Annotated in this window: 40 protein-coding genes and 1 CRISPR repeat array (1 of these 41 running past the window's edge); of the genes, 27 read left to right on the top strand and 13 right to left on the bottom strand. The window is 34.4% G+C overall.

Going from position 1 to position 57,671, the window contains the following annotated elements; translation table 11 throughout:
- Nucleotides 1-480 precede the first annotated feature (480 nt).
- Entirely contained in the window at nt 481-2,853 is a 2,373-nt protein-coding gene (locus ABID42_RS22805) for a TonB-dependent siderophore receptor (RefSeq protein WP_367285626.1), read from the bottom strand.
- A 391-nt stretch (nt 2,854-3,244) separates the two neighbouring features.
- Here ABID42_RS22805 and ABID42_RS22810 point away from each other — a divergent pair, with 391 nt between their 5' ends.
- From ABID42_RS22810 to ABID42_RS22825, 4 genes are all read left to right on the top strand, one after another.
- The gene (locus tag ABID42_RS22810) at nt 3,245-4,750 is read left to right on the top strand and encodes a choice-of-anchor I family protein (protein WP_367285627.1); all 1,506 of its coding nucleotides are present in this window, start codon (nt 3,245-3,247) and stop codon (nt 4,748-4,750) included.
- A 186-nt stretch (nt 4,751-4,936) separates the two neighbouring features.
- On the top strand, nt 4,937-6,055 hold the full coding sequence (locus ABID42_RS22815; RefSeq protein WP_323689061.1) for a vWA domain-containing protein: 1,119 nt from the start codon (nt 4,937-4,939) through the stop codon (nt 6,053-6,055).
- A gap of 133 nt (nt 6,056-6,188) precedes the next feature.
- Entirely contained in the window at nt 6,189-6,485 is a 297-nt protein-coding gene (locus ABID42_RS22820; protein ID WP_367285628.1) for a hypothetical protein, read from the top strand.
- A gap of 30 nt (nt 6,486-6,515) precedes the next feature.
- Nucleotides 6,516-8,051 carry a P-loop NTPase family protein gene (locus ABID42_RS22825; protein WP_367285629.1) on the top strand — a complete coding sequence of 512 codons (1,536 nt, stop codon included), beginning with the start codon at nt 6,516-6,518 and terminating at the stop codon, nt 8,049-8,051.
- A gap of 48 nt (nt 8,052-8,099) precedes the next feature.
- On the opposite strand, the gene ABID42_RS22830 is transcribed toward ABID42_RS22825, so the two are convergent.
- Together ABID42_RS22830 and rpsU are read right to left on the bottom strand one after the other, a co-directional pair.
- Nucleotides 8,100-8,984: a phage lytic cycle repressor MrpR family protein gene (locus ABID42_RS22830; protein ID WP_367285630.1), complete on the bottom strand. Its 885-nt coding sequence runs from the start codon at nt 8,982-8,984 to the stop codon at nt 8,100-8,102.
- Nucleotides 8,985-9,175: 191 nt separating this feature from the next.
- Entirely contained in the window at nt 9,176-9,370 is a 195-nt protein-coding gene (gene rpsU / locus ABID42_RS22835) for a 30S ribosomal protein S21 (protein WP_184131554.1), read from the bottom strand.
- 438 nt (nt 9,371-9,808) lie between these two features.
- Here rpsU and ABID42_RS22840 point away from each other — a divergent pair, with 438 nt between their 5' ends.
- Complete coding sequence (locus ABID42_RS22840) at nt 9,809-11,122, top strand: gluconate:H+ symporter (protein ID WP_323689057.1); 1,314 nt, start codon at nt 9,809-9,811, stop codon at nt 11,120-11,122.
- 79 nt (nt 11,123-11,201) lie between these two features.
- Here the strand turns inward: ABID42_RS22840 and ABID42_RS22845 are convergent, their stop codons facing one another.
- The 5 genes from ABID42_RS22845 to ABID42_RS22865 form a co-directional block, all read right to left on the bottom strand.
- The gene (locus ABID42_RS22845; protein ID WP_323689056.1) at nt 11,202-11,864 is read right to left on the bottom strand and encodes an MgtC/SapB family protein; all 663 of its coding nucleotides are present in this window, start codon (nt 11,862-11,864) and stop codon (nt 11,202-11,204) included.
- Entirely contained in the window at nt 11,861-12,364 is a 504-nt protein-coding gene (locus ABID42_RS22850; RefSeq protein ID WP_323689055.1) for a DUF421 domain-containing protein, read from the bottom strand. Before ABID42_RS22850 ends, ABID42_RS22845 begins: the two co-directional genes overlap by 4 nt.
- Nucleotides 12,365-12,409: 45 nt before the next feature.
- Complete coding sequence (locus tag ABID42_RS22855; RefSeq protein WP_184131188.1) at nt 12,410-12,808, bottom strand: ExbD/TolR family protein; 399 nt, start codon at nt 12,806-12,808, stop codon at nt 12,410-12,412.
- A gap of 54 nt (nt 12,809-12,862) precedes the next feature.
- Nucleotides 12,863-13,582 carry a MotA/TolQ/ExbB proton channel family protein gene (locus ABID42_RS22860; RefSeq protein WP_323689054.1) on the bottom strand — a complete coding sequence of 240 codons (720 nt, stop codon included), beginning with the start codon at nt 13,580-13,582 and terminating at the stop codon, nt 12,863-12,865.
- Between the two features lie 237 nt (nt 13,583-13,819).
- A complete protein-coding gene (locus ABID42_RS22865) occupies nt 13,820-14,755 on the bottom strand; it encodes a Ppx/GppA phosphatase family protein (protein WP_367285631.1) in 936 nt (311 codons plus the stop codon).
- A gap of 77 nt (nt 14,756-14,832) precedes the next feature.
- Between ABID42_RS22865 and ABID42_RS22870 the strand changes: the two genes are divergently transcribed.
- On the top strand, nt 14,833-15,858 hold the full coding sequence (locus ABID42_RS22870; protein ID WP_367285632.1) for an SDR family NAD(P)-dependent oxidoreductase: 1,026 nt from the start codon (nt 14,833-14,835) through the stop codon (nt 15,856-15,858).
- Between the two features lie 178 nt (nt 15,859-16,036).
- Entirely contained in the window at nt 16,037-17,440 is a 1,404-nt protein-coding gene (locus tag ABID42_RS22875) for a tetratricopeptide repeat protein (protein WP_323689051.1), read from the top strand.
- 85 nt (nt 17,441-17,525) lie between these two features.
- On the opposite strand, the gene ABID42_RS22880 is transcribed toward ABID42_RS22875, so the two are convergent.
- Together ABID42_RS22880 and ABID42_RS22885 are read right to left on the bottom strand one after the other, a co-directional pair.
- Nucleotides 17,526-17,957 (bottom strand): VOC family protein, encoded by a 432-nt coding sequence (locus tag ABID42_RS22880; RefSeq protein ID WP_367285633.1) that lies wholly within the window; start codon nt 17,955-17,957, stop codon nt 17,526-17,528.
- A gap of 19 nt (nt 17,958-17,976) precedes the next feature.
- Nucleotides 17,977-18,516: an SRPBCC family protein gene (locus tag ABID42_RS22885; RefSeq protein WP_367285634.1), complete on the bottom strand. Its 540-nt coding sequence runs from the start codon at nt 18,514-18,516 to the stop codon at nt 17,977-17,979.
- A gap of 230 nt (nt 18,517-18,746) precedes the next feature.
- On the opposite strand from ABID42_RS22885, the gene ABID42_RS22890 reads away from it, so the two are divergent.
- Nucleotides 18,747-20,000, top strand: coding sequence for an MFS transporter (locus ABID42_RS22890; protein WP_367285635.1), 1,254 nt, complete (start codon nt 18,747-18,749; stop codon nt 19,998-20,000).
- A 53-nt stretch (nt 20,001-20,053) separates the two neighbouring features.
- On the opposite strand, the gene ABID42_RS22895 is transcribed toward ABID42_RS22890, so the two are convergent.
- A complete protein-coding gene (locus ABID42_RS22895; protein ID WP_323689047.1) occupies nt 20,054-20,827 on the bottom strand; it encodes an AMP nucleosidase in 774 nt (257 codons plus the stop codon).
- A gap of 101 nt (nt 20,828-20,928) precedes the next feature.
- On the opposite strand from ABID42_RS22895, the gene ABID42_RS22900 reads away from it, so the two are divergent.
- The 4 genes from ABID42_RS22900 (at nt 20,929) to ABID42_RS22915 (ending at nt 25,589) form a co-directional block, all read left to right on the top strand.
- Nucleotides 20,929-21,372 carry a type I restriction enzyme HsdR N-terminal domain-containing protein gene (locus ABID42_RS22900; protein ID WP_367285636.1) on the top strand — a complete coding sequence of 148 codons (444 nt, stop codon included), beginning with the start codon at nt 20,929-20,931 and terminating at the stop codon, nt 21,370-21,372.
- A gap of 65 nt (nt 21,373-21,437) precedes the next feature.
- Nucleotides 21,438-23,090, top strand: coding sequence for an alkaline phosphatase PafA (pafA, locus tag ABID42_RS22905; protein WP_367285637.1), 1,653 nt, complete (start codon nt 21,438-21,440; stop codon nt 23,088-23,090).
- A 115-nt stretch (nt 23,091-23,205) separates the two neighbouring features.
- Nucleotides 23,206-24,519 carry a UDP-glucose dehydrogenase family protein gene (locus tag ABID42_RS22910; RefSeq protein ID WP_367285638.1) on the top strand — a complete coding sequence of 438 codons (1,314 nt, stop codon included), beginning with the start codon at nt 23,206-23,208 and terminating at the stop codon, nt 24,517-24,519.
- Nucleotides 24,520-24,608: 89 nt separating this feature from the next.
- Nucleotides 24,609-25,589: a UDP-glucuronic acid decarboxylase family protein gene (locus ABID42_RS22915; protein WP_323689043.1), complete on the top strand. Its 981-nt coding sequence runs from the start codon at nt 24,609-24,611 to the stop codon at nt 25,587-25,589.
- A gap of 120 nt (nt 25,590-25,709) precedes the next feature.
- Here the strand turns inward: ABID42_RS22915 and ABID42_RS22920 are convergent, their stop codons facing one another.
- Nucleotides 25,710-27,038 carry a rhamnogalacturonidase gene (locus tag ABID42_RS22920; RefSeq protein WP_367285639.1) on the bottom strand — a complete coding sequence of 443 codons (1,329 nt, stop codon included), beginning with the start codon at nt 27,036-27,038 and terminating at the stop codon, nt 25,710-25,712.
- Between the two features lie 655 nt (nt 27,039-27,693).
- Between ABID42_RS22920 and ABID42_RS22925 the strand changes: the two genes are divergently transcribed.
- The 8 genes from ABID42_RS22925 to cas4 all read left to right on the top strand — a co-directional run bounded on the left by ABID42_RS22925 (nt 27,694) and on the right by cas4 (nt 36,588).
- Nucleotides 27,694-29,550, top strand: coding sequence for a TIGR02556 family CRISPR-associated protein (locus ABID42_RS22925; RefSeq protein WP_367285640.1), 1,857 nt, complete (start codon nt 27,694-27,696; stop codon nt 29,548-29,550).
- A gap of 14 nt (nt 29,551-29,564) precedes the next feature.
- The gene (gene cas7b / locus ABID42_RS22930; protein ID WP_367285641.1) at nt 29,565-30,482 is read left to right on the top strand and encodes a type I-B CRISPR-associated protein Cas7/Csh2; all 918 of its coding nucleotides are present in this window, start codon (nt 29,565-29,567) and stop codon (nt 30,480-30,482) included.
- Nucleotides 30,454-31,239, top strand: coding sequence for a type I-B CRISPR-associated protein Cas5b (gene cas5b / locus ABID42_RS22935; protein ID WP_367285642.1), 786 nt, complete (start codon nt 30,454-30,456; stop codon nt 31,237-31,239). The genes cas7b and cas5b overlap by 29 nt, the downstream gene beginning before the upstream one ends.
- 50 nt (nt 31,240-31,289) lie before the next feature.
- The gene (gene cas3, locus ABID42_RS22940; protein WP_367285643.1) at nt 31,290-33,686 is read left to right on the top strand and encodes a CRISPR-associated helicase Cas3'; all 2,397 of its coding nucleotides are present in this window, start codon (nt 31,290-31,292) and stop codon (nt 33,684-33,686) included.
- A 3-nt stretch (nt 33,687-33,689) separates the two neighbouring features.
- Nucleotides 33,690-34,352, top strand: coding sequence for a CRISPR-associated endonuclease Cas6 (locus tag ABID42_RS22945; protein WP_367285644.1), 663 nt, complete (start codon nt 33,690-33,692; stop codon nt 34,350-34,352).
- Nucleotides 34,353-34,551: 199 nt separating this feature from the next.
- The gene (gene cas1 / locus ABID42_RS22950) at nt 34,552-35,574 is read left to right on the top strand and encodes a CRISPR-associated endonuclease Cas1 (protein ID WP_367285645.1); all 1,023 of its coding nucleotides are present in this window, start codon (nt 34,552-34,554) and stop codon (nt 35,572-35,574) included.
- 44 nt (nt 35,575-35,618) lie between these two features.
- Nucleotides 35,619-35,909: a CRISPR-associated endonuclease Cas2 gene (gene cas2, locus ABID42_RS22955; protein WP_367285646.1), complete on the top strand. Its 291-nt coding sequence runs from the start codon at nt 35,619-35,621 to the stop codon at nt 35,907-35,909.
- 106 nt (nt 35,910-36,015) lie between these two features.
- Nucleotides 36,016-36,588 carry a CRISPR-associated protein Cas4 gene (cas4, locus tag ABID42_RS22960; protein WP_367285647.1) on the top strand — a complete coding sequence of 191 codons (573 nt, stop codon included), beginning with the start codon at nt 36,016-36,018 and terminating at the stop codon, nt 36,586-36,588.
- Between the two features lie 196 nt (nt 36,589-36,784).
- Nucleotides 36,785-47,795: a CRISPR direct-repeat array (repeat unit 37 nt; unit sequence CTTCCAGAGTAACTTCCAATAGAATAAGGATTGAAAC).
- A gap of 842 nt (nt 47,796-48,637) precedes the next feature.
- Here cas4 and ABID42_RS22965 read toward each other — a convergent pair.
- Nucleotides 48,638-50,068: a circularly permuted type 2 ATP-grasp protein gene (locus ABID42_RS22965; RefSeq protein WP_323689032.1), complete on the bottom strand. Its 1,431-nt coding sequence runs from the start codon at nt 50,066-50,068 to the stop codon at nt 48,638-48,640.
- A 257-nt stretch (nt 50,069-50,325) separates the two neighbouring features.
- Between ABID42_RS22965 and ygiD the strand changes: the two genes are divergently transcribed.
- The 7 genes from ygiD to ABID42_RS23000 all read left to right on the top strand — a co-directional run.
- Nucleotides 50,326-51,156 carry a 4,5-DOPA-extradiol-dioxygenase gene (gene ygiD / locus ABID42_RS22970; RefSeq protein WP_494337607.1) on the top strand — a complete coding sequence of 277 codons (831 nt, stop codon included), beginning with the start codon at nt 50,326-50,328 and terminating at the stop codon, nt 51,154-51,156.
- 103 nt (nt 51,157-51,259) lie between these two features.
- Complete coding sequence (gene queG, locus ABID42_RS22975; protein ID WP_323689030.1) at nt 51,260-52,186, top strand: tRNA epoxyqueuosine(34) reductase QueG; 927 nt, start codon at nt 51,260-51,262, stop codon at nt 52,184-52,186.
- 166 nt (nt 52,187-52,352) lie between these two features.
- Complete coding sequence (locus tag ABID42_RS22980; RefSeq protein ID WP_367285649.1) at nt 52,353-53,213, top strand: dienelactone hydrolase family protein; 861 nt, start codon at nt 52,353-52,355, stop codon at nt 53,211-53,213.
- Between the two features lie 278 nt (nt 53,214-53,491).
- Entirely contained in the window at nt 53,492-53,776 is a 285-nt protein-coding gene (locus ABID42_RS22985; RefSeq protein ID WP_323689028.1) for an SCP2 sterol-binding domain-containing protein, read from the top strand.
- A 104-nt stretch (nt 53,777-53,880) separates the two neighbouring features.
- Nucleotides 53,881-55,239 (top strand): tRNA uridine-5-carboxymethylaminomethyl(34) synthesis GTPase MnmE, encoded by a 1,359-nt coding sequence (mnmE, locus tag ABID42_RS22990; RefSeq protein ID WP_367285650.1) that lies wholly within the window; start codon nt 53,881-53,883, stop codon nt 55,237-55,239.
- 862 nt (nt 55,240-56,101) lie between these two features.
- The gene (locus ABID42_RS22995; RefSeq protein ID WP_367285651.1) at nt 56,102-56,935 is read left to right on the top strand and encodes an endonuclease domain-containing protein; all 834 of its coding nucleotides are present in this window, start codon (nt 56,102-56,104) and stop codon (nt 56,933-56,935) included.
- Nucleotides 56,936-57,148: 213 nt separating this feature from the next.
- Nucleotides 57,149-57,671, top strand: partial view of a hypothetical protein gene (locus ABID42_RS23000; protein ID WP_367285652.1) — the 5' portion only. It continues 497 nt past the right edge of the window; only the first 523 of its 1,020 coding nucleotides appear in the window; its start codon is at nt 57,149-57,151; its stop codon lies off the right edge, out of view.

The following is a 57,671-nucleotide window of genomic DNA, read 5'->3' on the forward strand; positions in this document are numbered from 1 at the left end:
CAAAATTGTCAGGAGTCTCCATAATAAAGTGTGTCTGAGTAAAAGTAAAAAAATAAACTTAAATTTAAACTGACACAGTTCGGTGAACAGACTCGTCGTAATCTTGGTAATACAATAAAAAAAACTTGACAATTAATTCAGTTTTAACCCAAAATACTGTCAAGCTTTTTTAGGGTGAGACAATCACATCGCTCGTTTCCTTAAACACATCGCTCGTTTCCTTAATCACATCACTCGTTTTCTTAATCACATCACTCGTTTTCTTAATCACATCACTCGTTTTCTTAATCACATCGCTCGTTTCCTAAATCACACCGCTCGTTTCCTAAATTACATTGCTCGTTTCCTAAATCGCATCGCTCGTTTTATAAATTACATTACTCGTTTTATATATCACATCGCTCGTTTTATAATCTACATAAAAGAAAAAGCTTCGCATTGAATGCGAAGCTTTTCTAATAAACCTTTACTTTTTACGTATTACCATTTATACGCAACAGTAAGAGAAACCATTCTTGGTGCGATAGGATTTACTGAGTTATCGTCATGAACATTGTAGCTCATTTCGTTTAAAATGTTTGATACTTTTCCTCTCAATGAATACTTTCTGAAGTTGTATCCGATACTTGCATCAATTTGTGTGTAAGCATTTACAGGGATCAATTTGAAAGCATCGTTGGCAACTGTTAATCTTGTTGAGCGACCAGCAACTCTTTCGCCAAAATACATTGCAGTTAAACCAAGATTCAAGCCTTTTAATTTTGTGTCAGAGAAAGTATAATAGATACTTGCATTCGCTGTGTGATTTGGATTATATCTCAACAAACTTCCAACAATATAAATGTTACTAGCAGTATATTTTGTTTCGTTGTAGCTATAACCAGCCATTACTGAGAAACCTAAGAAAGGTTTACTTTTTAAGTCAACTTCAACACCTTGACTTGTTACTTCGCCTGCTAATTCTTTGATGTTTGTGTTACTGTTTGCTTTACCATCTTTATCAACCAAAGCCGTTTGTGCTAAATTACTGTTCTTAATTTGGTAAACTGTTACGTTTGCCGAAACTAAACCATTGAATAATTCATTTTTCATCCCCAATTCTACTTGGTCAATCAATGATGGTTTCAAAGCTGTTCCGTAAATATCAACACCCGTATTCAAAGTAAAAGAGTTTGAGTAACTACTGAAGAAAGCCATACGCTTGTTCGGTTGATACACCAAACCTAAACGTGGAGAAAGCGCATCATCATAAGCTGACGATTCTACAGTAGCATTTGTTTTTACTGTTAATACCGAGCTTTTTGTTTCTTGATAACTATAACGTAAACCAGCTAAGAATTTGAATTTATCTGAAATACCTACTAAATCTTGTGCATAAACACCTACACGATTTACTGGTGCAGTAGTGATTGTATTCACTGCTAAGTTTGGTCTATCGCTACGTTTGTCGATAATTTCTGAGTTGAAAACATTGATTGTATCATAAACAGCCGCAGTAAATGAGGTAGTTTTAGTATCGTAGCTATCAACATCAGTACCAATCAACACATTATGTCCAATTTTTCCAGTTTTGAATTGACCCGTCAAATCAATTTGCCCCATCAAATATTTCTCATCTACTTCCGAACGTTGGATACTTCTCACTAATCTACCATCAGCAGCAATCGTTGTTGGACGAGTAGTTGCAAACAATTCACTTTGGTAAGCTCTGTAAGCAGCCGTTCCAGAAATTTTCCAGTTATTACTAATTTGGTGATTAATCGTTACATTGGCAGTTTGTTGTTTGATGTCGAAATATGACCATTTTACGCCAAGGAATTTTTCACGAGGTAAGTTTGTAATTACATAATTGATAGCACCAACTCCGAAATCAGCCGTTCTGCGGTCTTTCATATAATCACCTTCTAAAATGATTTCCGTTTTATCACTCAATTTGAATAATAAAGAAGGGTTTACATAAACTCTTTCAGAATTCACATCATCACGGAAACTATTTCCTTTTTCATAAGTACCATTGATACGATACGCTACTTTTTTACTTCCAAGTACTGCACCGTACAAGTCAACTGTAGGCTTATAAAAGTTATATGAACCTAAACGCATCGAAACAGAACCACCTGATTCAAATTTTGGCTTTTTTGTTACCAAATTCAAAATACCGCCTGCGGCTACGTTACCGAATAAGATTGCAGTACTTCCTTTCATGATTTCTACTTTTTCGATAGAAGACATTTCAGGTAAAGTACCGTTAAAATATCTAGCGCCATTTTTAAAAGTATTTGAACTACCAAAAGCAAAACCACGACCCGCAATTTCTTCTTGATAACCACCCGTGCTACCCATGATATACACACCGTTTGCATTCATTAAAGCATCGCTCAAACGTAATACTTGTTGGCGTTCTAACACTGTTCTATCAATTGTGGCAACCGCTTGCGGTAAATCCATAGGTTTAATAGCGATTTTACCAATAGTTACTGTTTTTTCATTAGCAGACTGTACACCCATTACGGTTACTTCTGATAATTCGTTTGAACCTTCTTCCAAAGAAAAATTAACTTCACTTACAGCACCAGCTTTCACATTTACTTTACTTTCTAAGGTTTTCAAACCTACAAATTGCATAATAAGTGTTGCTTCGCCTGTTTTAATATTTTTAAGCAAAAACTCTCCGTCTTCGTTTGAAATTGTTCCTTGCTTTGAATTCTTGATACTAATATTTACAAATTGAATAGCATCACCACTTTTATCAGTTACTTTACCTTTAATACTTCCAGTCTGAGCAAAAGCAACGATACTCCCACTAATCATTAAAATAATTATTAAGCAGAAATTTTGAATAGATTTTTTCATTTTATTGTTTTATTTGGACTAATTCTAAGCACTTAATCAAAAAAATATATTTATAAATGGATTATTCGTGAAAAATAGTTTAGAGGTATTAAGAAAAGACATTGTCTCGTTAAATCTTCAATACTTGGTCATTGATTTATTAATGGCACAAAATTATCGCCTATTTAGACTAATTACAAACAAATACGTAATTTTATTTAGACTGGATTTAAACAACAATCAATAAACATCTAATAATCAAAAGATTACTTCATTTATTTTTTCAATTTCAGTACTTTAAAGAAAGTATTTCCTATCGCTATTTTGATTTTAGCGAGATAAATTAACCCAGAATTAACCCTCTGTTAACAAGCTTCTTTTATCTCGAACATAGTTTTGCAGAAAAAAAGAAATGAAAAAAACATTACTCTCCCTTTCCCTCTTACTAACATCCCTATTGTTGAGTTGCGATAAAAACGAAGAAGAATTTTTCGTGAATGAAGATGCTGCAACATTTGTAGAAATCGGAAGTATCGATATTGGTGATGTTGGTGCAGCCGAAATTTCGGCTTATGACCCACAAACAAAACGTTTATTTGTAGTAAATAATGGAACGGTCAACAAAATTGATGTCATTGATTTTGCAGACCCAACCAATATGAAGGTAATCGGCTCAATTAGCATGACGCCTTATGGTGGAGCTGTGAATAGCGTTGCCGTTTCAAACGGTAAAGTAGCAGCGGCTATTGAAGCATCAGATAAACAAGCAAATGGTAAAGTTGCGGTTTTCAATACTTCAGATTACAAAGAAGTAAAAGTAGTTACTGTTGGAGCTTTACCAGACATGATTACTTATTCTCCAGATGGCAATTTAATTCTTACAGCTAATGAAGGAGAACCCAATGCTACTTACACAAATGACCCTGTAGGTTCAATTTCTATTATTGCTGTCAATAATAATTATGCTGTAACAACAATTGATTTCGCTGGTTTTGCTAGCCAACAAACAGCTTTAATGGCAAAAGGATTAAGAATTTTTGGATTAAACGCCACTTTTGCCAAAGATATTGAACCAGAATACATTGCGGTTTCAGATGATTCAAAAACTGCTTGGGTTACTCTACAAGAAAATAATGCCATTGCAAAATTGAATCTTGAAACAAAAACGATTACTTCTATCCTACCACTTGGTTTCAAAGATTATGATGTTGATGGAAACACTGTTGATATTAGTGACAGAGATAACGCCGTTGCATTAAGCAAATGGAAAGTAAAAGGAATGTATCAACCTGATGCCATTGCTTTTATACAACATGCTGGAATTCCTTACTTATTTACTGCTAACGAAGGTGATGCCAGAGAGTATGATGCTTTTGCAGAAATTAAAAGAGTAAGTGCGTTGAAATTGGATGCAACAGCTTTCCCAAATGCTACAGACCTTATTAAAGCTGAAAAAGCAGGTAGATTAAATGTAACAACCACTTTAGGTGATACTGACGGTGATGGAGATTATGATTTTCTTTATTCATTAGGTGCACGTTCTTTCAGTGTTTGGAATGGAAACGACGGCGCTTTAGTGTTTGACAGCAAAAATGAATTGGATACTAAAGTGATTGCAGCAAGTCTGTATGATGATACAAGAAGTGACGATAAATCTATCGAACCAGAAGGCATCACAATTGGTACAGTAGGCAATAAAAAAGTAGCCTTTGTTGGAATGGAAAGAGTAGATGCTGTAGCTGTTTATGATGTAACAATCCCAACAAATCCTGTTTTCTTACAAATTTTAAAATGTGGTGATGCCCCAGAAGGCGTTTTATTTATCCCTGCGAAAAATAGTCCAACACAAAAAAGTTTGTTGGTTGTAAGTAGCGAAAACGATGGCGTAATCAAGGTTTACAAGCCAAATACCCTATAATTTTACTGAGTCTCTAAATATTTTTCTTGAAATCCATACTTTTAGTGAAAGCTAATTGTATGGATTTTTTGCTTTGTTTTGATTAATTATCGTTCAGATTTAAACCCATTCAACAAACTTTTTGTTTTATATTTATACTATGCGAAAAAAAATCGTAAAATAATACTCATCAATCCAAAACCAAATATGCTTGGCTATCGTTTTTCAGAATATATTCCACAGGAAACCGAAGACGGCAAAAAGGCCAAATTCGACCAGCTTTTAGATATTTTTAATCAATTAGTAACCATGACAGCGGGTAATGTTTCCGAAGCATTAACATGGTTAACATCTTTAGACAAACAATATAATCTTACAGACGAATCTTACGGAATTGCTGACTTCATCGAAGACTTAAAAGCCAAAGGCTATATTAAAGAAGAAAAAAACGAAGAAGGCGAAGAAGAACAAATACTTACTTCTAAAGGCGAGCAAAGTATTAGGAAACAATCTTTAGATGAGATTTTCGGTAAATTAAAGAAAACAGGTTCAAACGGAAATCATAGAACGCCTTACCAAGGAACAGGCGATGAAAACAATACAGATAGAAGAGAGTTTCAATTTGGTGATGCAATGGACCAAATTGCGATGACAGAATCTATCAGAAATGCACAAATCAATAATGGTGTTGAAAATTTTATGCTGACAGAAAACGATTTAGAAATCGTTGACAAAGAATATAAAGCACAAACTTCAACCGTTTTGATGATTGATATTTCACATTCTATGATTTTGTATGGTGAAGATAGAATTACGCCAGCTAAAAAAGTTGCGATGGCAATGGCTGAATTAATCATGACGAAGTACCCGAAAGATACTTTAGATGTGATTGTTTTTGGAAACGATGCTTGGCAAATACAAGTAAGAGATTTACCATATTTAGAAGTTGGACCATATCATACCAACACTGTTGCTGGTTTAGAATTGGCAATGGATTTATTAAGAAGAAGAAAAAATAAAAACAAACAGATTTTTATGATAACCGACGGCAAGCCTACTTGTTTGAAAGAAGGTATTCGTTATTATAAAAACTCGTTTGGATTAGATAAAAAAATATTAAACAAAACGTTAACCTTGGCGGCACAATGTCGTCGTTTAAAAATCCCAGTAACAACTTTTATGATTGCTCGTGACCAATATCTAAAAGAATTTGTTCAAGAATTCACCAAGATAAATAACGGACGAGCATATTATTCTTCATTAAAAGGACTAGGCGAGTTCATTTTTGAAGATTATGAAAAAAATAGAAAGAAAGGTGTGAGGTAATTTAGCTAACAGCTATGAGCAGTGAGCAGTGAGGTAAAAAGAAAATTAGATAATTGTACCCATAGGAGCATTTTCAAATCTTCAAATTTTCAAACTACCAAAGCATCTTTAAACCCCAAAAATTTCAGAAATCATGAATTTAAAACCCATTTATATAGCCGCTGAAAAGCACGAAGCCTACTTACAGTGTATTGACCACGAAGCAATGGCAAAAATTTCACCATACAGAGCCCAAGGTGAACCATTTTCAAGAGATTTGTTTGTAGCAAAATCTTATGATGACGAAAATTATGCAGAAGCATATTCAGAAGTACTCAGATTAAAAATGAAAGGGCAAAATATACAAAATAGAGATGTTCTTGGTTTTATTGCTAACCGAAGTTACGGTTCAGCAAGCTTGAACAAAAAGAATCTTTCACACTTAAAATAAATCTCATTTTTCATAAGAAAAAATAGCATAATGTCATACAAAACTATCGATTCAAAAGCTCTTTTAAACATTCATACGCTTGGTCAATTAAAAGCATCAGGTTATCAACCAAAATCAATTAAAGATGAGTTAAGAGATAATTTAATTGTAAAAATCAAAAATAAAGAGAACGTTTTTGAAGGAATTTGGGGCTATGAAGACACCGTAATTCCTGATATTGAAAGAGCGATACTTTCTCAACATCATATCAATTTATTGGGTTTACGTGGACAAGCCAAAACTCGTATTGCCCGTTTGATGGTGAATTTATTAGATGAATATATTCCAGTGGTAAAAGGCTCTGAATTGAATGATGACCCGATGCAACCACTTTCTCGTTTTGCAAAAGATTTAATCGAAGAACATGGCGATTTAACGCCCGTTACTTGGATGCACCGAAACGACCGTTATACCGAAAAATTAGCAACGCCAGACGTTTCTGTAGCCGATTTGATTGGAGATGCCGATCCAATTAAAGCTGCGACTTTACGTTTGCCTTATTCTGATGAAAGAGTAGTGCATTTTGGATTGATTCCACGTTCGCATCGCTGTATTTTTGTGATAAATGAATTACCGGATTTACAAGCTCGCATTCAAGTATCATTATTCAATATTTTGCAAGAAGGTGATATTCAAATTCGTGGTTTCAAGATTCGTTTACCATTAGATTTGCAATTTGTTTTTACTGCCAATCCAGAAGATTATACCAATCGTGGTTCAATCGTAACGCCTTTGAAAGACCGAATCGACTCACAAATTGTTACGCATTATCCGAAAACTTTGGAAATCGGGAAAAAGATTACTTTACAAGAAGCAAAACTAAAAGGCGAACAAGAAGAATTAGTAACAACCAATCATATCATGGATGATTTGATTGAGCAAATTGCCATTGAAGCTCGTTCTTCCGAATTTGTTGATGCAAAATCAGGCGTTTCAGCCCGTATGACGATTTCAGCGTATGAAAATCTAATTTCTTCGGCTGAAAGAAGAGCATTAATCAACGGTGAAGACAAAACTTATGTGCGTGTTGCCGATTTAATTGGTGTTATTCCTGCGGTTTGTGGCAAAGTAGAATTGGTTTACGAAGGCGAAGTAGAAGGACCAGTAATTGTTGCTCAGAATTTGGTTGGAAAAGCTATCAGAGCACAATTCTTGAATTTCTTCCCAGACCCAGAAAAAATCAAGAAAGCTGCTAAAGATAAAGCTGGAAAAAATCCATACAAACCAATTATTGACTGGTTTATGGATGGCAATGTGATGGACATTTTAAATGATTGTTCAGACAGCGAGTACTCTGCTCGTTTAAGAACCATTGAAGGTTTGGATGATTTAATTGAAAAAGTTTATCCAGCCATTCAAGGAAGAGAGAAATTATTTATGATGGAATTTGTCTTGCACGGTTTATCAGAATTCTCAATCATTTCTAAAAAGAACCTTGAAAAAGGACTTCAATTCAAAGATTTAACAGATTCTCTTTTCGATTTGGATAAGTTCAAATTCGACGATGACGAAGAAGATTATAAGTAAGTAATAAAAAAGCGCTTGACAAATTAAAATTGTCAAGCGCTTTTTTATTTATGCCTTTGGATGTGCCTGTTCGTAAATTTTCTTAATCTTTTCCATTGAATTATGGGTATAAACTTGTGTTGCTGAAAGCGAAGCATGACCAAGTAAATCCTTAATGGCATTCAAATCTGCTCCATTATTTAACAAATGTGTAGCATAAGAATGTCGCAAAATATGAGGTGATTTTTTTGACAATGTGGTTACTAAAGACAAGTATTTTTTGGTAATTCTTTGAATCAAAACTGGATAACTTTTCTCTCCTTTATCAGTAATAATCAAATATTCATTTCCTAAATTTTCAGCATTTTTATAAGATTGATATGCTTGAATTAAATTGACCAATTGCTGGTTGATTGGAATAATTCTTTGCTTATTGCGCTTTCCTAAAACAGTAAGCGTTCTGCTGTAAAAATCAATATCACTTTCTTTCAATTCAATCATTTCAGAAAGACGCATTCCTGTACCATACAGTAATTCTAACACCAATTTATCACGTACTCCCATAAAATCTTGTGTAAATTCTACATCATCCAGCAAAGTATCTAATTCAGTTTCACGCACAAAAGAAGGAATGGTTTTCTGGGTTTTCATGGCAGAAACCTTAAACATTGGGTCTTTTTCAATGATTTTTTTCCTGAGTAAAAACTTATAGAAAGTTCTCAATGTAGCAATTTTACGATTGATAGAGCGGTTCTCTACTTTCGCTTCAGCCAAAGAAACAATCCATGAACGAATCATCTGAAAATCTGCTAATTGTGGATGTTCAAATTCGTAAGATTTCACCAAATACTCCGTAAACTGCTTCATATCAGAACGATAAGCCGTAATAGTATGTTCGCTACTGCGCTTTTCAAATTGAATGTATTTGATAAAAAAATCAATAATTTCTGGCATTGAGTTCCTTGGATTTTACAAAATTGAGATGCTTAACACTCATAATTTACAACAAAGCTGCTAAAAACAAAAACGTCTGAACAAACTATGTTTATTCAGACGTTTCTTATGATGCTGACGGTTATCGGCTTAATTCACGATTAAATTGATAACAAAATACTTCTGTTATTTAAAAAAAATCAATCTATGAACTATGCTTCTTCGTTACCGTACATTCTTTGTTTGTATGACGCACGAATGATTTCAGTACGACGGCCAATTGATGGTTTCTCAAATGCCGCACGTTTACGAAGTTGCTTTACAACGCCAGTTTTTTCAAATTTTTTCTTGAATCTTTTTAACGCTTTGTCGATTGACTCGTTTTCTTTAATATTGATAATCAGCATATTATTTTGTTTGTTTAAAATCTTTTTTTGTAATAGAGGTGCAAAGATAAAACTTACTTCTTTAAATGTCAAGTAAATTAAGCAATAATTGCCTGATTGATGAGAGGTTGTAGCTACATTTAGCTCTTTTTTGGTCTCATAATTATATTTATATTAGCAACATCTTACTTTATTCTTATTTTTTAACCAATAAGTATCAATTGAAGGCAAGTAAAGATTTCACTAAATCTTCTTATGGCTTTGAATTAGATTTTATTGAGTAAACATAGGGCATTTCCTATAAAATCAGTCTTATGTTTATACCTTGTTCTCTTGTAAAAATAATTGACGAAAATGTCTAAGACTGATTTTATTAAAATTATTTCAAAAAAGGATAAATCATACAGTCCAAATGTTTAGGTTTATCATATTATTTATCTTATCCAATTAATACAAACTATGACGTTATTTATTATTTTATTGTGTATTGGACTTTTAGTCCTGCTTATTACTTGGGGAAAACTTAATCCCTTTATAGCTTTCCTTATCGTTTCTATCGTTGCTGGTATCACTACAGGTATTCCTTTAAGCAGTATTGGAAAATCTCTACAAAAAGGCGTTGGTGATATGTTGGGTTCTTTAGTAATTGTTATTGCCTTAGGTGCTATGCTTGGTAAAATCGTTGCTGAAAGCGGTGCTGCTCAGAAAATCGCTTCAGTAATGATGAAGATTTTCGGCGAAAAATACATCCAATGGGGTTTAGTTTGCACGGGGTTTATCATTGGTATTCCACTTTTTTATAATGTGGGTTTTGTTTTAATGATTCCGCTGATATTTTCTGTAGTTAATCAATATAAATTGCCTGCTGTTTTCATCGGACTACCGATGTTGGCATCATTATCAGTTGCTCACGGATTTTTACCTCCTCACCCCTCTCCTGCGGCTTTGGTTGCTCAGTTTAACGCTGATATGGGACTTACTTTGGTTTATGGTATTATTATCGCCATTCCAACAATCGTTATCGCTGGACCAATTTTTTCTTTGACACTCAAAAATATTCCTTCAAAACCATTAGAAACTTTTCAAAGTAAAACACTTCCTGAAGAGCAATTACCAAGTACTTTAAATAGCTTTTTGACTTCGCTTTTACCCGTTATTTTATTGGCATCCACTACACTTTTAGCAACATTTTGGAAAGAAAATGAATCGCTAAAATCATTTGGTGTATTTGTGGCTGACCCTTCGATTGTAATGTTGATTTCTGTGCTTGTAGCAACATTTACTTTAGGTAGAAACATGGGGACTTCTATGAAAACCATCATGTCGATTTATACAGAAGCCGTAAAAGATGTATCAATGATTATCTTAATCATTGGTGGTGCTGGTGCTTTAAAACAAATTCTGATGGATGGTGGCGTAAGCAATGAAATTGCAGTTATCCTAAAAACGTTACCATTAGACCCTTTGATTTTAGGTTGGTTAGTAGCGGCTATTATTCGAGTTTGTTTAGGGTCTGCAACTGTAGCTGGACTAACGACTGCGGGAATCATGGCACCATTAGTGGCTCAATCTGGAGTGAATCCAAACTTAATGGTTTTATCAATTGGTGTAGGAAGCTTGATGTTCTCGCACGTAAATGACCCTGGTTTTTGGTTATTTAAAGAGTATTTCAACCTCAGTATCAAGAATACCATTAAGTCTTGGTCAATGATGGAAAGTATTGTAGCAGTGGTAGGATTAATTGGTGTTCTGATTCTGGATGCAGTGATTTAATTATATTGATACTGGTGTTGGTGATTGCCTTCATCAACACCAGTAATTTTATTTCGGAAGAAAAATATCGTCATTATTACTAAAACTCTAATTCTTTAATCGAATTATCAGCCATTAATTTTTTCACTAATTTATCGTGCTTAGAAGAACGCCCACGAATAGACCAGCTACTCACTAACAAATTATTTTTAATTATCTGTTTTTCTCTTTTAGCTACTAAATTACATTGCTCAAAAATTGTTTCTAATTTCTTAAAACAATCAGGACTGTACTCGCAAACAATTCGATAATTATGAGTACGACCATACCTTTCCATGATTACTTCAAGTTTCACAAAAAGCCCTAAAACAATATAAACAACGCTAGTTCCAAGGAAAGAAAGTAAAATATGTCCATCGCCAATTGCCATTCCTAAAGAAGCAGTAACCCAAATAATTGTAGCAGTGGTAAGTCCTTTTATTTTATCATCCGTTCTAAAAATTACTCCAGCACCCAAAAAACCAATTCCAGTAACCACATTGGCAGCAATACGATCAGGCGAAAGAGCAATACCCATTTTTTCCGATAAAATCGTAAAAATTGTACAGCCCACTGAAATCAACGTAAAAGTTCGCAAACCAGCAGATTTACTTCGATATTCACGTTCTAAACCAATCAAAGCACCCACAACTGTAGATGCTAAGATTTTCAAGAAATCATCATTATAAAAAATGTGATTAAATAGTATTTCTAAATCACTCATTTTTTGGTTAGTGCTTTATGAATTTTTCTTTTTTGAGATGTTTTATGTACATAATTATTGGACAAAACACTAATATTTCCGTCCACTTCCAATACTGCTAAATCAACTTTTTCGATACTTTCTACTCCATGTTCACGAATAGCAGCATTCAATTCTTCTAATGAAAGCCCTGATTTTTGTAAAGCTTGCTCTTTAATTTTTCCTTGATACACCAACATCAAAGGCTCACCTTGGATAATTTTACTGATGGCTTGATTGCTAAACATTACTTTTTTCAAGATAAAGTTCATGACAAACAAACTGCCCGCAGCGGCAAAACCACCGAAAAGAGAAGTATTATCGCCCACCATTGCGTTCTGCACAGCATTTGAAATCAAGAGAATAAAAACTAAATCAATCACAGATAATTGAGATAATTCCTTTTTGCCAAACAAACGAATAGCCGCTACGATGAACACGTAAACGGCTATTGATTTAAAAGATATAATGAGGTAATCCATTGCTTAGTTGGTCATAGCGACGAGCTTTCAATTTATTCTCTACAACTACAATTTATCGGTTGCCATAACCATTCCTAAATTCAATCGAGCAACAATGTCATGGATTTTAGTCAAATCTTGTACAGTTCTATCTTTCGCAATTCTTAGAATGACAGTTTCCGAACCTTTCTTTTTAGCTTCTTCACCAAGATATACTTCTAGTTCTTCGAAAGGAACAGGGTTATCATCAACGAAGTAATTATTGTTTTCATCAACGGTTAATCTAATATTCTCTTTAGTTGCCGTTTGTTGGGCAGTTGATGATTCTGGCAATAACAACTTTATAGCATCTGGACTAGCCAAGGTTGAAATCATCAAGAAGAACATCATCAAGAAAAAGAGTATATCCGCTAATGCACCAGTCTCAACTTCCGATTGTTCACGAGTACGTTTTCTTATATTCATATTTTTTCAACAATGAAGAATGAATGCTTTATTTCAGCAATCAGCCATTAAAAATTATTTAGTTGATGCTGGTTTATGCAAAATATCTAAGAAGTCGATGGCAGTAATTTCCATTTTGTTTACGGCACGGTCAATCATCGTAGTTAAAATGGTATAGAAAAAGTAAGCAATAATACCCACCATCAAACCTGTAGCCGAAGTAACCATTTTCTCATAAATACCACTTGCAATCGTACTAATATCAATTTTATTCGCCACCGAAATATTATGAAAAGTACGAATCATCCCCGAAACAGTACCTAAGAAACCAAACATCGGAGCAATTTTTGCAATGGCAGAAAGAAAACCAAGGTTTTTTTCCATGTTATAAATCTCTACTCTTGCAGTATTTTCAATCGCTGTTTCAATATCACGAATCGGCGAACCCAAACGGTTCAATCCTTTTTCTAATAATCTAGCAATCGGGAATTGTGCGTTCTTGCAATATGCCACTGCACCTTGGACATTTCCTGCATAAAGCATTTCACGGATAGAAAACAGGAAATTATTATCAAGTTTAGCTGTTTTACGGATATAAAAATATCTTTCTAAAAATAAAAACAAGGCAATAAAAAACAATACAAAAATTGGAATCATTACCCAACCTCCTTTTTCTAAGAGGTTCAAAATATTCATTTCTTGATCAGCTTTAGTTACTCCATTAGCTACAGAAGTAGCCACAGAATCAGGAGAAATAACGTTAGTTTGCAATAGGATACTTTGAAAAATCTGCATAGCTTTTTACGGATTACGAAGAGTCAAGTTTAAAATTTGGGCTTGAATCGTTTAAAAAAAATGTTGAAGATTGATTAATTTTTAACAAGTTTAACGAAAAAAAATGACTTATGTGATATGCCTTATCTGAAAATTCTTGGTAATGCAATTGCTTACAAAAACTTAAAAATCTCAGTATTAAAACATTATGTGAATGTATTTTGGGCTAAATCTTAACAAGAAAATTTACCTTTAAAATCAATTCAACGAGAGTTGCTTACTCAGAACACCCTCCTTTAACGCAAAGTTTGATACTTTTATTTGACGAATGTCGTATCGCTTCAAAACAAAATCAATCAAACAAACACCGACTACAATCATATCAACACGAAGTTCAATCATTCCAGCTAAAGCCATTCGTTGTTCACGATTGCTAGAAACAATCTTCAAGAAAGAATCATAAAATTCGGCAATGGGTAATTCAAAAGAAACCTGTTCTATGGGTGGTAATTGACCAAAAGTTTTCATAAAGTAAAGGTCAATCAAGGTTTCAAAAGAACCAGCCGAACCAATGACACAAATTGGTGCATATTGATGCACAGCGTTGGTCAAAGGCAATAATTGTTCTTCTAAATAATCTTTTAATGATTGAACAGAGCGAGGAGAAATAGGGTCTGAATTCATGAATTTATCCATCAAACGTTGTCCGCCTATTTCAAAACTCTGTTTCCAAAAAATTCTATCCTGATTACAAATAATAAATTCAACAGAACCTCCACCAATATCAATGATTAAAGAAGTATCATTTCCAATAGGTGTGCCTAATTTTACTCCTTCATAAATCAATCCAGCTTCTTCTTCTCCAGAAATTACTTTAATTAAAATGCCTGTTCGTTTAAAAATTTCCTCACAGAAAGCTTCGCCATTGCTAGCATTTCTAACAGCACTTGTTGCTGTGGCAAAAATATTTTCAGGAATTACGCCTTCTTCATTTAACTTTTCTTGAAAGTATTTTAAAGCAAATACGGCTCTTTCCACTCCTTCCTGAGTAATAATTCCCGAAGAAATACCTCCTAAACCAATTTTAGCTGCATAACTATCTTCATGTATTTTTTGGTAATTATTACCTTCTTGTGCTACAATAAGTAGCTGAAAAGTATTTGTACCTAAATCTATAAACGCTTTCTTTATCACTTTATAATTGATTCTGATGATTTGGATTTACCTTTGTCAATGCAAATGTACGTGAATGTTTCTATGTTAAAATTATTGTGATTCAAGAACCTAAAAATATCCTAATCACTGGCATTACTGGCTTGGTGGGTAGTTTTGTAGCTAAGCGTTTCTTAGAAGCTGGCTATCAAGTAATTGGCTTAAAAAGAAATACAAGCGACTTGTCGTTGGTCAAAGACATTACCAATAAAATCACTTGGAAAGAAGGTGATATTTTAGATGTAATGTTCTTGGATGAATTGATGAAAGATATTGATTTGGTCGTTCATGCGGCCGCCATAGTCTCTTTTGCGCCAAAAGACCGTGACAGCATGTTTAAAACCAACATTGAAGGCACAGCTAATATTGTGAATAGTTGCTTGACAAATGGAGTAAAGAAAATTTGCTTTGTAAGTTCTGTTGCAGCTTTAGGGCGCAAAATTCCTGTAGATTCAAAAGCTGAATCCATTATATCAATTAATGAAAAATCAACTTGGGAAGAAAGTCCGCTCAATTCAAATTATGCTAAATCGAAATACTTAGCTGAAATGGAAATTTGGAGAGGTTTTTCTGAAGGATTAGCCTCAGTCATCGTCAATCCTTCATTAATATTAGGGGAAGCCGATTGGACGAAAAGCAGTACGCAATTATTCAAATATGCCAATGAAGAACATCTTTTCTATCCGCAAGGCACATTAAATTACGTAGATGTTCAGGATGTAGCTGAGAGTATTTTTCAATTGACGACCTCCGATATTTCTGGCGAAAGGTTCATTGTAAACAGTGGGCATATTACTTTCAAAGATTTTTTCGAGAAAGTAGCACAATTACTCAATAAAAAGCCACCAAGAAAGTTAATAAGTAAATTTTTAACAGCCATTATTTGGCGTGTAGAGGCACTTAAAAGTTACTTAACTGGTAATGCCCCTTTAATTACAAAAGAAACTGTGTTATCATCGAGTCATCATTTCTATTATCCAAACGAAAAAATAAAAAAAACTTTGGCACTGAAATTCAAGGACTTGGATGAAACATTAAATCGAATTTGTAATAATTTAGCTATAAAGTACACAAATAAGCAGTAATCCTCTTAGAAAAATGCAAAAAAGCATCTAATCTTACTTGCTGATTTTGGTAAATTAAAAGTTTTTTTATTATCTTAGCAATAAGAGAATTTGGCAAAGTATAAAATGTTACATCATTATCTAATGATAAATATTTTTCCAGCCACTGATAAACATCACCTCACCCCCTGCAATCAAAATGATGGAACAAGATTTTGAAGACCGCCAAGAAGAAACACTGCATTCAGTGAGGCGTTTTGAGTCTATGCTCAAACGTAGGGAGAATTCTTTCTTCGACCTAGATACCTACGAACAAATCGTAGAACATTATATGGAAGAAGGCAAGATAGAAGATGCCATGCAAGCCTGTGACATTGCCCTTGAACAATACCCGTATTCATTAGAGTTAATGCTCTGTAAAGCAGAGTTACTAGCTAATCAAGGCAAACATGATGAAGCCTTAGAAATAGTAACACAAGCAGAGATTTTTAACCCTTCTGATAGCGATACCATTTACCTTAAAAGCACCATTCATAATCTGAAAGGTGATTATCAAACTGCGATTGAACTCTTAACTGAGATTTTGGACATTGCCGAAGAACGTGATGAAGTTTATTTTCATATCGGTTTGGCATATCAAAGTTGGGGTAAACATCACAATGCAGTTGCCGCTTTTAAACAAGCGATTGAAGCTAATATAAAAAATGAAAATGCTCTTTATGAATTAGCCAACAGTTTAGATGAAATTGGTAAATTAGAGGAATCTCTTCCTTATTACCAACAATTTATTGATACTGACCCTTTTTCAGAAAATGCTTGGTATAATATCGGAATTGCGTATTCAAAACTAGCCAAGTTTGAAGAAGCCGCTGATGCCTATGAATATGCAATTGCGATTAATGATAAATTCTCGTCAGCTTATTTCAATTTAGGGAATTCATACATGAATTTGAGTAATTGGGCTAAAGCAGAAGAAAACTATCGTTATTGCCTTGAACACGAAGATATAAGTCCAGAGGTATATTGTTGTTTAGGTGCAAGTATTGAACGCCAAGAACGCTTTTCAGAAGCAATTCATTACTATAAATATGCCATTCAACTCGACCCTGAATGGGATGATGGTTATTTTGGTGTAGGCATTTGCCTTTGCGAAATGAAAAGATGGATGGAAGCAATCCATTTTATCAAAAAAGCCCTGAGTATTGATGATAAAAATGCTTACTATTGGTTAGCAATGGCTGATGCCGAGACAAACTTAGGAAATATTGCTACTGGTATTGAGGCTTATCAAAAATCGGCTGAATTAGAACCTATCAATCCAGAGGCGTGGATTAAATGGTCTGCCATTATTCACGAACAAGGTGATTTTAATCTAGCTTCAGAACTAATGGTTTCAGCGATTGACATCATGCCAGAAGAAGCTGAATTGTATTATCGTGCTTCAATCTATTTAATTAAAGCTGGTAAATTTCAAGAAGCATTTACGTATTTAGAAACAGCATTGGTATTAAGTTATGAAGGACACGAATTAATGTTTGAGTACTTTAAAAGCTTGGAAACCCAAAAAACTATCTTTAGAATTATTGAGCAATACAAAAAATAAAGATTCTTTAACCCATAAAAAAGCGACTTCCTAAATCGAAAGTCGCTTTTTTTATTTTATCATTTTTAACAGAAAAATATCAAAATTATACAGCTTGTTCAGCAGTATCGTGATTTACCATCCATTGAATACCGAATTTATCAATAAACATTCCGAAGTAAGCACCCCAAAAAGTATCTTGTAATGGCATCGTTACTTGTCCGCCAGCCGAAAGTCCGTCAAATAAAGTCGTAGCTTCTTCTTTAGATTCAGCATTGATTGAAATTGAAAAATTACTACCAAAAGTTACTAAGCCATGTGCTTCAGAAGTATCGCTTCCCATTAAAACATAACCATTGCCGATAGGTAAAGTAACGTGCATGATTTTTTCACCATCACTTTCCGACAAAGGTTCTTGTGAAGGAGCATCTTTCATGCGTCCAATGTATGGAAACTCTCCTCCAAATACAGATTTGTAAAAATTAAAAGCTTCTTCGCAGTTGCCATTGAAGACTAAATAAGGGTTAATTGCTGCCATGATTATTTGTTATTAAAGGTTATTTTTCAAGAATTACTTTTAGGTTTGCTAAGCCTTTTTCTAAATCGCCACCAATCATCGTTTCCATGTCGAAAAACAATAACATCAAATTCATTGGATAGGGAGTATGTCCTTCAAAAGCCCATTTTACTTTAGTTTGTCCAACACCAATAGAATCTGTCGTCATGTAAGAAGGTGCTATTGATTCAAATGGTTTAATAAATCTGATTTCTGTTTCAATTCTTTCGCCATCTATAATTTTTTTGATTTCTTGTTCACCTTGTCCTACGTCTGCACTGTCACTTTCCCAAGCCGAGACAAAACCTACGGTGGCATCAGTACCTTTAAATTCTTTTTTCATGGCTGGGTCCATTTTTGCCCAAACGCTGTATTCATTTTGATTTTTCAAATACTTAACGTAGTCAAATACTTCTTTTTTAGGTTTATTGATTGAGATTTCTCTTTCTACAACATAATCTTTTTGAGTGAATAATGCTACAAGTAAGAGTACAGCAATGAGGATTGCTAAAGAGAGCAGGATTTTCTTTGCTATTTTCATTTTAGTTAAATTTTGAAGTTTATTATTAAGACAAATGTAAGATAATGCTTTGATTTATAATGGAAATATTACGGCAATTTCAGGGTAAATTCCGTCAAAATAACATTCTAATAATATTAATAAGGCATTGAAATGGGTAGAATTAGGAGATTAATAAATAGACTTGCTATTTAGCCTTAACATTGATACATTTTTGTAAATTTGTCGATAAATTTTCAAGAAAATACAAGATGACACAACAAACAGAAAAAGTTTTTTCACCTTATCAGGTTTTTATGATTGCCATTTTGGCATTTATTCAGTTTACGGTGATTCTAGACTTTATGGTATTGTCGCCACTAGGAGCCATTTTAATGCCGACCTTAAAAATAACTACCTCACAATTTGGTTTTGTAGTTTCTGCTTATGCTTTTAGCGCTGGTGCTTCAGGGCTGTTGGCAGCAGGTTTTGCCGATAAATTTGATAGAAAAAAATTCTTATTGTTTTTTTATGTTGGTTTTATCATAGGAACAGCACTTTGTGCGATGGCGTCGAATTACCACTTTTTATTATTTGCGAGAATCTTTACAGGGATTTTCGGTGGAGTAATTGGTTCTGTAGGTTTTGCCATTATTTCCGATATTTTCAAATTAGAAGTACGTGGAAGAGTAATGGGTTTTGTACAAATGGCTTTTGCAGCGAGTCAAGTATTGGGTTTGCCGATTGGGCTTTTATTAGCCAATAGCTTTGATTGGCATGCACCATTTTGGATGATTGTTGGCGTGAGTATTATCGTTGGCGTTGTAATTTTTCTTAAAATGAAACCTGTAACAGAGCATTTGAAAATACAAAGTGATTCTAATGCTTTTCAACATCTTGCTAAAACGATTTCAGAACCACATTATCTAAGAGCTTTTATTGGAACGATTTTACTTTCAACAGGTGGATTTATGCTAATGCCTTTTGGAAGTGCTTATGGAACAAATAACCTTGGTTTGAAATTGGAGGAACTCCCAATTATGTATGGCGTAACGGGTATATTTTCAATTATTTTTGGACCAATGATTGGTAAATTGAGTGATAGACTAGGGAAATTCAATACCTTTTTTATTGGTTCAGTTATCAGTATGATTTTAGTGGGAATTTACACACAATTAGGCATTACGCCACTTTGGGTAATTATTATTCTGAATGTGATACTTTTTACGGGTATTTCTGCTCGTATGATTTCATCTTCAGCTTTGATGACAGCCATTCCTTCAATGAAAGATAGAGGTGCTTTTATGAGTATCAACTCTTCAATCCAACAGATTTCTGGTGGAGTAGCTTCTTTTGTAGCGGGATTGATTGTGGTGCAAAGACCGGATGGTATTTTAGACCATTACGATATGTTGGGATATACCGTAATAGGTTCGATGTTAGTAGCCATTGGTTTAATTTATTGGGTAGATTTATATATCAAAAAACGTGAAGCTAGTAAAAGTTTGGAAGAGTTGAAAGTATAAATTCTCTTTAAAAAGGCAATAAAAAGGATTCACTGTTGGGTGAATCCTTTTTATTATTCAAATCTTAAGTGTTTTACTGATTCGCCGGAGTTGGCAAGTTCTACCAATGAATCTATTCCAATTTGCAAATGCTTTTCTACAAAATTGGTGGTTACTTTTTTGTCACTTTCTTCCGTTTTTACACCTTCTGGAGTCATTGGATTATCCGAAACCAATAGTAAAGCTCCATGAGGAATTTTATTAGCAAAACCAGCCGTAAAAATCGTAGCAGTTTCCATATCAATCGCCATCGCCCTAATATCAGTTAAATATTGTTTGAAAGCTTCATCGTGTTCCCAAACTCTTCTATTAGTTGTATAAACCAAGCCAGTCCAATAATCTAATTCATGTTTTTTAATCATGGATGAAACCGAACGTTGCAAACGGAAAGACGGCAAAGCTGGTACTTCTTTTGGCATATATTCGTCAGAAGTTCCTTCGCCACGTACAGCGGCAATCGGCAAAATCAAATCGCCTAAGCCAAGGTTTTTTTTCAAGCCACCACATTTACCTAAGAACAAAACGGCTTTAGGTTCAATTGCCGAAAGTAAATCCATGACAGTAGCTGCCATTGGCGAACCCATTCCGAAATTGATGATTGAAATATTATTAGCAGTAGCACTTTGCATTGGGCGATCTTTCCCTTTAATTTCTACTTCAAATTGTTGGGCAAACATCACGACGTAATTGCTAAAATTTGTCAATAGAATGTATTGTCCGAATTCATTCAGTTGCATTCCCGTGTATCTTGGAAGCCAGTTCTCTACAATGTCTTGTTTTGTTTTCATAATTTTGATTTTAATTTGTGATTGGAAAATGGGCGATTTATATTTTATTTGTAGCTTGATTCTTATCCGAAATTCATCAAATCAAAACTTAATCAAGAGCCTTGGAAAATCTAAATCTCCCATCTTATGACTACAAATTAAGGAAAGTTGATGAAAAAATCTATATTTATGACATCCTTAGACGTAAATATATTGTACTTACTCCCGAAGAATGGGTCAGGCAACATTTTGTACATTTCTTGATAAACCAACATCAATATCCCAAAAGTTTAATAAAATTAGAAAGTTCATTAAAGTATAATACGCTGTTAAAACGAACTGATATTCAAGTTTATGGAAGAGATGGAAAGTTGATGATGATTGTGGAATGTAAAGCGCCTTACATCAAACTTACACAAAATGTTTTCAGCCAAGCTGCGGAATATAACCAAGTACTAAAGGCAGAGTATTTGACCATTACCAATGGAATGGTTTATCATTGTTGTAAAACCAATTGGGAAAATATGCACCTCGAATTTCTAAAAGATTTACCTTTATTTGTCTAAAATTTCATGTTTCAATAATTTCATTCAACCTTTGCATCATTACCTTTGTGAAAAAAATCTTCATCATGCTTCCAAAAATTTCCTTATCCATTTTATTTTTCTTCGTTCTGACGACAGCCTTTGCTCAGAAACCTAAAACCACGACAGCTCAAACAACTTTAGCAAAACCCAAATTAGTGGTTGGTATTGTTGTTGATCAAATGCGTTATGATTACTTATATCGCTATTACGATAAATATACTTCTGGTGGTTTTAAAAGATTAATGAATGAAGGATTCAATTGTAGAAATAATCATTACGATTATGCACCAACGGTAACGGCTGCTGGTCACGCAGCGATTTTTACTGGTTCTGTGCCAGCAGTTGATGGTATTATTGGTAACGAATGGTTCGACCAAAAATATAATCGTTCTGTATATTGTGTAGAAGATTCTACCGTAAAAACAGTAGGAGCAAATTCTAAAGCAGGATTGATGTCGCCTAAAAACTTATTAGTTTCAACAATTACAGACCAATTGAAAATTGCCAATGCGCATCAATCAAAAACAATTGGAATTGCGTTGAAAGATAGAGGTGCAATTTTACCAGCAGGACACACTGCAAATGGTGCTTACTGGTTTGATTCTAAAGATGGTTCTTGGATTACTTCGTCTTTTTACATGAATGATTTACCACAATGGGTAAAAGATTTCAATGCTAAAAAGATGCCACAAAAATACATGACAGAAGGTTGGAAAACGCTTTTGCCCATAGAACAATACACAGAAAGCTCAATAGATAATCAGCCTTATGAAAGTAAATTGGCTGGTGAAACAAATCCAGTTTTTCCGCACGAATTAGTGGCTAGAGCAGGCGTAAATTTATTAGAAGTAATCAGAACTACTCCTTTCGGAAATACTTTGACTAAAGATTTTGCTTTGGCAGCTTTAGAAAACGAAAACTTGGGAAAAGGAAGTAAAACAGATTTTTTAACCGTAAGTTTTTCTTCAACCGACTATGTTGGTCATTCGTTTGGACCAAACTCTATTGAAGTAGAAGATACTTATTTGAGATTGGACAAAGACATTGCTGAAATGTTAACAACTTTGGATAAAACACTTGGTAAAAATAATTATGTAGTGTTTTTAAGTGCTGATCATGGTGTAGCTGACATTCCGGGTTTTTGGCAAAATAATAAATTACCAGCAGGTATTTTTGATAGATCTAAAGCTTTAACTGAAATTAAAACAGCCTTGAAATTAGCTTTTGGAGAAGGCGAATTTGTAAGAGCTGAAGATAATTCTCAAATATATTTGAATCATGCTTTGTTAAGTGAAAAGAAATTGTCATTTTCACAAGTATATGAAGTAGTTAGAGAGACTTTGTTACAACACGATGAAGTGACTGACGTGGTAGATTTACATAATTTAGGAAATACTACTTTACCGAATTATCAATTGAACTTTATCAAAAACGGTTACAATCCTAAAAGAAGCGGTGACATTTCGGTTGTGTTAAATCCAAGTTGGTTTAGTGGCTATAAAACAGGCACAACGCATGGCTCGCTTTACAGATATGATACTCATGTTCCTTTGTTATTTTTTGGATGGGGAGTAAAAGCTGGAGAAACAACATCAAGAACAAATATCTCTGATATTGCACCAACCGTTGCTGATTTATTGAATATACTTGAGCCAAATGGTAGTGTTGGAGGAGTAATTTCGGGGGTGAAAAGATAAAAAAAGTTACTATACAAAAAAATGGCACACTTTTAGTTATTTTATTTGGTACAATGTTGATAAAAATAAATTTAATTAACTTAATTTACCATTCTAAATACAAAATACAAATTTTATGAAAATAGCAGTAGTCGGTACTGGATATGTAGGCTTAGTAACAGGAACTTGTTTTGCAGAGACTGGTAATCAAGTAGTTTGCGTTGATATTGATGCAAATAAAATTGAGAAGATGAAAAATGGTGTCATACCTATTTATGAACCAGGTCTTGATGTTTTATTCAATAGAAATACGGCAGAAGGTCGTCTGAAATTCACGACAGATTTAGCTGAGGGGATTAAAGATGCAAAAGTGATTTTCTTAGCTTTACCAACCCCTCCTGGCGAAGATGGTTCAGCCGATTTAAAATATATTTTGAAGGTTGCCAATGATTTAGGACCTATCTTAGACCAATACGTAGTAGTAATTGATAAAAGTACTGTACCAGTAGGCACGGCAGAGAAAGTTCATGCTGCCATTGCTAAGAATGCTTCAACAGAATTATTCGATGTAGTATCCAATCCAGAGTTTTTAAGAGAAGGAGTTGCTGTGGATGATTTCATGAAACCCGACCGAGTAGTAATCGGAACTAGTTCAGAGAAAGCTAAAGGAGTAATGACGAAATTATATGCACCATTGGTACGTCAAGGGAATCCAGTTATTTTCATGGACGAACGTTCTGCAGAAATGACGAAATATGCTGCAAATGCTTTCTTAGCAACTAAGATTACCTTCATGAACGAAATTGCTAACCTTTGTGAAATGGTTGGTGCGAATGTAGATGATATTCGTAGAGGGATTGGGACAGATTCAAGAATTGGTAAACGTTTCTTATTTGCAGGAATTGGTTATGGCGGAAGCTGTTTTCCCAAAGATGTTCAAGCATTAGAGAAGACTTCAAAAGATTCTGGTTATGATTTCCAGATATTGAAAGCAGTAATGACTGTTAATGAAGACCAAAAAACTAAATTAATTCCTCATATCAAAGCCCATTTTGGTGGAGATTTGAAAGGTAAAGTATTTGGGATGTGGGGTTTGGCTTTCAAACCATACACAGATGATATTCGTGAGGCACCAGCTTTGTATAATATCAAAGAATTATTGGCTGAAGGAGCTATTATCAAAGCTTTTGACCCAGAGGCGATGGAGAACGTTAAGGGAGTGATTGGAGATACAATTACTTATACCAAAGGCCCTTACGAAGCGATTAAAGATGTGGATGCGGTATTGATAATGACAGAATGGCCACAATTCCGTACACCAGAGTTTGAGGTGATGGAAGTATTGTTGAAGAATAAAGTAATCTTTGATGGTCGTAATTTGTATGAATTAGAGCAAATGAAGGAATTAGGATATACTTATTATTCAATTGGTAGAGAAACGGTTAAATAATTGTGAGCTTTAAGCTTTGAGATTAGGGAAATAAATAATAAAAAAGCTGATAGCTCATAGCTCATAGCTTAAAGCTTGCTGCTAAAAATATGAAACGAGTATTAATAACAGGTGGAGCGGGATTTTTAGGTTCTCACCTTTGTGACAGATTTATCAAAGAAGGCTATCATGTGATAGCGATGGATAATTTGATTACTGGTGATTTGAAGAATATCGAACACCTTTTCAAGTTACCTAACTTTGAATTTTATCATCATGATGTATCGAAGTTCATCCATGTACCTGGAGAATTAGATTATATCCTTCATTTTGCATCACCAGCTTCTCCGATTGATTATTTGAAGATACCAATCCAGACCTTAAAAGTTGGTTCATTAGGTATTCATAACTGTTTGGGACTAGCGAGAGTAAAGGGAGCGAGAGTTTTGATTGCATCAACCTCTGAAGTTTATGGAGACCCAACGGTTCATCCACAACCAGAAGAATATTGGGGAAATGTAAACCCAGTAGGTCCAAGAGGAGTTTATGATGAAGCGAAACGTTTCCAAGAAGCGATGACGATGGCTTATCATACATTTCATGGTTTAGAGACTAGAATTGTACGTATTTTTAATACTTATGGTCCAAGAATGCGACTGAATGATGGTAGAGTATTGCCTGCATTCATCGGTCAAGCCTTGAGAGGTGAAGATTTAACGATGTTTGGAGATGGTTCACAGACAAGAGCATTCTGTTATGTGGATGACTTGGTAGAAGGAATCTATCGTTTGTTATTAAGTGATTATGCGCAGCCAGTTAATATTGGTAACCCAGATGAGATAACGATTAAGGAATTTGGCGAAGAGATTATCAAATTGACAGGCACAGACCAAAAGTTGATTTCATTACCCTTACCAACAGATGACCCTAAGCAACGTAAACCAGATATTACGAAGGCGAAGGCGATATTAGGTTGGGAACCGAAAGTGAGTCGTTCAGAAGGCTTAAAGATTACTTATGAATACTTCAAATCTTTATCGAAGGATGAATTATTCAAGATGGCGAATCATAGAGAGTTTGAAAAGAAATAAGGTTTATTCTAGTGTTAAAGTGATTAACAAAATACCCCTGAGATTTGATAAATCTCAGGGGTATTTTGTTATTTCTACTAAAAAATAAAACGATTATGACCGAGAAAGCCTTCAAACAACTTAGTCTATCATTTTATTATTCACTTTTACATTTTTCAAAGTAAAGCCTTTCACTACGCTTTTGTCTATCGAAGCATTTTTACTTTCAACAGTAAAGTTTTCAAAACTAAAGTTTGATAACTTATCATATTCTGAAATAGCTACATCATAGAAAATATCACATTTTACTTCAATGTTTTTAAGGCTCACGTGGTCTGAATACGAAAGTGGCACATCTGTACGTCCTTGTAAATCAAAGAATTGTTTCCAAGGTTTTACATACAACAAACTATGGGCTTGTCCTTTAATATTCTCTAAAGTAATATATTCATAAAGTTGTGGCGTATCTGGTCTCATTTTCAACCACAATATTCTAGTTGCCTCATTAACATTGCAATTACGCATAATAATATTACGGTTATGAATAGCCTCGCTACCACAAGTAAGTGCAGAGTGACAAAAACCAAACTCGCAATCTTCGATGATGATATTAGTGTTGGCTCCATTGTTGGGAACACGGTCAGCCCAAGGACCTTTGCCCCCTTTCAATGCAATCGCATCATCATTGACCGACATATAACAGCCTTTGATAAGTACATTACTGCAAACATCAATATCAATGGCATCGGTACTTGGCGCTTTTACGGGCTTGTATGGTGAATAAATATGAACATCCAATACTTTCACATTTTTGCATTGATAATAATGACTTGTCCAGAAGCCCGAATTATGCAACTTTACATCTTGTACTTGTACATTATTACATTGCCAAATAAATACCAATCTAGGACGAGAAACTTCTAAGTTGGTACAATTAGGATTTTCTTTACGCCTAGCCCAAAATGCCTCCCAATAATGTAATCCGTTGCCATCAATCGTTCCTTTTCCTGAAATCGTAAAACCATCTACTCGGTAGGCATTCACCAAAGCTGTGAAATAATCTAAACTTTGTCCTTCCATACGTGAAGGCATTTTAGGATAGTCCGCAATATTATCTGAACCTTTTAAGACTGCTCCTTCAGAAACATACAAATGTGTTTTTGGTTTAAAAAACAAAGCCCCGCTCATAAAAGTCCCTTTCGGAATTACGATTACGCCCCCACCCTTTTCAGCTGCTGCATCAATAGTTTTTTGGATAAGCGCTGTCTGTACCAACGTGCTGTCTTGTTTAACGCCAAAGTCAGTAATCACATACTCTTTACCAAGTTGTGCAAGACTTACTTTTTTATTATTCGTAAACCAGCTAGTTATTGGGCTACCATCTGGAAAAGTAGCTTTAGTCGTTTTTTGTGCTACCAATTGGAAACACCCCAAAAGCGAGCATGCAAAAATTAGAATCAGTTTTTTCATTTTAAATATTTTGAGAATGAAGTTGCAACATGAAATGATTTACTGATTCTTCCTTCCTGTTCCTTAGGGTGTATGGAGAGAAAATTAGTTATTTAGGCTTTCTACTACTAATTAGTAAAACAGAAATATCTTGAATTTATGACAATTTATTTGCAACAGAAGAATAAATTTCTACATTTGTGTCACATTCACTTTAACTGTAGTTTTTTGGAATTTTTCAAACTATAAGAGAATAAGAATTGAAACACTGTAGTTTTTTGATTTTCAGTTTTTCTGAAAATTTCCATTAAAATAAGGCTTGAAAAAGCCCATTTCGTAACTTCTTGGTCGGACGCACGAAATGGGCTTAAAAATGAGATTTTTAATAATTAAACCAAAAACCTTAATGCAAAAGTACCCACAAAATTGCGATTATTCAAACCAAGATGTGCTAATTAATCGCCCTTCTGATATTATTACGTTTTCTTATCATCCCTTTTGTGGATGTTCAAAATGTAACTTCTTTGCCCCAATGGATGGGAATTGCTGTGCCTGCTGCTATACGAGTTTCTAAGAAACAAAAACCCGTATAAATACTACGATAAAACCCGTATTTATACGGGTTGCATTACTATTCCTTTTACCTAAATTCGTCAAATAAATTTCGAAGCCCATTATGCAAGATAAAGCCATTGTTCAACTTGGAAAACTACAGCTCGCTACTTTAGGAAATAAAAAGCCTTATGAGCTTTTCATTCAAAATATGTTTCCAGATAAGCCAAACTATGATATGATTTTAGCTGTTTTTCAGCTAAAATCTGAAAATGATGATTATCAAATAAGTTTTGATAAAGTTGATATTTTGCCCGTCAATAAGAATAACTATGAGAAATTTGCTTATAGAAAAGGTTCTGCTCGTGGTGGAGATATAACCTTTACAACTAAGTTTGGGGATATTGATAAAAAATTCAATACACTGGTTAATGGTCAATTTAAAGCATTAGTTGAAAAACTTAAAAAATCTGCCATCGCTAACAATTTTAAGGTTTTCAATGCTACATATAATTTTCTGAGTGTTAAAGAGAACTACGATGAAGTAAAGAACCAGTTAAGCACAGTTTATGAAAGTCTAAGCAAAGACCAAAAACTTAGTTCTGGCTTGACTTTAAAATTCATAGTAGATGAACAAGAGTTTTACTTAGCTGATTTTACAATTATCCAAGAAATACTTTCAGCTTCTGGAACAGAAGAAAAATCAGAAAAGTATAATGTGGTTTCAGAAGGCAAAAACCAAGTTTGTTCAATTTGTTTAGAAAAGAAAGAAGTCTTGCACGGCTTTGCCTCTCCATTCAAATATGCTACTGTAGATAAACCTGGAATGGTAAGTGGATTTTTCAATCAAAAAAATAACTGGAAAAATTATCCTATTTGTACCGATTGTAGCCTAACGTTTGAGTTAGGAAGAGCTTACATTGCCAATAATTTATCAAGTTACTTCTATGGAAATTCCTTCTATATGATTCCTAAAACATTGATAAGTAAAGACCTTAATAAACTAAAGAATGCGACATTGAGAATAAAGGATATTTACGAAAATCTTACCAAAGATGGGCAAAAGATAAAACAAAGAGAAGATTATATTTGGCAAATGATTGCAAAAGAGGAAACAGATTATTTTAATCTTAATCTTCTATTTTATGAAGAGAATCAAACAACTAAAGCTATTAAAATTAAACTTTTATTAGAAGAAATCGTACCCTCTCGATTTAGAAAATTGTTTGTTGAAGTACCAGCCATTGTTAATAGTAACCCTCTATATCATAATGCCTTTATTGAAGACAAAACCCTCAAGGATTTAAAATTTAATTTTGGGATACTAAAAACTTTTTTTGAAAATGATTTTTATGAATTGATACAAAAAGTCTTTCTTCTTAATAAATTTTCTGAGGATATACTCTATGATAAATTTATGGAAGAAATAAAAAAAAATATCAACAAAGGTTATCAACCATATTTAACAATACTAAAAGCACATTTAACATTAGCATATTTCAGAGAACTTAATCTAATACCAAAACAATTAAATAAGACTATTATGGAAAAAAACGAACAAAGTATTACTGAATCTGGCACTGGATTCAATCGAGACAAAATTAGTGACATTCTACATAATAGTCCTCTATTTTTAGACACAGATTCCAAACGAGGCGTTTTTTTATTAGGAGTATTAGTTAGACATCTTTTAAATGTACAGTCCATTGAATTAAGCGGGAATACACCTTTTGAGAAAAAGTTAAAAGGCTATCAACTTAACCCTGATAACTTATTTACAATCTATTCTATGGCTCTTGGAAAACTAAGAGATTATAGAAATGTGGAAGTAACATATTTTCCTACTGTATTATTAGAATACGTTGATGAGTACTTCCTTCAAAATACAAATGATATAAAAAAAATGTCTGCAAATGAATCATCATTCTTTTTTGTTGCTGGAACACAACTAATAAAAAAACTTAAAAATTCAGATAAATAATACCATCTATCATCATGTCAGAAAATTTAAAAAACCGCACAGAGCTATTGTTTCTTTATGAAATTGAAAATGCTAATCCTAATGGAGACCCATTAAACGAAAATAGACCAAGATTTGATACAGAAGATGACACAGTTATTGTTTCTGATGTTCGCCTAAAACGTACTATTCGTGATTACTGGTATGAGTATAAAGGTTACAATGGAAAAGAGGGGAAAGATATTTTTGTTCGTGAGACAGAATATCAAGATGGAGATAAAACCTATATTTCTGACGGAAAAAGAAGAGCTACAGCATTTCAGGAAAATAAGGATACTGTCTTGAAAACCTGTATTGATATTAGAGTATTTGGTGGCGTTTTACCTTTACCTAAAGACTCAATTACACTTACTGGCCCAACACAATTCCAGATGGGTCGTTCTTTGCATAAAACAGAAATTATAACTGAACAAGGAACTGGTGCATTTGCTTCTGGGGATAAAAAAGGACAAGCTACTTTCCGAACAGAATATAAAGTACCTTACAGTTTAATAGGCTTTAATGGTATAATCAATGAAAAGGCGGCTCACTATTCAACGATGTCCGAAGCTGATAAAGGACTTTTACTGGATGGTATTTGGCAAGGTACCAAAAACCTAATTTCTCGTTCTAAATTTGGACAAAACCCTGTATTACTTTTAGCTATCAACTATAAAGAAGATAAACCTTTTTACATTGGAAGTCTTCGCCAAAGAGTAAAACTACAATCAGAAAAAAATGACAAAGCTATTAGAGGATTAGAAGATTTTTCTTTAGACTTTTCAGATGTAATTGCAGAAATTAAAGCCAATCTTGAAAATATCGAATCAGTAGAAATTAAAACAGATGCACGTTTGAAATTTGTTCAACCTTTAACAATAGCTAATGGAAAACTTGACCTTACTACCCTCTAATCAAGTATTGATTTTTGATGTGGAGAGTGAATATGGTCATTTCCGAAAATTCAATACTACGACTTCGCCTTTGACATATTCGATTCCAACACGTCCAGCCATTGCAGGACTCATCGGTGCTATTTTGGGTATTGAGCGTGAAGTATCAGCTGAGAATTTTAGAAAAGGTGTTATACCAGTTGCTGAACTTTTCACCAAAGAAAAAGCCTCATTTGCAGTACAGATTATTAATCCAATAAAAAAAGTAAATATTGGCTTTAACCTTTTGGATACTGAAAAGACCGTAAGTAGTTTTTTTAATGTAAAACAGCGAACCCAAATAGAGTTTGAACTTCTGAAAAATCCTAAATTTAGAATTTATGTTTCTTTGAGAGATTCAATACTTTTCAATACATTATTTGAAAAATTACAATTGAATCAGTCTTATTTTACACCTTATCTTGGGTTGAGCCAGTTTACTGCAACTACTAAATTTATAAGTATCTCAAGTACAACAAAATCACAAAGAACGGATTTTCAAGAAGTATTGACTGCTGTAAATTTGAATAACGTAGATGCTGAAAATCCAATTGAGTTTGACTATACAATTAACAATGGTTTTAAATATACTTCCGACACAATGCCAATTGAAATGCAGTCAAACCGTATCGTAACAGAGTATTCTGAGGTCATTATTGAAACCAATGGTAAACCTATAAAAGTGAAATCTGACAATATATTCCATCTTGAAAATATTGGAAATATCTTATTTTTATAAATTCTAAAATCGCTCTAAACTAATAATTGGTTTAGGGCGAAATAATAGCTATGCTCTATTCACATCCAGAAAAATTGCTTATTAAGCACTTAGAAGAAGTAGCCAATAACTGCAAAAAATTAATAGAAGGTCGAACTTTATTTATAAAGTTCGAAGAAAAAAAGCAGATTTGTCAAGACCTTGCTTTTATTATGGGAGCTTTTCACGATTTGGGAAAAGCTACTTCTTACTTTCAAATCTATCTTGAAAGTAGAGGAGAAAAAGTGGTTGGTCCCAAATCTCATGCACTTATTTCTGCATTGTTTGTGAAGGAAATTTCAAAAACTTATTTGGCAAGCACTTCTCTCTCTGATTTTGAACAACAGCTTTTTGCCCATTTTACCTTTACTGCTGTTAAAAGACATCATGGAAACTTAGATGATTTTGAAGCAGAAATGTACATTGAAACCAAACATACCGAACTACAAGACCAAATAAAGGTTTTTGATGAGTCAGGTATTCAAAGCATTATTGAGTATTTTAATTCTGCTTTAAAATTAGATTATAACTTTCAAGACTTTAAAAAATATATTTTGTCGAAGGCATATTTAACTGATATGTCAGAGTTTTACGATAATAATATTGCATTCGGAGAATTTGAAGAGTTACCAATATCCACTAAAATCGAATACTTTTATTTTCATCAATTACTTTTTGGAGGACTATTACTCTCAGATAAAAGAGATGTCATTTTAGAAGAAGAACGTAATGCTATAAAACCAGTTATTAACGACAATATAGTAACTACATTTAGAGAAAATAGAGGTTATAATGCGCCCAAAACGGAACTTGATAGACAGAAAAATAAAGCATATCAATCAGCATTAGATAATCTTGACAATGTTTTTTCAAAAGAAAAACATTTATATTCGATAACCCTACCAACTGGATTAGGCAAAACAATTACATCCTTTGCTGTTGCTTGGAAAATGAAAACAATGCTTAATTTGTCTAATCAAAGATTAATCATCACCATTCCATTCACTTCAATTATTGACCAAAACTTCCAAGTTTATGAAGAAATTTTAGCAACAGGAGATACCAATATTCTTCTCAAACATCATCATTTATCAGAACCTCTTTACAAAATAAATGACGAAGAATTTAATCCAGACAAAAGTCAGTTTTTAATTGAAACTTGGCAATCGGAGGTTGTGGTAACAACCTTTGTTCAGCTATTAAATTCTATCTTTTCTAATGATAAATCATTGTTAATGAAATTGCCTAATCTGGCAAATGCGATTATTATTTTGGATGAAATCCAGACTGTTTCTTATGAATATTGGCAACTTATTAAAAACGTATTTGAGGTATTGGGAGAAATATATAATTGCTATTTCATCTTAATGTCAGCAACTCAACCATTGATTTTTCTGCCTGAAAAAGAAATCATTGAAATTGTACCCAACCATGAAGAGTACTTTCAAATTTTCAATCGTACAAAATTGATTAATCGTGCTAAAACTAAAATCTCATTAGATGATTTTTCGCAAGAGGTATTGGATTATCATGTGGAGAACCCACAGAAAGATATTTTAGTCATATTGAACACAAAAAAGCATTCAAAAAAGCTTTTTGAAAATATACGAGAAATTATAAATCCAGAAACCGTAGATATTTATTACTTATCAACCTTAATAACTCCTTTTGAAAGAAAAGAAATTATCAAAAGAATTAAGCAGAGTTCTTTAAAAACTAAGATTGTTATATCCACACAATTAATTGAGGCTGGGGTTGACATTTCAGTGGATACTGTTTTCAGGGCTATTGCACCGATAGATTCTATCATTCAAGCAGCGGGTCGTTCAAATAGGTATGATGAAAAAGCTCATCAAGGAGAAGTCTATCTTTACGACATCAAAGAAATGGACAAAGCTAATAGCATGATTTACGGTGCAGCATTACTATTAAAAACACAGAATGTTTTAAAGAATATTGAAGAAGTTGAAGAAAACGAGTATTTGAATCTGATTAAAAATTACTTTATTGAAATTCGGAAACAATCAGATAGTCGTCTTTCAGAATATTTAGAAAATATAGCCAAGCTTGAGTTTGCTAAATTGGGTCAGTTCTCACTCATTGAAGAATCTAAAACAGAGTCTGTTTTTTTACAGCTCAACCAAAAAGCGGTAGATGTTTGGAATCAATTTGATGAAATTTATAGTAATGAAAGTTTAGATTCAAGAAGTAAAAAACAGGCTTTTTCAAAAATAAAATCAACGTTCTATGACTATGTTATCAATGTTCAAATTCCAAGAGATAAAAAAAGTATTGTATTTGATGATGATAGCAAACCGCATGGTTTTTATCTTTCTACATTAGAAAATCCGACCGAGTGTTACAGTTATGATTCAGAGGATTTTACTCAAAATACAGGTTATCAAGAAGTCAATCTATTAAGTTATTAACCCATGCAAACCATCCATCAAACCATCATCCGTTTTCCTGAAATACAATTGGCTACTCGTGATGCTCATAAATTACGGGGCTATTTTGGGAATATTTTTCAAGAGTATTCGCCTTTGTTGCATAATCATTTGGAGTCGGGCGAGTCGGCGTACCGTTATCCTTTGGTGCAATATAAAGTAATTAACAGAATTCCTACTTTGGTGGGGCTGAACGAAGGCGCTGATTTGTTGATTAATCTTTTTTTGAAAATTAAAACCCTACAAATTGAGGATAAAACTTACCAAATCAATCAGAAAAATATTGAATCAAAAACGCTTGAGATTGGGTTATCGAACGAACTCCACTCCTATCGTTTCCAAACGCTTTGGATGGCTTTGAACCAAGAAAACCATCAAAAGTATATTCATAATACTGCTTCTGAACAGCAAAAACAGCTGAATATTTTACTCCAAAATAATATTCTAAGCTATTTCAAAGCGATGAATTATTGGGTAAATGGTCAGGTAATGGGAATGTTGCAAAATGTATATGAAAAAGAAACCAAGTTTAAAGATAAGTCAATGATTGCCTTCCAAGCTGATTTTGTGAGTAATGCCGTTTTACCTTCGTTTATTGGGATTGGCAAGTCGGTGGCAAGGGGGTTTGGAACTTTGGAGGCTTTATAAATTATTTTATCATAATATTTCTGTCTATGATTATTCAAACCGAAGAAGAATATGAGTTAATGCTAGCTTGGATTGATAAGCAGTTTGACCAATCCTCTACCCCAGAAAGTCCAGAGGGCAAACAATTAAACTGGCTTTATCTTTCGTAAAAGCTTATGAAGATATTCATTATCCAATACCATCTATTCAACCATAAATTATGCAAGTATATCTGAATACTTTTGGAACATATCTTCATATCAAAGATGATATGTTTGAGGTGAAAATTCCAGTAAAAGATGGAGAACCTATCAAGAAAACATTAGCTGCTCATAAGGTTAGTTCTTTTGTTTTGGCTACTTCGGCTTCTTTGAGTACTGAGGCCGTGCGATTGGCTTTATACAACAATATTGACATTATTTTTGCTCGTTCAGACGGCTATCCTTTGGGAAGAGTTTGGCATTCAAAGTTAGGAAGTACTACCAAAATCCGTAAACAACAACTGCAAGCCAGTATCAACGAAGAAGGTGTTAAGGCTACCAAAAATTGGATTTCAGAAAAAATGACGCATCAGTTAGAGTTTATCAAAGACTTGAAAAAACATCGTCCACAGTTCTCAGAGTATCTGGACGATAAAATTGAGAGAATCCAAAATCTCGTTATTTCAGTCGGTAAATTGGAAGGAAAAACTGTCCAAGATTTTGCCGAAACCATCCGAGGATTAGAAGGCACAGCAGGGCGTTTGTATTTTGAAACCATTAATTACGTATTGCCACAGCCTTATCAATTTAATGGTAGAAGTAGCAGACCAGCCAAAGATTCATTTAATGCTTTTCTGAATTATGCTTACGGTATTCTTTATACGAGAATAGAAAAAGCCTTAATTTTAGCAGGCTTGGACCCTTACGTGGGGTATTTACACCGTGACGATTATAACCAAAAATCAATGGTTTTTGATTTTATAGAGCCTTTCAGAATATTTGTTGAAGTACCAGTTTTTAGATTATTTACGGCAAAAAAAGTAAATAAAGCTCATATAGATGAAATCACCAATGGTATTACGTTGAATAAAGAAGGCAAGGAATTGTTAATAAAGGCTTTGAACGATTACTTGGAAGAAGACAGCATTCGCTACAAAAATCGTAACCAGACAAGAGCAAATATCATTCAGCAAGAGGCACATACTTATGCCAACCAATTGATAGAGAAAACCAAAGACACCAGCGAAACGCTGTATTTGTAAAAAAACATTTATACATCAAGTAATGGGATTCAAAAAATAGAAATATGATTGCATGGGTATTGTATGATATTAAAAACGATAAAGCTCGTACCAAAGTTGCCAAAATCTGTAAGCAATCGGGCTTATACAGAGTACAATTCTCTGTATTTCTGGGCACGATAGACCGCAATATGAAAGACAGTTTGCAATTACAAATCGAAGATTTGATTGATGAAGCAACCGATTCCGTTTATATTTTTCCGATGTCAAAAAACGAATTACAAGAAACCGTTTTATTGGGACAAGCCTTCGACAAAAAATTAGTTTCAGATGAAGTAATGGCACTTTTTCTTTGAGAATCCTTATTCCATTTTCAATTAATCGCCTGCATGTATGTCAATTTTTTAGTATTCCGAAAGCGATAAACTCACAATTCATCATTCAAAACTCAGCACTCATACAATGACTCTTACACCCTCACACATCATAGAATATTTATATTGCCCAAGGTTTACGTATTTTGAATACGTTATCGCCATTCCACAGTATGAAGATAGACATTTCAAAGTACAAAAAGGTAGAGAAATCCATAACCAGAAATTAGAGCAAAACAAAGAATACCTACGCAGACGTATAGGAGCAATAGAACGATACAACGACCAGTACTTAGCCAACGAATTCCTAAGAGGACGTATCGACGAAGTATTGAAATTAGAAGACGGTACGATGACACCTTTAGACTATAAATTTGCCGCTTATGATGACAAAGTTTTTGAGACTTACAAAACCCAATTGTACTGTTATGCTTGGCTGATAGAAGAGAATTTTCATTGCAAAGTAAACAAAGGTTACTTGGTATATACACGGAGTAATAATAAATTAGTAGAAGTAGAAATAAAAGACAGCGACAAGCATTTAGTAAAAGAAGCAAGCCGAGAAATTTATCAGATTATAGAGAACAATTATTATCCCAAAGCTACAAAATCTAAAATGAGATGTGTAACTTGCACTTATAGAAATATTTGCACAAAATAATCTATTTCCGTGTAGCAATTTATTTTCAAAGGCGAAAAACAAAGCATTAAGACACTAAAAATCAATTAGTTATGTTTACGGAAAAATTCAAAAAACAAACTAAAAAACGTACTTTGACCTACTGTTTAAAGAAGAAAATGCAGATAGGAAACAACATACAAGTAATTATGTTACAAGGAATTAACCAAGCAGACGACTTCCAGAGTAACTTCCAATAGAATAAGGATTGAAACAAATCATGAATGAAGAACTAAAAAACAGAATATTAGGTCTTCCAGAGTAACTTCCAATAGAATAAGGATTGAAACTCTTAAACAAAATAATCAAATGACAAATTCAGAAGCAACTTCCAGAGTAACTTCCAATAGAATAAGGATTGAAACTGAAAGAGCTTGAAAAGAATATGAATTTTTATTTCACTTCCAGAGTAACTTCCAATAGAATAAGGATTGAAACATTCGTTGTAATGAACATTAAACCTATAATCTCTAATAGCTTCCAGAGTAACTTCCAATAGAATAAGGATTGAAACAATTTTGCAATCTTTTCAAACGGTGCTTCATATTCACTTCCAGAGTAACTTCCAATAGAATAAGGATTGAAACGCACACGAATTTATTGTAAATGGTTGTTTGGATTCACTTCCAGAGTAACTTCCAATAGAATAAGGATTGAAACTTTCAGGTACAATCAAAGCTGGTATTTCACTTACTCTTCCAGAGTAACTTCCAATAGAATAAGGATTGAAACTAAGTTCGCTGGAGAAGAGAATTACTTGTACCTAAACTTCCAGAGTAACTTCCAATAGAATAAGGATTGAAACATTCCATTCCTTCGTACAAATCATCTAATCTCACGGGCTTCCAGAGTAACTTCCAATAGAATAAGGATTGAAACGTGACTACTCCAGTTAAGCCAGCATAATTTCCAGAATCCTTCCAGAGTAACTTCCAATAGAATAAGGATTGAAACCAACATCCAGAAAACTGTGAAGAGTGCGGTGTTAGTTTCTTCCAGAGTAACTTCCAATAGAATAAGGATTGAAACTATAGCACTTACCTTGGTAATTATCCAAAAGACCAGCTTCCAGAGTAACTTCCAATAGAATAAGGATTGAAACTCAAAAGCGTCATCATAAAAACCTCGTGATACATTTCTTCCAGAGTAACTTCCAATAGAATAAGGATTGAAACTTGATTAGCGAGTAAGACAAATCCCACTCCCAACTACTTCCAGAGTAACTTCCAATAGAATAAGGATTGAAACAACACCGTTCATCGCTTTCTGCAACAAATAATAAACTTCCAGAGTAACTTCCAATAGAATAAGGATTGAAACTCCTAAGTCGTCAAAGTAATCATTCATCAAAATTTTCTTCCAGAGTAACTTCCAATAGAATAAGGATTGAAACATGATTGCACTAAGCTATTATCAGAATGGAAGGCTGAACTTCCAGAGTAACTTCCAATAGAATAAGGATTGAAACGTTAGCTTAAAAGTTGATGAGATAATTTTCTTAAAGCCTTCCAGAGTAACTTCCAATAGAATAAGGATTGAAACGTGACCTACAAAGACTTAGAAAGCTTTGATGTTGAACTTCCAGAGTAACTTCCAATAGAATAAGGATTGAAACTTAGCAAGAAAAAAAGAAAAGTTGCGTCATGTTTGTCTTCCAGAGTAACTTCCAATAGAATAAGGATTGAAACACGGGGTTTATAAGGAACTTCAAGGAAATCCTAATTCTTCCAGAGTAACTTCCAATAGAATAAGGATTGAAACTATCCAATCATTCCTTTTGATAAATCAAAAGAGATCTTCCAGAGTAACTTCCAATAGAATAAGGATTGAAACTTGTCGTAATCCCCATGACAATCAGAACATAAAAAAACTTCCAGAGTAACTTCCAATAGAATAAGGATTGAAACTCCCGCTATTCCCTCCACTACAGAAACGATTAAATGCTTCCAGAGTAACTTCCAATAGAATAAGGATTGAAACACCCAAAAATTAAAACCCCTTAAAGTACGATGAAAATACTTCCAGAGTAACTTCCAATAGAATAAGGATTGAAACTTCATCAGTGCTTTGTAATCTTTCAAGAACATATCACCTTCCAGAGTAACTTCCAATAGAATAAGGATTGAAACAACAATCAAGCTAAAATGGAAGAAAAATTAAAACTAACTTCCAGAGTAACTTCCAATAGAATAAGGATTGAAACTGACAGGAATGTTTACATTTTTATTGAAACATGAATCTTCCAGAGTAACTTCCAATAGAATAAGGATTGAAACTTTCGTTTCTATGTTTCTCCAAAAAATCAACTAAAACTTCCAGAGTAACTTCCAATAGAATAAGGATTGAAACTTCTTTTACACTCATAAATTCCTTTTGAATTAGTTCTATACTTCCAGAGTAACTTCCAATAGAATAAGGATTGAAACCCGTAGTACCTTTTTCTACATTATTTACATTGTTAGCTTCCAGAGTAACTTCCAATAGAATAAGGATTGAAACTTGAAACAGGTTTTAACCCTTTGCTATTAGCAGGAACTTCCAGAGTAACTTCCAATAGAATAAGGATTGAAACTTTGCTGAATCCTTAGATATTGATTGAACCCAATTTTCGCTTCCAGAGTAACTTCCAATAGAATAAGGATTGAAACTAGATACTTGCACTAAAATTCGTATCATCTAACAAACTTCCAGAGTAACTTCCAATAGAATAAGGATTGAAACAGATAGTCTAATTCTGTTTCCATCTTCCCTATTTTCTCTTCCAGAGTAACTTCCAATAGAATAAGGATTGAAACAATACTCAATGCCATTCCAATATTTTAAAAATGGATCTTCCAGAGTAACTTCCAATAGAATAAGGATTGAAACACAGATTTTTGTCTATAAAATTAGTAGAATTCAGGCCTTCCAGAGTAACTTCCAATAGAATAAGGATTGAAACCCGATACTTTTGAAGCAAGAGATCAAGCTATTCAAAGCTTCCAGAGTAACTTCCAATAGAATAAGGATTGAAACGTTTCCTTTATTGTGATTGTATTTATGAAAGTGCTTCTTCCAGAGTAACTTCCAATAGAATAAGGATTGAAACCCCATGTCGATATATCCAAGTTCAGTTGGAAAATAGCTTCCAGAGTAACTTCCAATAGAATAAGGATTGAAACAAATCGGTCAGGCTACCCTCAAAAGCAAAGTTTTGCTTCCAGAGTAACTTCCAATAGAATAAGGATTGAAACCAGAATCAGGTAGGGCAAACAGATGTTTATCCGCAGGCTTCCAGAGTAACTTCCAATAGAATAAGGATTGAAACAAATAGATTTTTGGGAGGATGATTTAGTGTTGCCAGCCATCTTCCAGAGTAACTTCCAATAGAATAAGGATTGAAACGCGTGCCATCTTCTGTTGATGTTTGCAAACCAGTAACTTCCAGAGTAACTTCCAATAGAATAAGGATTGAAACCCATTATAAACTGTTCCAGTGAAATTTATTCCGCATCTTCCAGAGTAACTTCCAATAGAATAAGGATTGAAACAAACTGGTTGAAAAATTAGTTAAATGTTGCCTTCTCTTCCAGAGTAACTTCCAATAGAATAAGGATTGAAACAAAATTCAAGTGATGGCTATGTTGTTGTTTCTGATGCTTCCAGAGTAACTTCCAATAGAATAAGGATTGAAACGGAAATATTTCCTCTAAGGTTAATATGTCCTCAATAACCTTCCAGAGTAACTTCCAATAGAATAAGGATTGAAACTTAATCAAGATGGTAATAAATCAGAAATGATTTTTGTCTTCCAGAGTAACTTCCAATAGAATAAGGATTGAAACAGTCTTGCCCAGTAACAGCATAAGGAGTTACGACAAACTTCCAGAGTAACTTCCAATAGAATAAGGATTGAAACTATGCTTCTGAGCCTTATTAGAAGAATCCATTACACTTCCAGAGTAACTTCCAATAGAATAAGGATTGAAACTTCTTTGATGCAAAATAATATACATCACTCCCTATTACTCTTCCAGAGTAACTTCCAATAGAATAAGGATTGAAACTTAGATTCCCAAAATGGACAATTGCCCATAATATGTTCTTCCAGAGTAACTTCCAATAGAATAAGGATTGAAACTTACTTATTAAAATGTTAAACAAAAAGCATTAAATCCTTCCAGAGTAACTTCCAATAGAATAAGGATTGAAACTTGAAAACCTTTTGACCATTTGAGGCGGTCTTAATCTTCCAGAGTAACTTCCAATAGAATAAGGATTGAAACAATCTGGAAAACCCAGTACCTCTTAATTCAAAAATTCTTCCAGAGTAACTTCCAATAGAATAAGGATTGAAACCAATACATTTTGCAAAAATAAAGGATACTCATTCGATCTTCCAGAGTAACTTCCAATAGAATAAGGATTGAAACCGTTAGCAGAAAGACAAAATAGGGCAATTGTACATCACTTCCAGAGTAACTTCCAATAGAATAAGGATTGAAACATAAAATGGAAAATAATAATAAATCGGTGTGGGAAGTCTTCCAGAGTAACTTCCAATAGAATAAGGATTGAAACAATGTAAAAGGAAAGTTAAGTTTTTGGAGTTTTGACCTTCCAGAGTAACTTCCAATAGAATAAGGATTGAAACATCAACTCTTCTTCTTTGTATTTAGCTTTTTGTTCTCTTCCAGAGTAACTTCCAATAGAATAAGGATTGAAACGTTATTAACAATCCCGATAACGTTGATTTGATTGCTACTTCCAGAGTAACTTCCAATAGAATAAGGATTGAAACTTCATTTTTATTATGATGTGTTAGCATTCCTTAAAACTTCCAGAGTAACTTCCAATAGAATAAGGATTGAAACTTCGTTTGAAGCGATGGCATACTACATGGGTAGAATCCTTCCAGAGTAACTTCCAATAGAATAAGGATTGAAACCATCACTATAACTCTATATAATCTATGGGAATAGAACTTCCAGAGTAACTTCCAATAGAATAAGGATTGAAACTAAAATTGGATTTTAATTGTATAAGAAACTATTACTTCTTCCAGAGTAACTTCCAATAGAATAAGGATTGAAACTCTTATCAAAATCTCATTGAAAGGGAAAAAGTAAACTTCCAGAGTAACTTCCAATAGAATAAGGATTGAAACCTTTAAATGCACTGATTATCCCTGTTACTGGTTCGCACTTCCAGAGTAACTTCCAATAGAATAAGGATTGAAACAAAGAAGCTGAAAGAGCCGAAGAAATTGAAGCGCTACTTCCAGAGTAACTTCCAATAGAATAAGGATTGAAACTATATTACACAACTTAAAGAAAAACAACAATTCTAACTTCCAGAGTAACTTCCAATAGAATAAGGATTGAAACCGCATAGATTCGGTATCATATCGCTTTAATAATCAATTCTTCCAGAGTAACTTCCAATAGAATAAGGATTGAAACCTGCCAGTTCTTTCATTATGAGCATAAAAGGCTTTCTTCCAGAGTAACTTCCAATAGAATAAGGATTGAAACCAAAATCTAGGTTCGTAGAAGACTGGGCTGGGCTATACTTCCAGAGTAACTTCCAATAGAATAAGGATTGAAACCAATAGACTTCTTTTTCTTATGCCAGTACTCTGTTACTTCCAGAGTAACTTCCAATAGAATAAGGATTGAAACAGGAACATATCACAAGTTTGCTCATCCATTTCGGAACTTCCAGAGTAACTTCCAATAGAATAAGGATTGAAACTACGAGAATAGTCTTCTTGATTGATTCTACCGCTCTCTTCCAGAGTAACTTCCAATAGAATAAGGATTGAAACATTAACAGGTACTTAAATCAAAGAAGTTTACCCTCTCTTCCAGAGTAACTTCCAATAGAATAAGGATTGAAACGGTCGATAAGGCTTGCACGTGTACCAAGTTCAATGCCTTCCAGAGTAACTTCCAATAGAATAAGGATTGAAACCTCGAAACATTAGACGACCGTATCAGTTTGTCTTTGCTTCCAGAGTAACTTCCAATAGAATAAGGATTGAAACAAAAGCGTTTGAGTGGAAACAGTAGCATTTGAATAAACTTCCAGAGTAACTTCCAATAGAATAAGGATTGAAACGATTTTTTGTTGCAAACAAATAGGTGCATGGATATTCCTTCCAGAGTAACTTCCAATAGAATAAGGATTGAAACCAAAAGGCGTCTTTGCGTTGATTGGCTGACCACCAGCTTCCAGAGTAACTTCCAATAGAATAAGGATTGAAACAGTCTGTCATTGTCTTATGAAATTGGGAAGGTGATTCTTCCAGAGTAACTTCCAATAGAATAAGGATTGAAACAAACCGCTTTTGTATCGGCTTTGGCTTTTGGCTCAACCGCTTCCAGAGTAACTTCCAATAGAATAAGGATTGAAACGATAAAATCTTTCTAAGGTTCTGAGGAAATTTATTGTCTTCCAGAGTAACTTCCAATAGAATAAGGATTGAAACTCGGTTACGTAGCTTTCAATAACCGCTATGCGTTCGCTTCCAGAGTAACTTCCAATAGAATAAGGATTGAAACGTACAATTCCTCTGCCAGATCCAGAGGATTTAGGTTTCTTCCAGAGTAACTTCCAATAGAATAAGGATTGAAACCACAAATGCCTTCAGGGAGCTACGCCAAACTTCGCACTTCCAGAGTAACTTCCAATAGAATAAGGATTGAAACAAACTGATAATATTCTTTCAATTGTTTGTACACCTGGCTTCCAGAGTAACTTCCAATAGAATAAGGATTGAAACTTTTTTCAAGCATTGCCGCTATTGAGTCTGTCTGTTCTTCCAGAGTAACTTCCAATAGAATAAGGATTGAAACTCATCAGAGATAGATGTACTAAGCCTTCGCCCAAAAACTTCCAGAGTAACTTCCAATAGAATAAGGATTGAAACCGAATACATTACATTCAGAAATGAACAGAACAAAAGCTTCCAGAGTAACTTCCAATAGAATAAGGATTGAAACCATACCAGCGGGCTAAGGTTGCCCTGCCGTGGGCTTCTTCCAGAGTAACTTCCAATAGAATAAGGATTGAAACAGATTACCAGCCTTTACTTCGGCTGTGAATACTTCTATGCTTCCAGAGTAACTTCCAATAGAATAAGGATTGAAACGTCGGTTACAAATCGTTACAACTGCTTTGTAACTTGCTTCCAGAGTAACTTCCAATAGAATAAGGATTGAAACATACTATGTTGTTTCCCTGTTTTATTTGCTAAAAACCTTCCAGAGTAACTTCCAATAGAATAAGGATTGAAACATACTATCCTACCACTGCCTTTGTCACTATAATCTACTTCCAGAGTAACTTCCAATAGAATAAGGATTGAAACAAATTATTTGTAGCTTTTTAGCTTAGTTTTTTTGATCTTCCAGAGTAACTTCCAATAGAATAAGGATTGAAACATAGAAACTTGTTTTTAGAAGATTTAAAGTCGCCACTCTTCCAGAGTAACTTCCAATAGAATAAGGATTGAAACTTATTAAAGGTTTCTATCAATCGGTAATGGATTGCCCTTCCAGAGTAACTTCCAATAGAATAAGGATTGAAACTGATGCAGCTAAAAAAGTCTAAAGAATTCATGTTGTCTTCCAGAGTAACTTCCAATAGAATAAGGATTGAAACTGATGATTGTATTGCCACCCCCAAGATTATAGACAGACTTCCAGAGTAACTTCCAATAGAATAAGGATTGAAACTCAAGGAACTTATATCGTTAAATATCGTCCTTTGAACTTCCAGAGTAACTTCCAATAGAATAAGGATTGAAACAACTTATGGAATTAACCGAAGAAATTGTAAGAGACGCTTCCAGAGTAACTTCCAATAGAATAAGGATTGAAACATCGAACGTAGGGGTTATAGAGTAAACCAATGATTTCTTCCAGAGTAACTTCCAATAGAATAAGGATTGAAACTTGCCGTTGTGAACTACAATTACACCTAAAGATGTATTCTTCCAGAGTAACTTCCAATAGAATAAGGATTGAAACACAACTGATAAAAGTAAAATAAAAACCGCTACAACAACTTCCAGAGTAACTTCCAATAGAATAAGGATTGAAACGTATTACCTGTTTTCTTCGCAATATTTCTCGGAACTCTTCCAGAGTAACTTCCAATAGAATAAGGATTGAAACTCTACGCCAAAAAAGCAGGGCAAACATTGCGGAATGGCCTTCCAGAGTAACTTCCAATAGAATAAGGATTGAAACCCTTGAAATTCAACTGGATAAAAGCTTGAATCTTGGCTTCCAGAGTAACTTCCAATAGAATAAGGATTGAAACTTACTTAAAAACTCTTTGACGTGGTTCATACAATTGTCTTCCAGAGTAACTTCCAATAGAATAAGGATTGAAACAAAGAAGTAATTGACGATGCAAGAAAGCGAAAAGGTCTTCCAGAGTAACTTCCAATAGAATAAGGATTGAAACCTAATTCAAAGGCTCTTTTTGAAAAATCAATCACACTTCCAGAGTAACTTCCAATAGAATAAGGATTGAAACTAGCCTGTTTATGAATTTTGGTTTTATTTGTTGCTTCTTCCAGAGTAACTTCCAATAGAATAAGGATTGAAACTACTTTGCAAAAGCCTGTTTCAATCGTACTTAGTGCTCTTCCAGAGTAACTTCCAATAGAATAAGGATTGAAACCCAAAGACAGGATTTGAGCTTAAAAAAGAAGAAACTCTTCCAGAGTAACTTCCAATAGAATAAGGATTGAAACTTATAGCTACCAAACACGGGATGCGGTAAATAGAAACCTTCCAGAGTAACTTCCAATAGAATAAGGATTGAAACGTATTTCAAGACTTTCGTTTGATGGCTGAATAATAACTTCCAGAGTAACTTCCAATAGAATAAGGATTGAAACCAAACCCACACACGGGCGTATTTTATCAACAATCCGCCTCTTCCAGAGTAACTTCCAATAGAATAAGGATTGAAACATTCATTAGCAAAAGCTTCTGATTCTTTCGAGGCTTCTTCCAGAGTAACTTCCAATAGAATAAGGATTGAAACTCAAGGTAAGCATCAAAACTTACTGAAGCTTCTCTACTTCCAGAGTAACTTCCAATAGAATAAGGATTGAAACAATGCGTTTTAATGGGCAAAAAGAGAACAGCCTCAGCCTTCCAGAGTAACTTCCAATAGAATAAGGATTGAAACTCATGGGAGCGTATAAAGATGCAAACGGCAAAACAACTTCCAGAGTAACTTCCAATAGAATAAGGATTGAAACTAATACTAAGTAAGTATCTAGCTTGTATTCGCTCCGCCTTCCAGAGTAACTTCCAATAGAATAAGGATTGAAACAGGCACTCAGATTTGGAACGTATTACTTGGCGAGAACTTCCAGAGTAACTTCCAATAGAATAAGGATTGAAACGAATCTGAAAAAAAAAGAATCGTCGGTACACTAAACCTTCCAGAGTAACTTCCAATAGAATAAGGATTGAAACATAAGTATTTATAATACTGTTGATAATCATAATCAGACTTCCAGAGTAACTTCCAATAGAATAAGGATTGAAACCGACTTTCGAACTTTACTTCATATTTCACTTCATCCATCTTCCAGAGTAACTTCCAATAGAATAAGGATTGAAACTATTTCATTACCTAATTCATCAAAAGAACAGATGTATTCTTCCAGAGTAACTTCCAATAGAATAAGGATTGAAACGCCAAGTAGTACAACAGGATTACTACAGCAGTAATCGCTTCCAGAGTAACTTCCAATAGAATAAGGATTGAAACTCTTTCATAAAAGCAAATAAGAAGAATAGTGCTAATGTTTCTTCCAGAGTAACTTCCAATAGAATAAGGATTGAAACAGGGTTCAGGAAGGTAAGGACTAGCATCATCTTTTGCTTCCAGAGTAACTTCCAATAGAATAAGGATTGAAACCAAACCAGATTTTGACACATCTAAACAAACGTACATTCTTCCAGAGTAACTTCCAATAGAATAAGGATTGAAACACAAAGTATGGATAAACATGAGAATGCCAATTGAATCTTCCAGAGTAACTTCCAATAGAATAAGGATTGAAACAGGAATGGAAAGCAAGTATCTTAACTAATGATAGAACTTCCAGAGTAACTTCCAATAGAATAAGGATTGAAACAATGAGTATTAATTCTATAGCCAAACTTCCAAGTATATGCTTCCAGAGTAACTTCCAATAGAATAAGGATTGAAACATACCTGATGGAATTGAAGATTCAACAGATGAAACACTTCCAGAGTAACTTCCAATAGAATAAGGATTGAAACCGTTTAATGTTAATTCGCTCTATTGTAATTGTGAATCTTCCAGAGTAACTTCCAATAGAATAAGGATTGAAACCATACCCCCAGTCACCGTACTTGCAACGGCAAGCCAACTTCCAGAGTAACTTCCAATAGAATAAGGATTGAAACTGTTTCACCTCCTTTGTACACGCTCGTAGCACCTACGCTTCCAGAGTAACTTCCAATAGAATAAGGATTGAAACGCAAAAGCAGCTATTGAGCAAAATATGTTAGATTATCTTCCAGAGTAACTTCCAATAGAATAAGGATTGAAACGACAAGACGTTGGACGTCAATACACTTGTAGAACATCCTTCCAGAGTAACTTCCAATAGAATAAGGATTGAAACAAAAAAACTCGTCAAACATTCACACCAAAGCAAATTCTTCCAGAGTAACTTCCAATAGAATAAGGATTGAAACATCAGTCGCTTAGAGAAAACTTTCGTTGATGAACCGCACTTCCAGAGTAACTTCCAATAGAATAAGGATTGAAACACTCAAATTCTGTTAACTTATCTACAAACAAAGCTAACTTCCAGAGTAACTTCCAATAGAATAAGGATTGAAACCCATGAAGCCAAAGCCATGTATGATGTTTTGAAGCGCTTCCAGAGTAACTTCCAATAGAATAAGGATTGAAACTGCCATTCATTAAGGCAGTTGCTGATTCAGATAAACACTTCCAGAGTAACTTCCATTAGAATAAGGATTGAAACGGAGCAGGTCAATCGCCCCGTGGTACTCGTCAAAATGAACTTCCAGAGTAACTTCCAATAGAATAAGGATTGAAACGGAGCAGGTCAATCGCCCCGTGGTACTCGTCAAAATGAACTTCCAGAGTAACTTCCAATAGAATAAGGATTGAAACAGCGTTTTCAGTTTTTCAGAAAGTTCCGTACCGCTCCTTCCAGAGTAACTTCCAGTAGAATAATAAGGATTGAAACCCTCCTCGTCGGTCATTATTGTAAATTCGTTGTCTCTCTTCCAGAGTAACTTCCAGTAGAATAAGGATTGAAACAAGGTGAACACAATTCTAAAAAGGATAGCGTTGCAATCTCAGAGAGAAACTTCCATTAGAATAAGGATTGAAACTCAGGTTGACTAAGGTTTTAACCGATATTTCATAGACTCAGAGAGAAACTACCATTAGAATAAGGATTGAAACGAATAAATGGTTAACAAAGAGTTATCCTAGTTTACACTTCCAGAGTAACTTCCAGTAGAATAAGGATTGAAAACCTTTGCCCTCCCATCTATTATCTTCCAATATCCGATACAATGCCTATATTCTTCGAGCGGGTGCTTACATTCTCTGATACAGTGCCTACATTCTTCGAGCGGGTGCTTACATTCTCCGATACAGTGCCTATATTCTCCGAGTGGGTGCTTACATTCTCCGATACAGTGCCTATATTCTCCGAGTGAGTGCTTACATTCTCCGATACAGTGCTTACATTCTCCGATACAGTGCCTATATTCTCCGAGTGGGTGCTTACATTCTCCGATACAATGACTATATTCTTCGAGTGAGTGCTTAGATTCTCTGATACACTGCTCTAATACTCCTTTTATATCCTAACAGCCTATTTTCTCTTGGTTAGCGCTTCGATACAGAATGAAATCACAACAATAAAATAATACATTATGAAACAAAAATGGTTGACAAATCTAGCTATTTGTCAACCATTTTTTTGTGTCAATTGATTCATTATCAGTACAATACCCAAGTATCTTTAGAACCTCCACCTTGTGATGAATTTACTACTAAAGAGCCTTTGCGCAATGCTACACGGGTTAATCCACCCGGAATTACTTTTACGCCATCTCCATAAAGTATGTATGGACGTAAGTCAACGTGTCTGCCTTCTGAATGGTCGTCAATCAAACATGGAACTCTTGAAAGTGAAATCGTAGGTTGAGCAATATAGTTTCTTGGATTTGCTTTAATACGTGCTTTAAAAATTTCTTGTTCTGCTTTAGTTGATTTTGGACCAATCAACATACCGTATCCACCCGCTTCATTGGCTTCTTTTACTACCAATTTCTCAATATTTTCTAATACATATTTACAATCAGCTTCTTCACCACAAATAAAAGTTTCAACATTTGGAATGATAGGGTCTTCGCCTAAATAGTATTTGATGATTCTTGGTACATAAGCGTAAATTACTTTATCATCAGCAACGCCTGTTCCCGGTGCATTCGCTAAAGCAATTCTACCTTTTTTATAGACATCAAAAATTCCTGGAATACCAATCAAAGAATCGGGTCTGAATGCCTTAGGATCTAAGAATGTATCGTCAATTCTACGATAAATTACATCTACAATCTGGAAACCTTTAGTAGTACGCATTTTTACATAACCATCATGCACGACTAAATCTCTTGAATCAACCAATTCAACACCCATTTGTTGTGCTAAATACGAGTGTTCAAAGTAAGCTGAATTATAAATTCCCGGAGTTAATACACAAACCGTAGGATTTGGGCGGTCGCTGATGTGTTGTAACATCTGCAACAACTTATTAGGATAATCGGAGATAGACTGTACTCTGGTTTTAGCCAAAACTTCAGGGAAAGTACGTTTGAGGAGTTCTCTGTTTTCAAGCATGTAAGAAACACCCGACGGACAACGTAGGTTATCTTCCAAAACCATAAACTTACCGTCGTCGCCACGGATTAAATCCGTACCAGTAATGTGAATATAAATGCCTTTTGGAGGGCGAATACCAATACAAGGACGTAAAAAGTCTTTAGAAGTTTCAATTAATTCACGGGGAACGATACCGTCTTTCAATATTTTTTGGTCGTGATAAATATCATCCAAAAACATGTTCAAAGCCGTGATACGTTGTATCAAGCCTTTTTCGGTTTTTTTCCAGTCTTCAGCTTCAATTACTCGGGGAATAATATCAACAGGCATAATGCGTTCTGTTCCTTCATTTTCCGAATAAACATTGAAAGTAATACCCATTGCCATTAACGAACGTTCGGCTGCTTGGTGGCGACGAATAAACTCATCAATCTTTAACTGTTCTACCCGTTCCTTAAATGCCTCATAACCCAATCGCACATTGCCTTGTGCATCAAACATTTCATCGAAGAAGCCTTCGGTTTGGTAGTTCTCAAAACTAAAATTCATAGGCTTTGGATATTTTATTAGTTGTTATTACCCTAATTTAAAAAAATAATGCTGTGCTTCAAAATTGTTTTCCCAAAGAAAATTCTGAAAATGGTAATAATTACAAAATATGTTGAAAAATGAGTAAAATTACTTACCTATTTTCATGCTAAGATACTCTTTGAACTTACTAATCAACCAATCCGTTGCATAAAATATAGTATTTTAGAGAAATGAATCGAAAAACATTTATAAAAGCCTCCGCAGGAGTATTAGCCATGTCAGCATTAGGAACATTAAAAGTATTTTCTGAGCAATTATCACAACAAGAACAGAAGACTCCTTTACTCTTTATCGGGCATGGTTCGCCCATGAATGGTATCGAAAATAATCAATTTAGTCAACAATGGTCATCTTTAGCCAAAGATTTTCCAGAACCCACTGCGGTAATTGTTATTTCAGCACATTGGCTTACAAGAGGTACTTTTGTAACGGCAATGGAAAAACCTAGAACGATACATGATTTTGGCGGTTTTCCAAAAGCATTGTTTGATGTACAATATCCAGCGATTGGTAGTCCAGTTATTGCAGAAGAAACTCAAAAACTCATTACAAAAACAGATGTACATTTGGATCATGATTGGGGTTTAGATCATGGAACGTGGACAATCATTCGTCATATCTATCCAAAAGCCAATATTCCGATTTTACAATTGAGTATCGATTATCATCAATCGCCACAGTATCATTATGAATTAGCACAAGAATTAGCCACATTGCGTAGAAAAGGAGTATTAATTATTGGAAGTGGAAACATGGTACATAATTTAAGAATGGTAGATTTTCAGCGAATCAATGGGGCTTATGGCTATGATTGGGCGATTGAAATGAATGAAAAATTCAAAAAGAACATTACTGAAAGAAATCATAAAGACTTAATAAATTACGAAAGTATGGGACAAGCCGCTAAATTGGCAATTCCTACTCCCGACCACTACTATCCTTTATTATATATTTTAGGAATGCAAGAGAAAAATGAAGAAGCAAGTTTTTTCAATGATGTGCCAGTAGGTGGTTCTCTGACGATGACTTCTGTAAAAATTGCTTAAGTACTTTCGTACGTTTATCAGTTATCTGAAATCTGTTAATCGTTTGTCTTTCAAAAAATTGACAAAATGAAGATGCCAGAAAACTTTTGGAAAAAACACTTAAATGTTAAATCATTCAAAAAATACTTTCTTAATCAAGCAAAAAGCCAAAGAGTTAGGCTTTGATTTTTGTGGTATTTCAGAAGCTGGCTTTTTGGAAGAAGAAGCACCAAGGTTAGAAAATTGGCTAAAAGCGAATCATCACGGAAAAATGCAGTACATGGAAAACCATTTCGACAAACGCCTCGACCCACGATTATTAGTGGACGATGCCAAGTCGGTGGTTTCTTTACTTTTTAATTACTATCCTTCACAGAGATTACCCGAAGGTGTAAATGATTTAAAACTTTCAAAATATGCTTATGGTACAGATTATCATTTTGTGGTGAAAGAGAAACTAAAAGCATTTTTGGAATATATTCAAGAAGAAATCGGAGAAGTTGGAGGAAGAGTTTTTGTAGATTCTGCACCAGTTATGGATAAAGCTTGGGCGAAAAAAGGAGGTTTAGGTTGGATTGGCAAAAACAGTAATCTTATCAATAAAAAGCAAGGAAGTTTCTTTTTTATTGCAGAATTGATTTTGGATTTAACTTTAGAACCCGATGGTCCAGTAAAAGATTATTGTGGTACTTGTACTCGTTGTGTTGAAGCTTGTCCGACGGATGCCATCATTGAACCTTATGTAGTTGATGGCTCTAAATGTATTAGTTATTATACTATTGAATTGAAAGAAGCCATTCCAGTAGAAGTACAGAACAAATTTGAAAACTGGTTTTTCGGTTGTGATATTTGTCAGGATGTTTGTCCTTGGAATCGTTTTTCAAAACCACATCAAGAACCACAGTTTAATCTCCATCCAGATTTAGCGAATTTTACTAAGAATGATTGGGAAGAAATCACCGAAGAAGTATTTCAAACCATCTTTAGAAAATCCCCTTTGAAGCGCACAAAGTACGTTGGTCTAAAAAGGAACATAGAATTTTTAAAGTAATTGTAATTATATTAGATTTGAGATATAAGCCATGAGCTGTAAGCTTTGAGCAATGAGCTTTAAGCTTTTGGCTCTGTTCTTTTGCTTAAATCAAAAGAGCTTGGATTCAAATGGAAAGAAAAAATGCTCATATCTCATAGCTCACAACTAAACAACAACAATAACTATGAATCAAGAAATTATTAACCTTTTCGATGAGTACACGCACAAGCCATTAAGTCGTGAAGATTTCATCAAACGTCTTGTTAAACTAACAGGAAGTACAGTGGCGGCACTTTCGGTTTTGCCATTATTGGAAGTAAATTATGCCAATGCCGCAACCATTCAAGAAAACGACGAAGACATAGAAGTATCAGACGTTACTTACGAAGGTGATGGCAGTACGATGAAAGCTTACTTGGCGCAACCTAAAAAAATCAAAGGAAAAATTGGTGCAGTAATTATCATTCACGAAAACCGTGGATTGAATCCGCATACTAAGGATGTTGCAAGAAGAGTAGCTAAAGCAGGTTATTATGCCTTGGCTGTAGATGCACTTTCGCCTTTTGGCGGAACTCCAGAAAATGAAGATGAAGCAAGGGCTTTATTCAGTAAAATAGATGCAACGAAAAATACCAACAACTTCTTGAAAGGATTTGATTACTTAAAATCTTTACCAAAAAGTAATGGCAAAACCAGTTGTGTTGGTTTTTGTTGGGGTGGTGCTTTGGCAAACCAATTGGCGGTAAATTCACCAACGCTTAATTCGGCAGTAGCGTATTATGGTCGCCAACCAGAAGCAGCAGATGTACCAAAAATCAAAGCAAAAGTTTTATTACATTACGGAGGACTAGACGAACGTATTAACGCAGGCATTCCAGCTTACGAGGCAGCACTAAAAGCGGCAGGTACAAAATACGAACTTTATGTTTATGAAGGTGCTCAACATGCTTTCAACAACGATACTGCTCCCACACGCTACAATGCAGAAGTAGCCAAAAAAGCTTGGGACGCTACTTTAAGAGTATTTAAGGAAACGATTTCTTAAATTAGCTGTGAGCTTCGAGCTATGAGCCTTGAGCAAGTACAAACATTTTTCAATAGGGCTGGCCTTAAAGCTTTTATCGCCAAATATTATTCTGCGAAAGACCTCACCCCCGACCCCTCTCCTGCTGAGAGGGGAGCTTTGGGAACTAAAAAGCCCCCTCTTTGCAGGAGAGGGGGTTGGGGGTGAGGTTAAATGCCAAAGAATATTTGTTGTTATTGATTTCTTTAAGCCCAGCCCTATTGAAAACAATGAAGTGAAATTTTATAAATCTCAACAACATGACTTTTGAAGAATTAACACAAAAAATTACTGCTTTGGCGGCTGCTAAAGGCGGTTTAGGCTCATCTATTAAATTTGCGACTGATGCAGGAAGTATCTTAATTGGAGCAGACGGAAGCGTAAGTAATGCCGACGATGCCGCAGATTGTACCATTGGTGTAAGCTTAAAAGATTTGCAAGGCTTGATGTCGGGCGATTTGAATCCGATGACAGCTTTTATGTTTGGCAAACTAAAAATCACTGGCGATATGGGTGTTGCCATGAAATTGAAGGAATTGTTTTAAATTTGTAGCACGATTTGGTACGATGCGGCGTCTCGCTATCGTTACCGAACTCATTCAACCCACGATTGCGAGACGTCGCAAATATCAAATCGTGTTACAAATTCATGTTTAATCAAGATACAATTTGTGCCTTAGCGACAGCTCAAGGCATTGGAGCAATCGGTGTAATTCGTGTTTCTGGTCCAGAAACTTTCCCGATTGTCAATAGAATTTTCAAAGGTAAAAACCTTGAAAAACAACTTTCGCATACCATTCATTTCGGTACGATTAGAGATAACCAAACTATTATTGATGAAGTATTGGTTTCACTTTTCAAAGCTCCTTCTTCTTATACTCGTGAAGATACCATCGAAATTTCTTGTCACGGTTCAGATTTTATCATTCAAAAAATCTTGAAATTAATCCTTCGTGAAGGAGCAAGATTGGCAAATCCTGGGGAATTTACCCAACGTGCTTTTTTAAACGGACAATTAGACCTTGCCCAAGCAGAAGCCGTTGCTGATTTAATTGCTTCCGATTCAGAAGCGTCTCACCAAACTGCTATTAATCAAATCAGAGGAGGATTTTCTAAGCAAATCGCCCAACTTCGAGAAGCTTTGATTCATTTTGCCTCTTTGATAGAATTGGAATTAGACTTTGGCGAAGAAGAAGTAGAATTTGCCGACCGTGACGATTTGCGTCAATTAATCTTTAAAATTCAACAAGTACTCATTCCATTGATTGACAGTTTTGAAATGGGTAATGTTATCAAAAATGGTGTGCCTACTGTAATTGCTGGAAAGCCCAACGCAGGTAAATCTACTTTGTTGAATCGTTTATTAAACGAAGAAAAAGCCATTGTTTCAGACATCGCAGGTACAACTCGTGATGTGATTGAAGACGAATTATTTATCGAAGGCATTCGTTTCCGATTGATTGATACAGCAGGTTTACGTAAAACTACCGATACCATCGAAGCCATTGGCGTAGAACGTACTTTACAACAAATGGACAAAGCCAGTTTGATTGTCTATTTGTTTGATGCTTCCGAAATTCAACTTACTGAAATTGCCCAACAAATTACAGAATTTAATGCACCGTATATTTTAGTCGGTAACAAAGTAGATAAATTATCCGCTACACAAAAAGCAGAATTTGAAGCTACTTATCCTGATATTCTTTGGATTTCAGCCTCTGAGAACAAAAATATTGATACGCTAAAAGATACTTTGGTCAGAAAAGTAAAAACTAGAGAAATTAAATCTGGTGATACTGTGGTGACAAACCTTCGTCATTATCAACATTTATTACAAACCAATGGAGCATTAGAAAATGTTTTAGAAGGTTTAGCCCAAAGCGTTACTGGCGATTTCCTTGCCCAAGACATCCGCTTTGCCCTTCACCACTTAGGCGAAATCACAGGACAAATCACTACGGATGATTTATTAGCGAATATATTTTCTAAGTTTTGTATTGGTAAATAAAAAATTAGCAAAACTCATGGCATGACAGAAAGCCTTGTGCCATGAGTACACAAGGCTATTCTTTTGCTAAAGCTTCATTACAAGCCTCCACTCGTCAATATCACTTTACTACTGCATAATACCTATTCACTACCGCATTATACCTATTCACTACTGCATTCTACCTATTAACTACTGCGTTCTACCTATTCACTACTGCATTATACCTGTTCACTACTGCATTATACCTATTAACTACTGTGTTATACCTATTCACTACCGCATAATCACTAACCACTACCGCATAATACCTAATCACTACCGCATAATACCTAACCACTACCGCATAATACCTAACCACTACCGCATAATATCACTTCACTATTACATAATCACAAGTCACTACTGGTTAATATCACTTTGCAACTGCTTATGCACAAAACTCCACTGGCTATTTTCACGTTGCAATTGCCTAAACACACGTTGCAACTGCTCATGCACACTTTACAACTGCCTATACACATGTTGCAACTGCTCATGCAAACTTTACAACTGCCTATGCACATGTTGCAATTACTCATGCACACTTTACAACTGCCTATGCACACGTTGCAATTGCTTATGCACAAAACGCTTTAAGCAATAATCAATTTACTACTCACATAATTTGTATTATACCCAGAAAACTTACCGTATAATAAGTTTTTTGTGATTCGTAGGTTGAATGTTTTTGATTGTATTTAGGAATGGGTAGATTGGAGGATAAAATCATTAACAATACAAAAAGTACTACATCAATAGTATAACGAAAAACAGAAATAACACAAAACAATACAAAAAGTACGACAAAACTTTCGCATATTAGCGAGTTGTGCGTAAACTTATGACAAACCCTAATCTCTTCAGACAGTATTTCGACAAGCTTGATAAAAAAGAAGAGTTTATTCCTCTTTTAAAGCAATTTATTGACAAATCAATATCTGAACAATATTCATTGGAAACCGAAACTGATGAAGATAAAATTAGCTACAGCCAATTTTATGAGAAATTTGTAGAAGGAGTATTCTTAAATAATGCAGAAAATGTTTTTAAATATTGTCAATCACCAATCGAAAAGACATTTCTCAACTCATTTATGCTGTTATTTTTAAAAAACAGAATGCCTTGTTTATTTATCACTCATCCGTTCAATGACACAGAAAATGAAATTGAATATTACAGGGGCTATTACAAAAGTATTGACAACTTCATTGAATCTTACAAGCAAGCTACGGGTGACAATGAATTGACATTTTTTGAGGAAAAGTTACAAGCCAAGCAGACAAAGGGTGAGGTCACAGAAGGACAGGTTGAGGATATTTTAATGTATCAACATTTGACAAGAAATTTTGAATTTGACTCTTACCACATAACACCACAAGCCTTTTTCCCAAATTATAAAGTTGACAACAAATCAATTCGAGCAGACTTTTATATTTGGGTTCCAAATGACCCATCAGTAAAAATCATAGTTGAATGTGACGGATTTCAATTTCACAACTCTAAGACAAGTTTTATTAACGATAAAAAAAGAGACAGACTATTTCAACTTAACGGATACAGAGTAATAAGATATTCAGGTAGTGAAATATGGCAAGACCCTGTTCAGACAAGTTCAGACCTTTTCGACATACTTGAAGTGCTTGACGAAGACAAAGAACAAAAACGGATGACGTAAAAAGCCTACGCACAACATTGGGTTTTGTGCAAGTTGGGCAGACGGAATAACAATGAGCATTTGTAATCCTGTTCAACTTTTGTTCGGGCAGGACGTACATCGCAGAACTTTTGTTCTTAACTTCAACTTTATATTTACAATCAGCAGCGGTTATCGGCAGACAGAATACTAATTCCCAACCTGCACAAAGCCCTGCTCGTTAGCTGTGATTTTATGAAAGACAGAACCTCATACATATTACTTGGACTTTTTGGACTTCTTGTAGGGGTTCTACTGCTTCTATTTCCTGCACCAGCGGACAGAATATTAAACATTCAAAACTACTTAATAACTGTTGGTGGTATTATCTCCGCATTTGTAATTGCTTACCTATCCTCAAAAATTTTCAATCTAAGAAGTGAAAGAGCAACACGACAAATTGAAATAGATAAATATTCGGACAAACTCACTCACTTCAGACGCTTACTTCATTACGTGATGAAAAGTCGTGAATTTTGGAATTACTATGACCACATTTCAAAATTCAAAAAGAAATATAATGGGTTGACTTATGAAAGACTTCATAGGCAAAGCGAAGAAAAAGACGAATTGGCAACAAAGTTTTGGCTTGAGGAAAATGAACTTTCATCGAGCACGGTTGACCTTTATTGTGCTATGGAAAGTATTTCTGGTTCCGCTGACCCAGAGCCAGGTTATATGATGACTTGGCACTCTGACAAAGCAGCAAGGTTTGACT

Origin of the sequence: Arcicella rosea, assembly GCF_040543805.1 — a bacterium.
Classification (GTDB): domain Bacteria; phylum Bacteroidota; class Bacteroidia; order Cytophagales; family Spirosomataceae; genus Arcicella; species Arcicella rosea.

Excerpts from the sequence above, each read along its gene's own strand:
- ABID42_RS22805 (WP_367285626.1), bottom strand. The coding sequence starts at position 2,853 with ATGAAAAAATCTATTCAAAATTTCTGCTTAATAATTATTTTAATGATT.
- ABID42_RS22810 (WP_367285627.1), top strand. The coding sequence starts at position 3,245 with ATGAAAAAAACATTACTCTCCCTTTCCCTCTTACTAACATCCCTATTG.
- ABID42_RS22815 (WP_323689061.1), top strand. The coding sequence starts at position 4,937 with ATGCTTGGCTATCGTTTTTCAGAATATATTCCACAGGAAACCGAAGAC.
- ABID42_RS22820 (WP_367285628.1), top strand. The coding sequence starts at position 6,189 with ATGAATTTAAAACCCATTTATATAGCCGCTGAAAAGCACGAAGCCTAC.
- ABID42_RS22825 (WP_367285629.1), top strand. The coding sequence starts at position 6,516 with ATGTCATACAAAACTATCGATTCAAAAGCTCTTTTAAACATTCATACG.
- ABID42_RS22830 (WP_367285630.1), bottom strand. The coding sequence starts at position 8,984 with ATGCCAGAAATTATTGATTTTTTTATCAAATACATTCAATTTGAAAAG.
- rpsU (WP_184131554.1), bottom strand. The coding sequence starts at position 9,370 with ATGCTGATTATCAATATTAAAGAAAACGAGTCAATCGACAAAGCGTTA.
- ABID42_RS22840 (WP_323689057.1), top strand. The coding sequence starts at position 9,809 with ATGACGTTATTTATTATTTTATTGTGTATTGGACTTTTAGTCCTGCTT.
- ABID42_RS22845 (WP_323689056.1), bottom strand. The coding sequence starts at position 11,864 with ATGAGTGATTTAGAAATACTATTTAATCACATTTTTTATAATGATGAT.
- ABID42_RS22850 (WP_323689055.1), bottom strand. The coding sequence starts at position 12,364 with ATGGATTACCTCATTATATCTTTTAAATCAATAGCCGTTTACGTGTTC.
- ABID42_RS22855 (WP_184131188.1), bottom strand. The coding sequence starts at position 12,808 with ATGAATATAAGAAAACGTACTCGTGAACAATCGGAAGTTGAGACTGGT.
- ABID42_RS22860 (WP_323689054.1), bottom strand. The coding sequence starts at position 13,582 with ATGCAGATTTTTCAAAGTATCCTATTGCAAACTAACGTTATTTCTCCT.
- ABID42_RS22875 (WP_323689051.1), top strand. The coding sequence starts at position 16,037 with ATGATGGAACAAGATTTTGAAGACCGCCAAGAAGAAACACTGCATTCA.
- ABID42_RS22880 (WP_367285633.1), bottom strand. The coding sequence starts at position 17,957 with ATGGCAGCAATTAACCCTTATTTAGTCTTCAATGGCAACTGCGAAGAA.
- ABID42_RS22885 (WP_367285634.1), bottom strand. The coding sequence starts at position 18,516 with ATGAAAATAGCAAAGAAAATCCTGCTCTCTTTAGCAATCCTCATTGCT.
- ABID42_RS22890 (WP_367285635.1), top strand. The coding sequence starts at position 18,747 with ATGACACAACAAACAGAAAAAGTTTTTTCACCTTATCAGGTTTTTATG.
- ABID42_RS22895 (WP_323689047.1), bottom strand. The coding sequence starts at position 20,827 with ATGAAAACAAAACAAGACATTGTAGAGAACTGGCTTCCAAGATACACG.
- pafA (WP_367285637.1), top strand. The coding sequence starts at position 21,438 with ATGCTTCCAAAAATTTCCTTATCCATTTTATTTTTCTTCGTTCTGACG.
- ABID42_RS22910 (WP_367285638.1), top strand. The coding sequence starts at position 23,206 with ATGAAAATAGCAGTAGTCGGTACTGGATATGTAGGCTTAGTAACAGGA.
- ABID42_RS22915 (WP_323689043.1), top strand. The coding sequence starts at position 24,609 with ATGAAACGAGTATTAATAACAGGTGGAGCGGGATTTTTAGGTTCTCAC.
- ABID42_RS22920 (WP_367285639.1), bottom strand. The coding sequence starts at position 27,038 with ATGAAAAAACTGATTCTAATTTTTGCATGCTCGCTTTTGGGGTGTTTC.
- ABID42_RS22925 (WP_367285640.1), top strand. The coding sequence starts at position 27,694 with ATGCAAGATAAAGCCATTGTTCAACTTGGAAAACTACAGCTCGCTACT.
- cas7b (WP_367285641.1), top strand. The coding sequence starts at position 29,565 with ATGTCAGAAAATTTAAAAAACCGCACAGAGCTATTGTTTCTTTATGAA.
- cas5b (WP_367285642.1), top strand. The coding sequence starts at position 30,454 with ATGGAAAACTTGACCTTACTACCCTCTAATCAAGTATTGATTTTTGAT.
- cas3 (WP_367285643.1), top strand. The coding sequence starts at position 31,290 with ATGCTCTATTCACATCCAGAAAAATTGCTTATTAAGCACTTAGAAGAA.
- ABID42_RS22945 (WP_367285644.1), top strand. The coding sequence starts at position 33,690 with ATGCAAACCATCCATCAAACCATCATCCGTTTTCCTGAAATACAATTG.
- cas1 (WP_367285645.1), top strand. The coding sequence starts at position 34,552 with ATGCAAGTATATCTGAATACTTTTGGAACATATCTTCATATCAAAGAT.
- cas2 (WP_367285646.1), top strand. The coding sequence starts at position 35,619 with ATGATTGCATGGGTATTGTATGATATTAAAAACGATAAAGCTCGTACC.
- cas4 (WP_367285647.1), top strand. The coding sequence starts at position 36,016 with ATGACTCTTACACCCTCACACATCATAGAATATTTATATTGCCCAAGG.
- ABID42_RS22965 (WP_323689032.1), bottom strand. The coding sequence starts at position 50,068 with ATGAATTTTAGTTTTGAGAACTACCAAACCGAAGGCTTCTTCGATGAA.
- ygiD (WP_494337607.1), top strand. The coding sequence starts at position 50,326 with ATGTCAGCATTAGGAACATTAAAAGTATTTTCTGAGCAATTATCACAA.
- queG (WP_323689030.1), top strand. The coding sequence starts at position 51,260 with ATGTTAAATCATTCAAAAAATACTTTCTTAATCAAGCAAAAAGCCAAA.
- ABID42_RS22980 (WP_367285649.1), top strand. The coding sequence starts at position 52,353 with ATGAATCAAGAAATTATTAACCTTTTCGATGAGTACACGCACAAGCCA.
- ABID42_RS22985 (WP_323689028.1), top strand. The coding sequence starts at position 53,492 with ATGACTTTTGAAGAATTAACACAAAAAATTACTGCTTTGGCGGCTGCT.
- mnmE (WP_367285650.1), top strand. The coding sequence starts at position 53,881 with ATGTTTAATCAAGATACAATTTGTGCCTTAGCGACAGCTCAAGGCATT.
- ABID42_RS22995 (WP_367285651.1), top strand. The coding sequence starts at position 56,102 with ATGACAAACCCTAATCTCTTCAGACAGTATTTCGACAAGCTTGATAAA.